Raw genomic sequence first — 54,755 nt, 5'->3', positions numbered from 1 at the left:
GTCGGCGACACCGACGTCCTCGCCTTCGGCCGCGACCTCGAAGTCACCTACCGCGTCTGGTCGCCGAAGGCCGGCTACCCCGGGCACGCCGCCTACCGCGACTTCCACACCTGGGCGCACGAGGTCGGGCTCAAGGCGTCGCGGGTCACCGGCAAGACCGTCGAGCCGCAGGACAAGGCGCCGTACGATCCGTCGCTCGCCGCGGACGTCCTGGGCCTGCACGTCAAGGACTTCGTCGACACCGTCGTGACACGGCTGCGTTCGCTGAAGGCGCAGCACGGGCGGGAGGCACTCGTGGTCGCCGCGTACGACACGGAGCTGTTCGGGCACTGGTGGCACGAAGGCCCGGCCTGGCTGGAGGGCGTGCTGCGCGCGCTGCCCGAGGCCGGCGTGCGGGTGACGACGCTGAAGGGCGCGGCCGAGGCGGGGCACGTCGGCGAGCCGATCGAGCTGCCGTCGTCGTCGTGGGGGTCGGGCAAGGACTGGCGCGTCTGGGACGGCGAGCAGGTCAAGGACATGGTCGCCGCCAACGCGGCGCTGCAGGAGCGGCTCCTCGACCTGGTCCGGGGCCTGGACCGGACGGCGCGCGACGTCGTCGCCGACCAGGCCGTCGCCGAGGCGATGCTGGCACTGGAAAGCGACTGGGCGTTCATGGTCACCAAGGACTCCGCCGCGGACTACGCGCGGCGCCGCGCCGCCGTGCACACCGAGCGCTTCGACGCGCTCGCCGGGCTGCTGCGCCGCGGCGAGCGCGCGCGGGCCGAAGAGCTCGCCGCCGCCTACCGCGCCGACGACGGACCGTTCGGGCACCTCGACGCCCGGGCGCTGAAGCACGACTGAAAGGGACGCACTCCATGGGGATCCACGACATTCCGGTCCGGACGCTCGACGGGCAGGACAGCTCGCTCGGCTCGCTGGCGGGCAAGGTGCTGCTCGTGGTCAACGTCGCGTCGAAATGCGGCCTGACCCCGCAGTACTCCGGGCTCGAACGGCTCCAGGAACGCTTCGGCGGCCAGGGCTTCTCCGTGGTCGGATTTCCGTGCAACCAGTTCGCGGGTCAGGAGCCGGGCAGCGCGGAGGAAATCCAGACGTTCTGCTCGACGACCTACGGCGTCACCTTCCCGCTGTTCGAGAAGATCGACGTCAACGGCGAGGACCGGCACCCGCTCTACGCCGAGCTGACCAAGACCGCCGACGCCGAGGGCGCCGCGGGCGACATCCAGTGGAACTTCGAGAAGTTCCTCGTCGGCGCCGACGGCGAGGTCCTGGCCCGGTTCCGGCCGCGGACCGAGCCCGAGGACGAGACGGTCGTCAAGGCCATCGAGGCGGCGCTTCCGGCCTGACACCCGAGGCGGGGGACGCCGGTCCCCCGCCGTCGCCGGAATCAGGACGACCCGGCGTCGATCACCGCCCGGGCGCACCGGGCGACGACCGCGGGGTCCACCTTGACCACCCGGCGGTCGTAGGTCAGCAGGCCGTTGACCTCGTTTTCGACATCGGTCGTCTGCGTGTAGACCGCGCCGGACAGCCCACGCTCGGCCACCGCCCGCTCCAGGGCCGCGCTCACCTCCGCGTAGCGCTCGGTCAGCCGCTCTCGCGTGGGCGTCATCTCGTACGCGTTCGGCGGGCCGGGCCAGCGGTGGTCGTCGAGGACCAGGCCGAGGCCGCCGTACTCGCCGTCGACGATCGCGCGGCCGTCGCGGACCGACGGCTCGCCCGGGCCGACGTAGGTGTGGTCGTCGTAGACGTCGCCGGCGCCGCTGTCGGGGCGGGAGAAACAGCAGTTGACGCCGCTGTTGGCGACCACCAGCCGGGTCGGGTCGAGTGCCTTGACCTTTTCTGCGACACGGGCGGTCTCGAACTCGCCCCAGCCCTCGTTGAAGGGCACCCAGCCGACGATCGACGGAACCGGCTGCAGCTGCGTCACCATCGCCGCCAGTTCCGCCTCGAACCGCTCCTGTGCCCTGGGCACCGGGTCCGGCGCGATCCCGGGTGGCCCGTCGAAGGAGACCGTCAGCGACGGCATGTCCTGCCAGACGAGCAGGCCCAGCGTGTCGGCCCAGAAGTACCAGCGTGCCGGCTCGACCTTGACGTGCTTGCGGACGAAGTTGTAGCCCAGCTCCTTCGTCTTCTCCAGGTCGAAGCGCAGGGCGTCGTCGGTGGGCGCGGTCGAGATGCCGTCCGGCCAGTAACCCTGGTCGAGGGGGCCGTGCAGGAACGTGACGCGGCCGTTGAGGGCGATCCGCGGGCGGCCGTGGTCGTCCGGGAGCAGGCCGATCGTCCGCAGGCCCGCGTAGCTGCCGGTTTCGTCGAGGAGCGCGCCGTGCCGGTCGCGGAGTTCGATGCGCAGCGTGTAGAGGTACGGGTCGGCGGGTGACCACAGGCGTGGTTCCGGAACGTCCACGCGCACCGCCGTGCCGGGGGCGCCCGACGCTCGGGCCACTTCGGCGCCGTCCGCCGAAACGACGACCACGACCTCGGCGCCGCCGGTGACCTGGGGGAACACCGTCACGCCGGTCAGGTCCGGGGTGAGCTGCAGCCGTTCGACGTGCTGGGCGGGGACCGGCTCCAGCCACACCGTCTGCCAGATGCCCGACGACGCCGTGTAGCAGATCCCGCCGGGGGTGTTGCGCTGCTTGCCGACCGGGAAGGTCTCGATGTCGGTGCGGTCCTCGGCACGCACGGTCAGCTCCTGCGGCCCCGAAGCGCGCAGGACGTCGGTGATGTCCGCGCTGAACGCCGTGTAGCCGCCTTCGTGGGTCGCGACGAGCTGGTTGTTGACCCACACCTTCGCCGTCTGGTCGACCGCGCCGAAGTGCAGGAGGACGCGCTCGCCGTGCCACCCGGCGGGCACCTCGAAGAGGCGCCGGTACCAGAGGACCTCGTCGCGTCGTCCGATTCCCGACAACGCCGATTCCGGCGGGAACGGCACCAGGATCCGCTCGGCGTAGCCGGAGGGGCGTGGCTCGTCCGGCGACGACGGCCAGCCGGCGTACTCCCAGACGCCGTTGAGGTTCAGCCAGCGGGGCCGGGTCAGCTGGGGCCGCGGATATTCGGGCAGCGCGTTGGCCGGGCCTGCCTCGGTGGTCCACGGGGTCGTCAGGGGCGGGTCGAGCCGGCGCCAGCCGGTGTCCTCGGGTGAAGTCATCCCGGCCGATGGTGGCAGAGATCGCCGAGGCCGCCAGTGATCGGCGTCACAGGCGGACGCGCGGGCCAGCACGGGCCCGTCCGGCAATTCCGACTCGCGAGTAACCTCTGCCCATGCGTGTGCTGATGCTGTCCTGGGAGTACCCGCCGGTGGCCATCGGGGGCCTGGCCCGGCACGTGCACGCGCTCGCCACCCATCTGGCCCGGCAGGGACACGAGGTCGTGGTCCTCTGCCGGCACGCCGCGGGCACCGACGCCGGGACCCATCCGCGCACCGACCGCGTGGTCGAGGGCGTGCGGATCATCCGGGTCGCCGAGGACCCGATGCACGTGACGTTCGAACGCGACCTCGTCGCCTGGACGCTGGCCATGGGCCACGCCATGATCCGCGCCGCGCACGACCTGCTGCGGACCTGGCAGCCGGACGTCGTCCACGCGCACGACTGGCTGGTCGCGCACCCGGCGATCGCGATCGCCGAGGTCGCCAGGGTGCCGCTGGTCGGCACGATCCACGCGACCGAAGCCGGGCGGCACTCCGGCTGGCTGTCGCACCCGCTGAACCAGCAGATCCACTCGGTGGAGTGGTGGCTGGCGAACCGCGCCGACGCGCTGATCACCTGCTCGCAGGCGATGCGCCGCGAGGTCGCGCACCTCTTCGAGGTCGAGGCCGATGACGTCACGGTGATCCACAACGGCATCGAGGAGCGCGGCTGGCAGGTGCCCGCCGACGAGATCGCCCGCGCGCGCGAGGTCTACAGCCCGGCCGGGGCGCCGCTGCTGCTCTACTTCGGCAGGCTGGAGTGGGAGAAGGGCGTCCAGGACCTGCTGGCCGCGCTCCCCCGCATCCGGCGGCGCCACCCCGGCACGCGGGTGGTCGTCGCCGGAAAAGGACGACACTTCGACGAGCTGGTCGAGCAGGCGCGGAAGCTGCGGGTGCGGCGCGCCGTCGACTTCGTCGGGCACCTGTCCGACCGCGACCTGCGCGCGGCGCTGGCCGCGGCCGACGCCGTGGTGCTGCCCAGCCGGTACGAGCCGTTCGGGATCGTCGCGCTGGAGGCCGCGGCCGCGAAGGCGCCGCTGGTGGCCTCGACCGCCGGCGGGCTCGGCGAGGTCGTCGTGCACGGCGAGACCGGGCTGGCCTTCAGTCCCGGCGACGTCGGCGCGCTGGCCGACGCGGTGACGGCGGTCCTCGGCGACGCCGAAGCCGCGGCCGAGCGGGCGCGGGCCGCGCAGTCGCGGCTGGCCGCGGACTTCGACTGGGGCCGCATCGCCGAAGCGACCGCAGCGGTCTATCGGCGGGCCAGGGCGAGCGAGCCGGTCGAGCTGCCGCGGCCGAAGATCGCCACCGGCAACGCCTTCGAACCGGTCGCCGCCGACATCCCGGAACCGTAGGCGGACGGCCCGCTCAGAACCGGCAGGGGCGGAAGCAGTCCGAGTGGGCCGGGGCGGGGACGGCCGTCGCCTCCACGGCGACGAACGCGAAGGACAACGCGGCGAAGACGGTGGCGAAGGCAGCACTCAACCTGCTGTTCATGGGGACTCCTCGGGGACGTCGGCGCGACGCGCGCCTCGCAGCGAGCATCCGCCGCCGGTCACCGGGGAAACAATCAGCGGAACAGTAGGGGCCGGTACGTATTTCCCTTCCGTCCGGTTCACCGGATTCCGGTCAGCAGCCGCACCCGGACCCGCTCCCGGATCGGCAGGAAGGGCGCCACCGCCTCGCGGATGCGCTCGGTGAACGCCGGCCTCGCCTCGGGGGCGGGCAGCCGGTCCGGGCTCATTGCCGAAAAAACGCCACCGGCGATTTCCTCGGCACTCAGCGGCGCCGAGTAGCCGACGACGTGGGCATCGACGGTGTACCCGGCGGCGGCGAGGGCGGCGGCGTACCGCTGCCGGCTCGCCTCGTCCGTGCCGCACGCCGAGCGCACCGGGGTGCCGAGGTAGTCCTCCAGGACCTCGCGCAGTGCCACCGACCACGCGGCGTCCTGCAGCCACAGTGGTTCGCCATTGGTCACCACCGCGACCCCGCCGCCGGGCCGCAGCAGCAGGCGCACCGCCGCGAACAGGCGCTCGTGGTCCATCCAGTGCAACGCCTGGGCGACCGTCACCGCGGCGAGACGTCCCGCGCCGAGCAGCGGGGTCAGCGCGCCGACGTCGGAATCCGCGCCGAGCAGCCAGCTGACGTTCGGCGCCGCGGTCGCCCGGCGGGCCTGGCCGAGCATCGCCGGTTCCGGGTCCATGCCGAGGACCGCCCCGGCACGGGGCGCGAGGACCCGGGTGAGCTGGCCGGTGCCGCAGCCGAGGTCGAGGACGACGTCGTCGCGGGCCAGCTCGAACGCCGACGTCAGCACGTCGGCCACTTCGGGTGGGTAGCCGCGGCGGAACCGCTGGTAGTACTCGCTCACTTCGCCGCCGAACGCCGGTGCCGTCATGTCCCCAGCGTGCCCACGGCGCGGGGCGGGCGGCGGCGGTTCCGCCGAGGGCGGACTCAGAACACCGGCAGCAGCACGCCGTGCTCGGACTGCGGGCGCGGACCGAAGATGCGGCGGCCGGACTCGGCGATCGGGACGTCGTTGATGCTCGCTTCGCGCCGTCGCATCAGGCCGTCGTCGCTGAACTCCCACAGCTCGTTGCCGTAGCTGCGAAACCACTGGCCGCCGGCGGTCCGGGATTCGTACTGGAACCGGACGCCGATGCGGTTGCCGCGGAAGCCCCATAGTTCCTTGCGCAGCGCGTAGTCCAGTTCGCGCGCCCACTTCGCGGTGAGGAACTCGACGATCTGCGCGCGCCCGACGACGTACTGGTCGCGATTGCGCCAGACCGAGTCCTCCGTGTAGGCGAGCGCGACCCGCTCGGGGTCGCGGGTGTTCCACGCGTCTTCGGCGGCCTGGACCTTCTGGCGGGCGGTGTCTTCGTCGAAGGGCGGGAACGGCGGGCGCGGGGTCATGGCAGCTCCTTCCGAACGCGGAGAACGCGCGTTCTCCACAGGTCCCGCTAGACTAGAGAACGATCATTCTCAGCGCCAGGGGCAGGTGACATGGATTCCACGGAGGCGACCCATCGGCTGCTGGAGGCCGCCGAGGAGCTTTTCTACGCGCACGGCGTGCAGGCGGTGGGGATGGACGCCGTCCGCGAGCGGTCGGGCGTCTCGCTCAAGCGGCTCTACCAGTGCTTCCCGGCGAAGACCGACCTCGTCGAGGCGTACCTGCTGCGCCGGGACGAACGCTGGCGCGCGTCGTTGCGGGAATTCGTCCACGCCCGCGGCGGCGACCCGCTCGCCGTGTTCGACTGGCTGGCGGGCTGGTTCGCCGAGCCCGGCTTCCGCGGGTGCGCGTTCGTCAACTCCTTCGGCGAGTTCGGCGAGCCCGCGCCGGGGATCGCCGCCGCGATCCGCAAGCACAAGGACGAGGTCCGGGCGTATCTGCGTGGTCTCGTGCCGGACCAGGGCGTCGCGGACCAGCTGTTCTCGCTCGTGGAGGGCGCGACCGTGCTCGCCGCGATCACCGGCGACCCCGGCGAAGCGAAGACGGCCCGCGAAGCCGCGAAGGTGCTTCTGGACGCACAAAAATGAACCGGTCCGGGGGCGGGGAGCCGCCGCCACCGGACCGGTCCGGACCACACCATCCCAACCAGTGTGGATCCGGCTGCCCCTCGTCAGGTAGAGGCAGCCGGGGCCCCTGCTACCGGGCGTCCGTGAGGTACCGCGCGTAGGCACCCGTGGTGAGGAAGCTCGGGAGCTTCTCGCCCAGCGCGGTTTCGGTGAAGATCTCGCGGGCGTCGTCGAGGCGGTTGCCCTCCCCGAGGTCGGCGCGCACCGCGGCCAGTTCCTCGTCCAGGAACTGCACCGCCAGCTCGCGGGTCAGCGCGGTGCCGTCCTCGAGCTTCGTGCCGTTGCGGATCCACTGCCAGACCTGGCAGCGGGCGATCTCGGCGGTGGCGGCGTCCTCCATCAGGTTGTGGATCGCCGCCGCGCCGGTGCCGCGCAGCCACGCGTCGACGTAGCGCAGCGCGACGTTGATGTTCGCGCGCACGCCCGCCTCGGTGACCTCGCCGCCCGCGCTGGCCACGTCCAGCAGGTCCTCGGCGGTGACGTGGACGTCTTCGCGGAGCTTGCCCAGCTGGTGGGGCCAGCCGCCGAGGACGCCGTCGAAGACCTCGCGGCAGACCGGGACCAGGCCGGGGTGGGCGACCCACGAGCCGTCGAAGCCGTCGCCGGCCTCGCGTTCCTTGTCGGCGCGGACCTTCTCGATGGCGGTCGCGTTGACCTCGGGGTCCCTGCTCGGGATGAACGCGGCCATGCCGCCGATGGCGTGCGCGCCGCGCTTGTGGCAGGTGCGCACCAGCAGCTCGGTGTAGGCCCGCATGAACGGCACGGTCATCGTCACCTGCGCGCGGTCCGGCAGCACGTAGTCGGCGCCGTGCGCGGCGAAGTTCTTGATGAGGCTGAAGATGTAGTCCCAGCGGCCCGCGTTCAGGCCCGCCGCGTGCTCGCGCAGCTCGTAGAGGATCTCGTCCATCTCGAACGCGGCGGTGATCGTCTCGATCAGGACCGTCGCGCGGATCGTGCCGCGCGGGATGCCCAGCTCGCGCTGCGCCAGCAGGAAGACGTCGTTCCACAGCCGCGCTTCGAGGTGGTTTTCCAGCTTCGGCAGGTAGAAGTACGGGCCGACGCCGCGGGCGAGCAGCTGGCGGGCGTTGTGGAAGAAGTACAGGCCGAAGTCGACCAGGCTCGCCGACACCGGGCGGCCGTCGATGCGGATGTGCTTCTCCACCAGGTGCCAGCCGCGGGGCCGCGCGACGATCGTCGCGGGCTCGTCGCCGATCGTGTAGCGCTTGCCGGCTTCCGTCGTGAAGTCGATGTTGCGGCGGATGGCGTCGTAGAGGTTGAGCTGGCCGTCGATGACGTTGTGCCACGTCGGCGACGTCGCGTCCTCGAAGTCCGCCAGCCACACCTTGGCGCCGGAGTTGAGCGCGTTGACCGTCATCTTGCGGTCGGTCGGGCCGGTGATCTCGACGCGGCGGTCCTCCAGGCCCGGCGCCGTCGGGGCCACGTGCCACGACTCGTCCTCGCGGATCGCGCGCGTCTCGGGCAGGAAGCCGAGCGGCTTCTCCCCGGACTGCAGTTCCTCGCGACGGCGGCGGCGGGCGTCGAGCAGCTCGCGCCGTCGACCGGCGAACGTGTTGTCCAGCTTGGCCAGGAAGTCGAGGGCCGCCGGAGTCAGGATCTCCGCGAACCGGCCCTCGACCGGGCCGGTGACCTCGATGCGGTAGTTCAGCCGATCAGCCATGGGTGCCTCCGCGAGCTTTGGGCAGGAAGAGAAAGGGAGGGACGCGGCCCGGCGGCGGGAGGGGGAGCCGCCGCCGGGCCGCGGCCGGGATCAGTGGAACTGGGCTTCTTCGGTGGAACCCTTGAGCGCGGTGGTCGAGCTCTCCGGGTTCAGCGCCGTCGCGACCTGGTCGAAGTAGCCGGTGCCGACCTCGCGCTGGTGCTTGGTGGCGGTGTAGCCGCGGCTCTCCGAAGCGAACTCGCGCTCCTGCAGGTCGACGTAGGCGGTCATGCCCTCGCGGGCGTAGCCGTGTGCCAGGTCGAACATCGAGTAGTTCAGCGCGTGGAAGCCGGCGAGGGTGATGAACTGGAACTTGTAGCCCATGTGGCCCAGCTCGCGCTGGAACTTCGCGATCGTCGCGTCGTCCAGGTGCTTCTTCCAGTTGAACGACGGCGAGCAGTTGTAGGCCAGCATCTGGTCCGGGAACTTCGCCTTGATCGCCTCGGCGTACTTGCGCGCCACCTCGAGGTCCGGCTCGGAGGTCTCCATCCAGAGCAGGTCGGCGTACTGGGCGTAGGCCAGGCCGCGCTCGATGCAGGGCTCGATGCCGTTGCGGACCTCGTAGAAGCCCTCGGCGGTGCGGCCGCCGGTGAGGAACTTCTGGTCGCGCTCGTCGACGTCGCTGGTCAGCAGGGTCGCGGCCTGGGCGTCGGTGCGGGCGACGACCAGGGTCGGCACGTTCAGCACGTCCGCCGCCAGCCGCGCGGCGTTCAGCGTGCGCTCGTGCTGCTTGGTCGGGATGAGCACCTTGCCGCCGAGGTGGCCGCACTTCTTCTCGGACGCGAGCTGGTCCTCCCAGTGCACGCCCGCGGCGCCCGCGGCGATCATGCCCTTCATCAGCTCGAACGCGTTGAGCGGGCCACCGAAGCCCGCCTCGGCGTCGGCGACGATCGGGGCGTACCAGTCGATGTCGGTGTTGCCCTCGGCCCAGCTGATCTGGTCGGCGCGGCCCAGCGCGTTGTTGATGCGGCGGACCACGGCGGGCACCGAGTTGGCCGGGTAGAGGCTCTGGTCCGGGTAGGTCTGGCCCGACAGGTTGGCGTCGGCCGCGACCTGCCAGCCGGACAGGTAGATCGCCTGCAGGCCCGCGCGGACCTGCTGGACGGCCTGGTTGCCGGTCAGCGCGCCGAGTGCGTGGATGTAGTCCTCGGTGTGCAGCAGGTTCCACAGCTTCTCCGCGCCGCGGCGGGCCAGGGTGTGCTCCTCGACGACGCTGCCGCGCAGCTTGATCACGTCTTCGGCCGAGTAGGAGCGCTGCACGCCCGCCCAGCGGGGGTCGTTCGCCCACTGCGCGGCCAGCTCCGCGGCCGCCTGCTTGGCCTGTTCCGTCATCGGACTCTCCCGGTGTTGCGAAGTTTGCGATTGCTCGCCTTGCTTGCCAAGACCCTGACACGCCAGCGAAAACGAGGTCCAGCTGTCCAATTTGCCAATTTGTGCGAAGGGTCCGTACGCTCTTTGCAAAGGTTGCGAATCGCCCGGTTCGCAACTGATCGAAAATCCGCGTACTTGACCGTTCACGTAACCGGTCAGGACCGGAAACCTTCCGGAAAGGAGGGCACGAATGGAGAAGACTTTCGCCGGCGCGCGGCTGCGGCACCTCCGCGAAAGCCGCTCGATGAGCCAGGCCGACCTGGCCCGTGTGCTGGAGATCTCACCCAGTTACCTCAACCAGATCGAGCACAACTCGCGCCCGCTGACCGTCCCGGTGCTGCTGCGCATCACGCAGGCGTTCGGCGTCGACACCGAGTTCTTCGCCAACAACGACACGTCGCGGCTGGTCGCCGACGTCAAGGAAGCGCTGCTCGACGAGGTCCTCGGCATCGAGGTCACCACCGGCGAGCTCAACGAGCTGGCCACCAACCTGCCCGCCATCGCGCAGGCGCTGGTCAAGCTGCACCGCAGCTACCGCAGCGCCGTCGAGAGCACCGCCGCGCTGACCACGGAAAACGGCCTTGGCCTGCACGGCAGCGCCGCCGCGCCGCTGCCGCACGAAGAGGTCCGCGACTTCTTCTACGAGCGCGAGAACTACGTCGCCGAGCTGGACGAACGCGCCGAGAAGATGGCCGCGGACATCCCGCTGCTGCGCGGGCAGGTGCTGGGCGCGCTGAAGGAACGGCTTTCGCAGCGCTACGGCGTCGAGGTGACCAGCGAAGGCATCGACGAAGCCGCCGGTGAGCAGCACCGCTACGAGCCGGTGACGCGGGTGCTGCGGCTGGCGCCGAGCCTGCGGGTCGGGCAGCAGGCGTTCCGGATGGCTTCGCAGATCGCGCTGCTGGAGTACGACGACCTGATCACCGAGCTGGCCGACTCGTGGGCGTTCTCCGGCCCGGCCGCCCGCTCGCTCGCCCGCGTCGGACTGGCGAACTACTTCGCCGGGGCGCTGATCCTGCCCTACGGCCCGTTCCTCGCCGCGGCCGAGCGGTTCCGCTACGACATCGAGCGGCTGTGCGACCACTACGGCGTCGGCTTCGAGACGGTCTGCCACCGGCTGTCCACGCTGCAGCGGCCCAAGCAGCGCGGCATCCCGTTCTCGTTCGTGCGGGTGGACCGGGCCGGGAACATGTCGAAACGGCAGTCCGCGGCCGGGTTCCACTTCTCCCGCGTCGGCGGCGCGTGTCCACTGTGGAACATCTACGAGGCGTTCACCCAGCCGGGCAAGATCCTCACCCAGATCGCGACGCTGCCCGACGGCAAGAGCTACTTCTGGATCGCGCGCACCGTGTCGCGCAACATCGGCGGCTACGGCAGCCCCGGCAAGACGTTCACCGTCGGCCTCGGCTGCGAGCTGCGGCACGCCGGGCGGCTGGTCTACTCGACCGGCCTCGACCTCGACGAGCCCGCCGCGGCAACACCGATCGGCATGGGCTGCAAGGTCTGCGAACGCCCGGCGTGCCCGCAGCGCGCCTTCCCGACCATCGGCAAGCAGCTCACCGTGGACGAGAACACCAGCACCTTCGTGCCGTACCCGGCGGTGCCGAAGGCCTGATCACCCGATGACGTGCGGGGTCCACTTCGCCTCGTCCGGGCCGAGCAGCGTGATCCGGCTCAGCAGTTCCTGCGACGTGATGCCCGCGGCGGCAGGCTGGTCGATCGCGACGCAGGCCTGCAGCCCGTTCTTCGTCACGCACTTCGGCTCACCGAGACCGTCGGCCTGGCCGCCCGGCAGCGAGACCGTGATCGTCGCCAGCGCGCCGTTCGACGAGTACTGCAGGACCGCCCGCCACGGGACGCCGTCGGTGTCCGGGCGGCGCCACAGGGAAGCCTCGGCCGGGTGGAACGACGGCGGCAGGCTCGTCACGTGCAGCGGCAGCGGCACGGCCTTGGTGGCGACCGTCACTTCGCCCGCCACGCGCGTCAGCACCTGCTGCAGGTCGGGAACGGCGAGGTAGTAGGCGTGCAGCTGGACCCAGCGACCGTCGCCGGTGGACCAGCGCAGGTACACGTCGCCGTGGTTGAGCGGGTCGTTCGCGTCGGTCGTGAGCCAGTAGCCGTCGCGGTTGCCGACCTTCTGCGGGATCTGCTTCGGCGTCCCGCCCAGGTCGCGCGGGGTCGGCGGCTCGCGGTCGGAGACCGAGAGCCAGATCATCGGCGCCAGCTGCCCTCGGCCGATGGCCAGCGCGTAGTCGCCGTGCCCGCCGGCACCGTATTCGACGCCCTTGATCTGCTCCGGCAGCCAGCCGAAGCTCGCCTTCGCCACCAGCGGGTTGTCGACCGGCACCGCCGCCGGCGGCTGCGGCGCCACCGCCACGGGCGCGAGCGCGGGCTTCACGTCCTCCCGGCTCACCGACACCGCCGTCACCCCGCCCGCCGCGACGACCGCGGCGCAGCCCACGACCACCGCGGCGCTCCGCAGGCGGCGCCGTCGTCCCCCGCGACGGCGGGCCCGCTCGACGTCGATCGCGGGCGGCGGCGCGGGCGAGTCCGCCAGGTCCCTCAGCATCGTGCTCAGTTCGTGGTCGGTCATGCTCGTCCCTCCGGGATGCGGATCGGCTCGCGAAGCAGCTCACGCAGCGTCTCCACGGCCTTCGCGGTCTGGCTCTTGACGGTGCCCTCGGAACAGCCCAGCGCCCGCGCGGTCTCGGCGACCGGCAGGTCGCAGAAGTAGCGCAGGACGACGGTGGCGCGCTGGCGCGCCGGCAGCCGTTCCAGGGCGGCGCGCAGGTCGAGCGCCAGTTCGACGTCCGCAGCCGGACCGGGCGGATCGTGGTCGGCGCCCTGCAGGTCCACCCGGCGCCACCAGGACGTCCGCTGCTCGGCCAGGAACGTGTTGACCAGCGTCCGCCGCGCGTAACCGTCCACATTGTCCGCGCGCCCGGCGCGGTGCCAGTTCGTGTACAGGCGCGTGATGGCCGACTGGACCAGGTCGTCGGCCCGGTGCCAGTCACCGCACAGCAGGTACGCGATCTTGCGCAGCCAAGCCGACCGCACGGTCACGAAGTCCGTGAACCCGTCGTCCATCGGCGCCCCCTCATCTTGTGTTCGACACTCCTTTGATGGGCACGGAGGCCCGGCAGGTTGCCCGGGCCGCGCGAGTCGTAGATTCATCGGGGTGCACGACATCGACACGGTGACCGCGGCGACGATCGAAAAGGCCGCCGAGCGCCTGGCCGGGGTGGTGACCCGCACGCCGCTGGAACCGAGCGCGCGGCTGTCGTCCCGGGTGGACGCCCAGGTCTGGGTGAAACGCGAAGACCTCCAGACGGTCCGGTCGTACAAGATCCGCGGCGCCTACAACTTCATCGTCCAGCTCGGCGAGGACGTGCGTGCCCGCGGGGTCGTCTGCGCCAGCGCCGGCAACCACGCCCAGGGCGTCGCGTACGCGTGCCGCCGCCTCGGGGCGAACGGCCGCGTGTACGTCCCGGGCACGACACCGCGGCAGAAGCGCGAGCGCATCGCGACGCTCGGCGGCGCGCACATCGAGGTCATCGTCGTCGGCGAAACGTACGAAGACGCCTTCGCCGCGGCCAACGAGGACGCCCAGCGCACGGGCGCGACGCTGGTGCCCGCCTTCGACGACGTCCGCACGGTCGCCGGCCAGGGCACGGTCGCGCTGGAGGTCGTCGAGCAGCTCGGCTTCGTCCCGGACGTCGTGGTCGTCCCGGTCGGCGGCGGCGGGCTGCTCGCCGGGGTCGGCAGCTGGCTGCGCGAACGGCACCCGGAGGTCCGCATCGTCGGCGTCGAGCCGGCGGGCGCGGCCTGCATGGCCGCGGCGCTGACCGCGGGCCACCCGGTGCGGCTGCCCGAGCTGGACTCGTTCGTCGACGGCGCCGCGGTCCGCGAGGCAGGCGCGGTCACCTACCCGCTGATCCGCGACAGCGGCGCCGAGCTGACCGCGGTCGCCGAGGGCGCGGTGTGCACCGAGATGCTGGCGATGTACCAGTCCGACGGCATCATCGCCGAACCCGCGGGCGCCCTCGCCGCGGCGGCGCTCGGCACGGTCGTCGCGGTCGAGCCCGGGCAGACGGTCGTCGTCCTGGTCTCCGGCGGCAACAACGACGTCAGCCGCTACAGCGAGATCCTCGAACGCTCGCTGATGCACGAAGGACTGAAGCACTACTTCCTCGTCGGGTTCCCGCAGGAGCCCGGCGCGCTGCGGCGGTTCCTGGAGCAGGTGCTCGGCCCTGAGGACGACATCACCCGCTTCGAGTACGTCAAGCGCACCAACCGCGAGATGGGCCCGGCACTGGTCGGCATCGAGATCGCCCGGCCGTCCGACCTGCCGGGACTGCTGGCCCGGATGGCCGCGAGCCCGCTGCAGGTCGAGCGGATCGAACCGGGCACCCCCCTGTACCACTTCCTGCTCTGAGGCGTGGTCCACTGGGCGGATGACCGAAGGTGTCCGCAGTGTCGAGGCGTTGCGCGAAAAAGTCCACGAGGGTGCGGAGCCCGAGTACCTGCTGTTCTACGGGCACACGCCGTCGAAGTCCGGGCGGGTGACCGCGAGCTGCCTGAGCCAGTGGTGGCTCGACCCGTTCGAGGCCGACGGCGTCCGCTACCCGACCGCCGAGCACTACCTGATGGCAGGCAAGGCCGAGCTGTTCGGCGACCACGAGAAGGCTGCGCTGATCCGGTCGGCGCCCGACCCGAAGACGGCGAAGATCCTCGGCCGCGAGGTCGCCGGGTTCGACGCCGAGGTGTGGGAACGGCACCGGTTCGACCTCGCCGTCGACGGCAACCTCGCCAAGTTCCGGCAACACCGCGACCTGCGCCGGTTCCTGCTCGGCACCGGCGAGACCGTGCTCGTCGAGGCGTCCAAGAAGGACCTCGTCTGGGGCAGCGGCCTCGCCCGCGAGGAGAAGAACGCGACCAAGCCGGACTACTGGCGCGGCCTCAACCTCCTCGGCTTCGCGCTGATGGAGGTCCGCGACCAGCTGCGGGCACGCGTCTGACTCACGGCGCCGGGACCGGCGCGCCCGCGCACGACGCCGACGTCGTCCGGCCCATGTCGAAAAAAGTGACGGCGGCGCGGGCGCAGGGCAGCGACGACAGCGAGCCGTGGACGTCGTCCTCGACGGTCAGCAGCGCGCCGCCGATCCGCTGCCGCATTGCCAGCGCCCAGCCGATGGGGGTGACCGGCTCGAAGGCGTGGCCGACGAGCTGCAACGGGCTCTTCCCCGGACCGAACGCCCACGGTCGCGCGGGCAGCGGCCAGCCGACGCACAGCTGTTCGTAGAAGCCGTAGCCGCCGGCGACCGGCAGGTGCCGCATCCGGTCGAGGCGGTGCTGCCAGACCGTCTCGAAGTCCCGCGGGCTCGGCGACTCGTTGCAGAGCAGGGCGGTCTGCTGGAAGTGGTTGAACGCGTGCGGCTCGCCGTCCCAGCCGAGGCTCCGGTTGCCGGCGCCGTCCCGGATGGCCGCGAGCTGCTTCGCCAGGTCCGCCCAGTCGCGACGCGGGTTGGCGAGCATCCCGCCGACGGTCGCGCCGTACTTCTCCCGCAGGTCGAGCAGGGCTTTCGCGACGACGGGCTCCGTGGTCCCGAAATGGTAGACGGCGTCGTAGCGGGCGATCCACGACGCGAAGTCGTGGAAGGTGTTCTCCCCCGCGGTCGCCTGGCCGTCGTCCATGGCGGTGAGGTCGAGGTCCGGCAGCATGACGGAGTCGAGCAGCATCCTGCCGACGTGGTCGTCGAACAGCGACCGGTACTGCGCGCCGAGGGCGGTGCCCCACGAGACGCCGTAGTAGCCGATCTTGTCCTCGCCGAGGGCGACGCGGATGCGGTCGAGGTCGCGGGCGATGGTGGGCGTGGTCAGATTCCGGACGAAGGCGGGATGGGCGGCGACACACCGGCGGTTCGCCTCGGCGGCCCGCTCCGCGGCTTCGCGGACCTTCTCCTTGTCGAGGAGGCCGGGGTCCGGTTCGGGGAAGCCGGCGGGGCACGGCAGGTCGGCGCTGTAGCCGACGCCGCGGGGGTCGAAGCCGACGAGGTCGTGGTGGACGCCGATGCCTGCCGCGTGGCTGCCGGCGATCTCGCGGGGCATGTCGAGGCCGGACTGGCCGGGGCCGCCCGGGTTCAGCAGGACGGCCCCGGTCCGCTTCCCCGTCGCCCGGATCCGGCTGACGGCGATGTCGATTTTCGGACCACCGGGATCGGCGTAGTCGAGGGGGACGCCGACCAGCGCGCATTCGGTGCGGCGGTCGGCGGGATCCCAGCCCTTCGCGACGGCGGAGCAGGGACGCCAGGAGATGCCCGCCGGGGCGGCGACCGCAGGGACGGCGGGAAGGACGGGCAGCAGCGCCGCGGCCGTGAGCAGCGGGACGGCGAACCGGGTGAGGGGCATGCGCTCAGGCTGCCGGGGCGCGGGTGGGGCGGGATCGGCCGATCAGCCGATGATCACCGCCGAACGGCCGGGACGCGGGCGTGGTCGATTGCCGACCACGGCCGACGACCGGACCCCGCGTGGCCGGTTGCCGACCACAACCGGCCGCCGGACCCCACGTGGCCGTTTCCCGACCACGGCCGACGACCGGACCCCGCGTGGCCGATCGGCGACCACAACCGGCCGCCGGACCCCGCGTGGCCGTTTCCCGACCAGCCCAGGTCAGCAGCCGTCGGCCGCGTGCGTGCGCTACAGCTCGCCCAGTGTCTTCTGCAGCGCCTTGTCCGCCTTGCGGGCCATGTCGGCGATGGCCTCGCGGCGTGCGGCGTCGGCCGCGTAGTCGTCCTCGCGGTTGCGGACCACCCGGGCCGGGGCGCCGACCGCGATCGAGTAGTCCGGGATGTCGCCGCGGACGACCGCGTGGGCGCCCAGTACGCAGCCGCGGCCGATGCGGGTGCCCTTCAGGACGCTGACCTTGGTGCCGAGCCACGTGTCGGGGCCGATGCGGACCGGGGACTTCACGATGCCCTGGTCCTTGATCGGGACGTGGATGTCCGCGATGACATGGTCGAAGTCACAGATGTACACCCAGTCGGCGACCAGCGTGGCCGCGCCGAGCTCGATGTCGAGGTAGCAGTTGATCACGTTCTGGCGGCCGAACACCGACTTGTCGCCGATCCGCAGCGAGCCCTCGTGGCAGCGGATGGCGTTGCCGTCGCCGATGTGGACCCAGCGGCCGATCTCCAGCCTGCCGTAGCCGGGGCGGCAGTGGATCTCGACGTCCTTGCCGAGGAAGACCATTCCCCGCAGGATGATGTGCGGGTTGGCGAGCCGGAACTTGAGCAGCCGGTAGTAGCGGACCAGGTACCAGGGCGTGTACGCACGGTTGCGCAGCACCCAGCGCAGCGAGTCGGCGGTCAGGAACTTCGCCTGCCGCGGGTCGCGCCGCGCCCGGCGCCAGGCCCGCACCCGCGACAGCGCGGGCGCACCCCACATCGACGTCATGCCCGTGACCGTAACCTGTGTGCGGGACGGGTTCACAGGCGAGGGAGCGCGGATGGGCACGAAGCTGATCATCGACACCGACCCGGGCGTCGACGACGCACTGGCCATCGCGCTGGCGGCCCTGTCCCCGGACGTCGACCTGCTGGGCGTGACGTCGGTTTTCGGCAACGTCCCGCTGGAGCGCACCACGGCGAACGCGCAGCGGCTGCTGGAGCTGTTCGGCCGCGCCGACGTCCCGGTGGCCGCCGGGGCGGCGCGGCCGCTGGTGTACTCGAAGCCGCGGGACGCGAAGGAGGTCCACGGCGGCGACGGCCTGTCGGGCCACTCCTACACCCTGCCCGAGCCGAGCCGTCCCCTCGACGAGCGCGACGCCGTCCGCCTCATGCTGGACCTGCTGGAAGCGGCCGACGAACCGGTGACCATCGCGCCGATCGGGCCGCTGACGAACATCGCCGCGCTGCTCGCCGCGCACCCGGGCGCGGCCGCGAAGATCGCGCGGCTGGTGATCATGGGCGGCGGGGTGACCTTCGGCAACAGCACGACCGCCGCCGAGTTCAACATCTGGAGCGACCCCGAAGCGGCCCGGCGGGTGCTGGTCGAGGAGGACGTCCCGGTGGTGCTGGTGCCGCTGGACCTCACGCACCGCTGCGCGGTCGACGGCGAGTGGCTGGCGAAGCTCGCAGCGTCCGGGCCGGTCGGCGCCACCCTCGAAGGCCTCACCTCGACCTACCGGCAGCACTACACGCGCGTGTTCGGCGAGGACCGGATGGTCATGCACGACGCCGTCGCGGTCGCCGAGGCGATCTCGCCGGGCATCCTGCGCAGCGAGACCTACCGCGTCGACGTCGACTGCGGCCTCGGCCCGGCCCGCGGCCAGACACTGGTCGACCGGCGGCGGCTAGGCGAGGACGATCCGCAGTTCACGCCGGGGCGCCCGATCGAGGTCGCGATGGACACCGACCTCGACGGCCTGCGCGGCTTCGTCCTCGACCGGCTGACCGGGGCCGCCCGGTGAGCGAGGAGCCCGAGGTCGTCCCGGAGGAGACCACCGCAGCACCCCGCAGGCGCAAGGCCGCCGTCGTGGTGGTCGCCGTGGTCGTCGTCGCGGCCGCGCTGGTCGCCGGTGTCCTGCTCGCGCCGAAGCAGCAGGAGACGACGAACGCCGCCGCGACCGTCACGCCAGCAGCCACGCCCGCACCGTCGTCGCCGACGCGCACGGCACCGACGACGACCCCGCACCCGCCCACGCCGCCGAAGGTGCCGGAGGCCAGCGAGTTCGACGCGTGGGCGTCCAAGACCAGCCAGTGGCTCGACATCCCGCTGCGGGCGATGGTCGGCTACGCGAAGGCGACGACGAAGCTGGCGAAGGACGTCCCGGGCTGCCGCCTGTCGTGGGTCACGCTGGCCGCGGTCGGAAAAGTGACCACGGACCACGGCCGGGCGCGGGGCGGGCAGTTCGGCACCACCGGCGTGCTGGACAAGCCGCTCGGCACGATCGAGGTGCGCGACTTCTACAACAAGGTCGTCTCGACGGCGAACGCCGCCGGGCCGATGCAGCTGGCGCCGTCGATCTGGAGCAGGTACCAGGCCAGCTACGCGGGCGGGAAGCCCGACATCCAGAACATCGACGACGCGGCCCTGACCACCGGGCGTGCGCTGTGCGCCGACGGCCACGACCTGTCCCAGGGCCAGGTCTGGTGGGATTCGGTCAGCACGCTGCAGCCGGCGCCGCTGTTCCTGCACCGCACGCTGGCGACGGTGAACGTCTACGGCACGGTCGGCCAGGGCACGGCGGCGCCGAACCCGGCGGTGCTGAGCGCGGTCAACTTCGCGATCGACAAGATCGGCCTCCCCTACATCTGGGGCGGCAACGGCACCGGCGGCAACGACCCGGGCTTCGACTGCTCGGGCCTGACGACGGCCGCGTACGCGAGCGCCGGGATCAAGCTGATGCGCACGGCCGACACGCAGTTCCGGAGCGTGCCGCACGTGACCGAGCCGCAGCTGGGCGACCTGATCTTCTACGGCGAGCCGTCGACGAAAATCCACCACGTCGGGCTGTACATCGGCAACCAGCAGATGATCGACGCGCCGCAGACCGGCCAGGCGGTCCAGGTCCACACCTACCGCAGGCCGGGCGACGACTACGCGGGCGCGGGCCGTCCGACGGCCTGACCTAGGCCCGCGTGTCGAGAAACGCGCCACGGTGATCCAGGGCCCAGGTGCGGAAGGACCGCGGCGGCCTGCCGAGGACGCGCTGGACGTCGCCGGTCACGACGGCGTTGCCGCCCTCACGGACCAGCCGGGATCCCTGGACGGCGACGTCGGCCACGGAGGGATCCAGCCCGGCGGCGAGCAGCTGCTCGCGCGCCGTCTCCAGCGGGACGTCGACGGTGCTGATCGGCAGGCCGAGGATCTCGGACAGCTGGGCGGCCTGGTCGGGAACGCTGACCAGGCCGGGCCCGGTGAGCGTGAGGACCGTCCCGTCGTGTTCGGCGCCGAGCAGGGCCGCCACCGCCACCTCGGCCACGTCGCGGGGGTCGACCACGCCCTGCGTGCCCGTCCCGGTCAGGTTCGGCACCGGCTCGCCTGCCCGGATCGCGGCCGCCCAGCGCAGCGTGTTGGACGCGAACGAGGACGGCCGCAGCGCCGTCCAGGCCAGCCCACCGGCCGCCAGGGCTTCTTCTCCTGGCGCGTGCCAGCCCGCCGGGCCGCTGCCGCCGCCGACGGCCGACAGTTTGACCACTTTGCGCACCCCGGCGGCGCGGGCGGCGTCGATCATCGCCAGGTCGTGCCCGGGCACCCAGGACCCCGGCGCGGTGAGCAGGAAGACCGCGTCCACGCCGTCCACCGCGGCACGCAGCGTCTCGGGAGCCTCGAAGTCGGCTCGCACCACCTCCACCTTCGCTTCGTGCGACGGCAGGCGGGCGACGTCGCGGGTCATCGCCCGCAGCGGCACGCCACGCCCGGCCAGGAGCCGGAGGACTTCACGACCGACAGTGCCGGTGGCACCGGTAACCAGGATCATGGCGGCAAGCCTGGCAACGCCGCACCGGGGCGGCTAGGAAATTCCGGCACGGCCTCGGCGGCTAGCCTGACGTCATGAACGCGAGCCGGCGACTGCCGGTCCCCGGCGCCCTGCTGGGCTGGGTGGACCGCATCGACCTCGCGGCCTACCGCTCCACCCCGCTGGTCCACCTACCCGACACGGCCACCACGCTCGTGTGGCGGACCCTCGCCGACGGCTCCGGCGCCCTGTTCGTCGTGGGCCCGCGCACCCGCGCCGCCTACTACGACGGCAAGGACGTCCCGGCGTGCGTGCGGTTCCGGCTCGCCCCCGGCGCCGCCCGCGCGCTCCTCGGCTCGCCCGTCGACGCGCTCACCGATCAGGTCGTGCCCCTCGGCGGGCTGTGGGGAAAGCCCGGTGTCCGGCTCGCCGACCGGCTCGGCGGGCAGGCAGCCCGGCCGATGACCGCCGTCGGCGACCTCGGAGCGGCCCTGTCGGCCCGGGTCCGCGGCGCGCGGACCCGGGACGTCACGACAGCGAACCTCGTCCGCCGGGCGGCGATCGAGCTGTCGCCGGAAAACGGCCACCCCCAGCCCCGGGTCGGTGCCGTGGCCCGGCGCCTGGGCATCAGCGAACGGCACCTGCGCAACGTCTTCACCGCCACCGTCGGCGTCCCGCCGAAGCAGTTCGCCCGGCTCGCCCGGATCCGGACCGTCCTGCCCCGGCTGCGTCACGACCCCTGGGCACGTCTCGCCCACGACGCCGGCTACTACGACCAGTCCCACATGACCGCCCAGTTCCGCGAGGTCATGCAGGTGACCCCGACCGCCTTCGCCGCGGGGCAGCTGCCCACTGTCCCGTGCTGAGCCACCCGGGCGTCACACCGTGACGGCCGCTTCGGCCTGGACCACGTGACGGCGCCGGGCCGGTGCCATCGACGTCGGGTGCGAGATGCTCCACGCCGCCGACTTGCAGATGAATTCCTTCAGGCGGGCGGCCGTCCGGCCGGTGAGCGCGGACGGCTTCGGCTGGTCGTCCGGGGTCACCCACTGCACGACGGCGTCGCGGCGGCCGAGGCTGACGCACTGGGCGGTGTAGCCGATCTTGTTCGGCGGGACCGGGCGCCCGGTCAGGCGGGCGGCGATGGCGTCGGCCGCCAGGTACGCCGAGGGCACGCCCGACGCGCACGACATCCGCAGCGGCGTGCCGTTCGCGCCCTGGGCGAACGCGGCGTCGCCGACGGCGTAGACGTCGGCGTGCGAGACCGAGCGCATGGTGTCGTCGACGACGATCTGGCCCGTCCCGGACACCTCCAGGGTCGTCGCCGCGGCGATCGGGTGGACGGCGAAGCCCGCCGTCCAGACGGTGATCTCGGCCGGGATCGCCTGGCCGGCGGTGGTGATCGCGCGGGCAGGCTCGACGCTCGCGATGTCGGTGTGCTCGTGCACGGTGATGCCGAGCCGGTCGAACGTCCCGCGCAGGTGGGTACGGGCCTTCTCGCTCAGCCAGCCGCCGAGTCCGCCGCGGGTGGCGAGGGCGACGTCGAGGTCCGGACGGGCCTCGGCGATCTCGGTGACGGCTTCGATGCCGGTGAGGCCGCCACCGGCGACGAGCACGGTCCCGCCCGCGGGGAGATCGGCCAGCCGGGCCCGCAGCCGCAGCGCGGACTGCTTGCCGGCGAGGTTGTGCGCGTACTCGGCGACGCCGGGGACGCCGCAGTCGGCGGCGGCGCTGCCGAGGGCGTAGACGAGCGTGTCGTAGCCGATCCGGTCCGGGCCGCCGGTGCCGTCGACCTCGACGATCCGGCGGTCGGCGTCGACGGCGGTGACCCGCGCGATCCGCAGCCGCACGCCCGTGCCGGCGAAGACGTCGGCCAGCGCGCGGGGCTTGAGGTCCTGGCCGGTCGCGAGCTGGTGCAGGCGGACGCGCTCGACGAACTCCGGCTCGGCGTTGACGAGGGTGATCTCGGTGTCGGCCGGGTGCAGCCGCTTGGCCAGGCGCCCGGCGGCGTTGGCTCCCGCGTAGCCGGCTCCGAGGACGACGATGCGGTGCTTCATGGGTCTCACTCCTTGTCCGGTCGGTGTGTGCTCCCTGAACCGGACAGCGGCGCGAAACCTGACAACGACGAGCTGTGACCTGCGTCACCAGCCGCCGGTGAGCGGCTCCCCCGGCGCCGACGTGGCCCACTGCCGCGTCGCGCGGTCGAGCTTGCCGGGGTTCGCCTGGGCGTGGACGGCCGCGATGCCGTCGGTGGTCACGTCGAGGGCGAAGATCGCGGCGATCCGGCCGTCGACCACCAGCACCAGTGCGGGCAGGCCGTTGGCGACCGTGGCGTACAGGTCGGGGCGGCCGCCGATCATGTCCCACTTGGCTTCGGTCGGCCGGAACAGGCCGCGCAGGAACCTCGCCACGCGCAGGGCACCGGTGATCGGCTGTGGCAGCGAGAAGACCACGCCGCCGCCGTCGCCGGCGCTGACCACGTCGTCGGTCAGCAGCCGCACGAGCGAGTCGGTCCGGCCGCTGAGGGCCGCGGCGAGGAACTCCTCGACGATCTTGCGGGCCGCGGCCGCGTCGACGGTCACCCGGCGCCGGTCGGCGGCCAGGTGCTGCTTGGCGCGCCGGTGGAGCTGCTGGCAGTTCGCCTCGGTGAGGTCGAGCATCCCGGCGATCTCGGCGTGCGCGTACCCGAACGCCTCGCGCAGCACGTACACGGCGCGTTCCTTGGGCGAGAGGCGCTCCATCAGCGTGAGCATCGCGATCGAGACCGATTCCCGCTGCTCGGCGGTGTCGGCCGGGCCGAGCATCCGGTCGCCGGCCAGGACCGGCTCGGGCAGCCACTGGCCCACGTACGTCTCGCGCCGGGCGCGCGCCGAGGTGAGGCGGTTGAGGCAGAGGTTGGTGAGCACTTTCGTCAGCCACGCCTCGGGTGTCTCGACGAGGTCCCGGTCGGCGGACTGCCAGCGCAGGAACGTGTCCTGCACGGCGTCCTCGGCATCGCTCGCCGACCCCAGCAGGCGGTAGGCAATCGCTTCCAGCCGTGCCCGTGCCGCCTCGAAGACCGCCACCTCGTCCGTTCCCACCAGCATGGTCACCAGTCAACCATCCGCACCCCTAATGCAGTGGACGGCCGGTGGCCCGGGCTTGTAGCTTGCGATCGTCCGTGACACCGGTTGAGGAGGTGAGACCCATGAACGCTGTATCGACGTGGGTGCTCCCCGATCCCGTCACGGCCGGCGGCTGACGTAGGTGCCGCCGGGAGCGCCTCGACCACCAGGCACTCCCGAAAGGCACCACCGATGAACACCCACGCACCCCTCCAGACCGACGTGATCATCGCCGGCGACGGCCCGTCCGGCGCGATGCTGGCCGCCGAACTGCGGCTGCACGACGTGCGGGTTCTCGTCCTGGAGAAGGACACCGAGCCCGCGTCGGCCGTCCGCATCGTCGGCCTGCACGCCCGCAGCCTCGAACTGATGGCCATGCGCGGCCTGCTGGACCGGCTGCTCGGCCACGGCCGGAAGCGGCCGGCCGGCGGGTTCTTCGCCGCCATCGCCAAGCCCGCGCCGCCCGGCCTGGACTCCGCGCACGCCTACCTGCTCGGCATCCCGCAGCCGGTCGTCGTCCGCCTGCTCGAAGAGCACGCGACCGGGCTGGGCGCGCACGTCCGGCACGGGTCCGCGGTCGCCGGTTTCGAGCAGGACGACGACGGGGTGACCGTCGAGCTGGCCGACGGCGAACGGCTGCGTGCGCGCTACCTCGTCGGCTGCGACGGCGCCCGCAGCACGGTGCGCAAACGGCTCGGCGTCGGCTTTCCCGGCGAGCCGTCGCGGACCGCGACGCTGATGGGCGAGCTGGCGCTGAGCGCGCCGCGGGACGAGATCGCCGCCAAGGCGGCCGAGGTCCGCCGGACCCACCTGCAGTTCGATCTGCGGCCCTTCGGCGAAGACGTCTACCGCGTCGTGATCCCGGCCGCCGAGGCCGGCACGGGGCAGCCCACCCTCGACGATTTCCGGCACCGGCTGCGGGCCCTCGCGGGGACCGACTTCGGCGCGCACTCGCCGCGCTGGCTGTCCCGTTTCGGGGACGCGACCCGGCTGGCCGAGCGGTACCGCGTGGGGCGGGTGCTGCTGGCCGGCGACGCGGCGCACATCCACCCGCCGATCGGCGGTCAGGGACTGAACCTGGGTGTGCAGGACGCGGTCAACCTCGGCTGGAAGCTGGCCGCCGAGGTCCGGGGCTGGGCACCGGACGGCCTGCTGGACACCTACGAGGCCGAACGCCGTCCGGTCGCCGAAGCCGTGCTGGACAACACGCGGGCGCAGCTGACGCTGTTCTCACCCGAACCGGGCCCGCAGGCCCTGCGGAGGCTGCTCACCGAGCTGATGGACATCGAGGAGGTGAACCGGCGGCTGATCGAGAAGATCACCGGGCTCGACATCCGCTACGACTTCGGCGAAGACCACGACTTGGCGGGCCGCCACCTGCGTGACATCGACGTCCGGGACGGCCGCCTCTACGACCTGCTGCGCCGAGGCCGTGGCCTGCTGCTGGACCGCACCGGCGGCCTCACCACCGACGGCTGGGCGGACCGGGTCGACCACCTCGCGGATTCCACGGCGGACGTGGCTGTCCCGGCTCTCCTGCTGCGGCCGGACGGCCACGTCGCCTGGATCGGCGACGACCAGCGGGACCTGGACGACCACCTCGCCCGCTGGTTCGGCAGGCGCGCCGGGTGAGGGGCGTGGTCGGTTCGGGGACAACGCGGGGTCGAGCGCCGCCTGGCAGCCCCCTGTGCTCGGTGCTCGGCAGGCGCGCCGGGTTCACGTCGTGCGCGCGGGCGGCGAGCACTTCCTCGTGTTCGCCGCCGTCGGCGCCCGCGGTCGCGAAGAACGGCACGGCTGCTCGCCGCAGGTGTCCAGGGTGGCGGATCAGGCCCGCGTCACGCCGTCCGGCCGGCACACCGAAGTGCCCGGTGGTCGAATCCAGGCCCGCCACGCGCAGGTTGCCTGCGCAGCGGTTCACCCCCGGCGCGGCGGCCGCCGCGCCGGGGGAGCAGGCCTCAGCCGAGGTGGTCGTTGGCCCCGCTGACCCAGGCGACGTAGCGCTCGGCGGACCGGCGCACCGCAGCCTTGGCGTCCCCGAGGACCTTGCCGCCGAGCAGGCTGTAGAGGTGGTCGAACTCGTACGGCTCCAGGCGGTCCACGATCCGCTGCACCAGTCCCGCCGACAGCGGGATCTTGTTGGGGTAGCTGCGCATGAACGTCACCCATCCGTCGGCGGCCACCGGGACGATCGTGTCGCCGGTCAGCAGCGTGCCGCCGGTGCCGTTCGCCACGTGCGCCACCGCGGCGCCGGGGAAGTGGCCGCCCGCCTCGACGAGCGTCACCCCGGGCAGGACGCGCTCGGTGCCGGACCACTCGCGGATCACCGGGTCCTCGCGCCGGACCCAGCGCCGGTCCGCGGCGTGGACGAGCACCGGGACGCGCCCGAGCCGGTGGCTCCAGCTCACCTGTGAGCCGTACATGTGCGGGTGGCTGGCCGCGATCACCGCGGCCCCGCCGAGGTCCTCGATCTTCGCGGCCAGCGCCGGGTCGAGGTGGTTCGGCGGATCCCACAGCAGGTTGCCGCCGGGGGTGCGGACCAGGTGCGTCCACTGGCCGATCGCGAACTCCGGTTCGCGGTTGAACCGGTGCAGCCCCGGTTCCAGCTCCTCGTGCACGATTTCGTGGCCGTCGGCGGCGAGCTTGGCCAAGGTGGTCCACACCTGGCCGGTGGCGGGCACCCACTGGCGGTCGTCGGCGCAGATCGCGCACTCGCCCGCCGGCGGCTGGTCGGTGTCGGGGTGCTCGACCCCGCAGGTGCCGCAGATCCAGATCGTCATGCCGCCAGTCTCGAAGCTCCAGTATGGTGGAGGTCAAGGCGGCGCGGGAGCCACTGGGACAATCGCGCCATGGACTCGGGGACGACCACCCAGCTGATCACCGTGGGCGCCACGCTCGGCGGTGTCGTGCTCACCTTGCTCACCAACACGTTCGTGGAGTCCCGCAAGCTGAAGGCGACCGAGCGCGCCGAGGCGCGGAAGCGGGCGGCCGACCACGCCGGCTGGCTGCGCGACGAACGGGTCAAGGCGTACGCGGCCCTGTCGGCGGCGAGCGAGGAAGCGTTCCAGCTGGTGCGCTCGGAATTCGTCAAGCTGCCGGAGCACCGGGACGAGATCGAGGCGCGGTGGCGTGAGCGGCGCAGCGAGCTGCGCAAGGCGCACAACCAGGTCGCGTTGTTCGGCACCGAGGAACCGCGCCGGCGCGGCAAGGAGCTGTGGAAGGCCGCCCGCAACGGCGTCAACGACGTCTTCGCCGAGCTGGACGGCGGGCAGCAGGCGGTGCGGCGGGAAAGCCTCGACCGGGTGCTGACCGGGCTGAGCGACGCCGGCGAACGGTTCCTGGAGGCGTGCCGCGCCGACATCCAGGGCACCGCCCTCGACGGCTGACCGCCGCGCGCCCGGGTCAGCCGCGGGCCGCGGCGGTCTCGCGGACCCGCAGCGACGGCGCGAGGGCGAAGATCCCGGCCGTCACCACGACCGCCGACGACAGCGCCCAGTGCAGGCCGACGTGCGTGGCCAGTGCCCCGACCAGCACGGGTTCGACCAGGAACCCGAGGTAGCCGCAGGCCGCGACGGCGGCGACCGCGCGGCCCGGTGCGTCCGCCTGCTTCCGGCTCGCGACGCTCCACGCGATGGGGACGATCCCGGCCACACCGAGCCCGACGACCGCGAAGCCGAGGACCCCGGCGAGCGGCCAGGGCGCGGCGAGGACGACGGCGAACCCCAGGACCGCGACCGTCGTCGCCACGCGGGCGAAGCGCACCGGACCCGTCCGCGCCACCACTCGGTCGGCGACCAGGCGGACGGCGATCATCGTGCCGGAGAAGGCGAAGTAGCCCAGGGAGGCGAGCGCGGGCGTCGCGCCGGTGACGTCGGCGAGGTACACCGCGCTCCAGCTGTTGACCGCGCCCTCGGCGACGAATCCGCAGAACGCGATCACGCCCAGCGGGATCAGGGCCCGGCTCGGCCACGCGAAAGCCACTTCGCCCTGGCCGCGGTCGGCGCCGGTGAGCAACCGCGTGCGCGCGGCCCACAGCGCGAGCGCGAGCAGCACCGCGCCGGCGGTCGGGAAGTGCACGGCCACCGGGACGCGCAGCGCCTCCATCAGCGCGTCCACGCCCGAACCCGCGAGGCCGCCGATGTTCCAGAACGCGTGGAAGCCGGCGAAGATCGGGCGCCCGTAGCCGGCTTCGACGCGGGCCGCGTGGGCGTTCATCGCGACGTCGAGCAGGCTGTTGCCCACGCCGAGCACCACCAGCGCGGCGACGAACACCGGCGCGGACCCCGCGAACGCGACCAGCGGCAGCCCCGCACACAGCACGACCGCGCCCAGCACCACGGCCGCGCGGCTGCCGATCCGGGTCAGCAGCGCGCCCGCGCCCAGCAGCGCCACCACCGAGCCGAAGGCGAGGCCGAACAGCCCGGTCGCCAGCTGCCCCGTGGTCAGCCCCAGCTGCTCCTGCACCGCGGGCACCCGGGCCAGCCAGGTCGCGAACGCCGCGCCGCACACCGCGAACACCACGGAAACCCCGATGCGGGCCCGCTTCAGTTCCCCCGCCATCCCGCCACCCTACGGATCTTCCGGCAGCGCGCGGCGGGCGTCCAGGTCCCGCGAGGTGACCTTCGGGGCAGCCGATCCTGACCCCACGGCCACCGCCGGAACGCCTACCGTGGCCAGGTGAAGTCCTTGAGCCACGACCGGCTGGCCGCCGCCCTCACCGATGAAGCGGAGCGGTTCGCCGCGACGATCTCCGGCGCCGACCCGGACCTGCGCGTCCCGACGTGTCCTGAGTGGACACTGCGCGACCTCGCCCGGCACGTCGGCCTCGCCTACCACAAGTCGGCCGCGATCATCGCGAGCAGGCCCACCGGGTACGTGCCGTTCGAGGCCGTCACGGTCGACGAGCCGTCCGGGTTCGCCGACCTCGGCGGCTGGCTCCGCGACGGCGCCGCACGGCTGGTCGCCGCGGTGGCCGAGGTCGGCCCCGAGACGCCGACGTCGACCTGGACCCCGGACCGCCGCGCGGGGTTCTGGACGCGGCGGCTGACCCACGAGACGGTCGTCCACCGCGCCGACGCCGCCCTGGCCACCGGCACGCCGTACGCCGTCGACGCCGAACTCGCCGCGGACGGCATCGACGAGGGCCTCGACCTGGTGGCCGTCTTTTCGCGGCAGCCGCACCCGGCGCTGGACCGGTCGTCGGTGCGCGGCCGCGGCGAGACCCTCCTGTTCCACGCCACCGAGCCGAAACGCGACTGGCTGGTGCGGCGCACGCCGTCGGAGGTCGAGATCGGCGACGAAGCGGCCGACGCGGACGTGGTCGTCGAAGGCCGCGCCGCCGACCTGCTGCTCGCGCTGACCGGGCGGATCGCCGAGGACGACCCGCGGCTCACCGTGTCCGGCGACGCGGGGCTGTTCCGGCACTGGCGGGAGAACACGCGCTTCTAGGTGACGCCTTGACGGTGGTCGTATAGTCGGTTCCGACTAATAGGGAGCGACTAGTGCCGTCACGGAAAATCCGCAACACCCTCGCGCTGGCCCTGCTCGGCCTGCTGCTGGAACGCCCGATGCACCCGTACGAAATGGCGTCCACCCTGCGTGAGCGCTACAAGGACACGAGTTTCAAGATCAACCCTGGCTCGCTCTACGACACCGTGGAGGCGCTGGCGAAACACCGCTGGATCGAGCCCGTCGAGACGGTCCGGGAGGGCAACCGGCCGGAGCGGACCGTCTACGCCCACACCGAGCTGGGCCGCCAAGAGTTCGTCGCCTGGCTCGACGAGCTGGTCCGCGAGCCCGTCGCGGAGTACCCGAAGTTCGTCGCGGCGGTGAGCTACCTCGGCGCGCTCGGCCCGGAACGCGCCGCCGACGCACTGGAGGAACGCGCGCGCCACCTCGCCGAACGCATCGAGGGCGCGGACTCGGCGCTGGCCGAAACCGTCGGCAAGGGCGCACCGCGGCTGTTCATGATCGAGGTCGAGTTCGTCCGCCACGCCTGGCAGGCCGAGCTCGACTGGGCCCGCCGCACGGCCGCCGAAATCCGCTCCGGCTCCCTGCCGTGGCCCGAGACGTTCTGAGGGAGACGACCATGCCGGAAACCGACGTCCTGGTCGTCGGCGCGGGCCCGGCGGGCCTGCTGCTCGGCGCGGAACTGGCGCTGGCAGGCGTCCGCACGACGATCGCCGAACGCCACCCCGCGCGGCTGCCGTACTGCCGCGGCTTCAACCTCAACTCGCGGGCGCTGGACCTGCTGGCCCGCCGCGGCCTCGCCGAAGGTCTCGTCGCGGAGGGCCACCGGGTGCCGAACGCGCCCGCGACCGGCCTGCCGGGCCCGCTGCTGCTCGACGGCGCGGCGACCGATCACCCGTTCTCGCTGGGCATCCCGCAGACCCGGGTCGAGGAGGTCCTGGAGGCGCGCGCCCGCGAACTCGGCGCGGAAATCCTGCGCGGGCACGAACTGCGGTCGTTCACCCAGGACGACGACGGCGTGACGGCGTCCCTCCACAATGGACTCACCATCCGCGCGCGCTACCTCGCCGGCTGCGACGGCAGCCGCAGCACGGTCCGCAAGCAGGCGGGAATCGGCTTCCCGGGCATGGACGCGCGCTGGTACGCGCTGCTCGGCGACGTCGAATGCGACCTGCCGTACGGTCCGACGGCGGGTCCGGACGGCCGGACGGTGTTCGTCATCCCGCGGCCGGGATACGTGCGGATCGTCGTCCGGGAGGACGCGCCGCCGCCGGACAAGGACACGCCGGTGACGCTGGAGTTGTTGCAGGCGCAGGTGGACGCGGTGCTGGGACGGCACGTCGAGCTGCGCAATCCCCGCTGGCTGAGCCGTTTCGGCGACGCGGCCCGGCTGGCCTCGCGGTATCGCGAAGGCCGCGTCCTGCTGGCGGGCGACGCGGCCCACATCCACCCACCGGCGGGCGCGATCGGCGTGAACGTGGCCCTCGACGACGCGTTCAACCTGGGCTGGAAGCTCGCGGCGGCGGTCCGCGGAACGGCACCGGAGGGGTTGCTGGACACCTACCACGCCGAGCGGCACGCGGCGGGGGCGCGGATCCTGGCGAACACCCGCGCCCAGGTGGCGCTGGAGGAGGCGGACGCGGCGGAGCCATGGGCGGACCTGCTGCGCCGGGTGGCAACACACCCGGCGGGCAACCGGGTGCTGGCGGAGATCATCACGGGCCTGGACACGTGCTACGAGCCGGGCGAGCACCCGTGGCTGGGACGGCTGGCGCCCGATGTCCCTTTGACGGTCGATGGGAGACAGACGCACCTGGCGGCGTTGCTGCATGCCGGGCGGCCGGTGTTGCTGGATCTGAGCGGGTCGCTGGAGGGATGGCCGGCTGCGGTCCGGGCTTCGGGTCCGTCCGATTTGGACGTTGCGGCGGTGCTGCTGCGGCCGGACGGGCACGTGGCCTGGGTGGGCTTGCCCGGGGCCGGGGATGCCGGGCTGGCCGAGGCGATGCGGCGGTGGGCGGTTCCGGCGCCTGCCTGAGGGGCCTCGGCGGGTCTTGGCCTGCCCTGTCCGGGGCCGGTTCGCGCTCGCCGTCCGGCTGGGGACGGGATGTTGTGAACGACTCTTTCCTGTCGTCGGACGAGGTGAACGACTCGTTCATGACGTTCGGTGGGCGCCGCGAACCGGAGTCGCCGCAGCACCCGCCGCCCCCCGCGGGGTTCCGGCAAAGTCCCGTGGTGCCGCTGTACTGAAGGGCACCTTCCTTACCTGTGACGCAAGGAAGGTGCCCTTCAGCACACGTCCCAGCCCACCCGCCAGGTACCCGGATCGGCCAGGGTGACCGAGCCCGCCGCCGGTCCGCGGTCGTGAGTGAGAAACCGGGTTAGAACACTGTTTCTCACTCACGACAAGCCGCGGCAGACCACCCAGGGCGAGCGTGCACCCCCACGACATGAACGACTCGTTCATGACATCCGGCGCCGGTTTGTCCACAACCCAGTCCCCCTGTGGACAACCCCTCAGCTTGGCCGGTCCAGGACTGCGCGCTGCTCCACCCTCCCCTCCAGGGTGAACTTGCTGTGCGGCCTGAACCCCAGCTTCTCCACCACCCGCGCCGAGGCCGTGTTCGCCGGCTCGTACACCGCCAGGAGGCGGTCCGCCCAGCCTGACTCGAATGCCTTGTCCCGCACCGCCGAAGTCGCTTCGGTTGCGTAGCCCCGGCCCCAGCCCGATGGGGCTATCCACCAGCCCATCTCGACCGCCGGGGTGCCCAGGCCCGACTCGATCGCGTTGCGGCGGACCAACGACACCACTCCGTCGAACGAGCCCGGGGTCGCCGAGACCGCGAACCAGCCGAATCCGTGTTGCGCCCAGTGTTCCAGCGTTGCCCGGTGCTTGGCCTGCGTGTACGAACGGGTCCACGGCTCGCCCGTGCCCACGTAGCGGACCGTCTCGGGGAGCTGGGCCAGCTCGAACAGCCCGTCGAAGAACTCTTCGGACCACGCGTGCAGCGTGAGCCTTTCCGTGGTGATCAACACCGGCTTCAGCCTAGCCGAGCAGGACGCCGATTCCGTCGAGCTGGCGGCGCAGCCCGAACTCGAATGCCTCGTCGATGTCGATGTCCTCGACGCCGTCCATGATCTCGGCCAGTACCGGGTAGCGGCCGGAGGCGAGGTAGTCGTTCAGCAGCGCCATGTCCGCCGCCAGGCGCTGGTCGCCCGTTATGCCCGTGTCCTGCTCCGTCTGGACCTCGAACGCGTTGCTCACCGCCAGCCCGCCGACCCAGCCGTTGAGCGTCATCACCACCTGCATCCGCACGCGCCTCTTCAGGTCCGTGCCCGCCAGCGCGCGCAGCGACCAGTCGACCACCCGCAGCCCCGCCGCCACCACCGGCGGGCGGACCAGGGAGTTCAGCAGGATCGGCGCCAGCCACGGGTGACGGCGGTAGGCGCGCCACTGCCAGCGGGCCGCCAGCTCCAGGCGGGGCCGCCACGCTTCCGGCCCCGGTTCCGGCAGCGGCACCTCCCCGAGCGCCGCGTCGGCCATCAGCCGGAGCAGCTCGTCCTTGTCCGGCACGTGCCGGTACAACGCCATCGGCCCGACACCCAGCGCGGCCGCCAGCCGGCGCATCGACAGCGCCGCGATCCCTTCCGCGTCCGCGAGCGCGATGGCCGCGCGCACCAGGCCGTCGCGGCCCAGCGGCGGCCGGGCCGGAGTCCGGTCGGCGACGACCGTGCCGCTGCCCGGCACCGCCCGCACCCAGCCCTGCTCGGCCAGCACCGACAGCGCCCGCGCCGCCGTCGCCATCGCGACCCCCCACTCGCGGACCAGCGTGCGCGTGGACGGGACGCGCTCGCCCGGCCGCAGCTCGCCCGCCGCGATCCGGCGGCGCAGGTCCGCCGCGATCCGCAGGTACGGCGCCTGCTCCCCCATGGCCACCACCGTTCTAGAACACTTCACCCGGCCGCATAGAACACTTTCAGGGTACTTCCCCCATAAATCTCCGCAGCAGGCCGAAGTTCGCCCAGCCGAAATACGCTGCCGGTACAGCGTACGACGAACTGGGGGATCCCATGACCATGACCGAAGCCCGGCCCGCGACACCGCTGTGGCGCCGCCCGTGGATGTTCCCGCTGGGACTGCTGGTGGCGGCGTTCCTGGCGTTCTCGCTGCCGCCCTACCTCGGGCTGGACCCCGCGCGGTCGCGCATCCCGGCGCCCACCGGCTGGTACTACCCGGTGCTGGTCGCGCACATCGGGTTCGCGACCGTCGCGATGGTCACCTGCGCCCTGCAGATCTGGCCGTGGCTGCGGCAGAAACACCCGACCGTGCACCGCCGCACCGGACGTGTCTACGTGTTCGCCGGCGCGATCCCCGCCTCGGTTGCCGGGTTCGCCATCGCGCTCGCCGCGCCGTTCGGGCCGGTCGGTGCCGTGTCCAACGTCTTCCTCGCGGTGCTGTGGTTCGGCTGCACCGTGCAGGGGTTCCGGACGGCGCGGGCACGCCGGTTCGGCGAGCACCGGCGCTGGATGGTCCGCAGCTTCGCGCTCTGCATGTCCATCATCAGCAACCGGATCTGGGGCGTGGTCTGGGCGATCGTGCTGACGCCGCAGCTGGACACCACCTTCGGCGGCAGCGAAGCCGCGCTGGGCCAGGCGATCGCCGGGATCACCACGTGGACCGGCTGGGTGCTCCCGCTGCTGGTCGCCGAGTGGTGGCTCGGCCGGAGCCGGGGACGCCGCCGCGCGCCGTCCCCGGCCTGAGCCCTACAGCCCGGAAACCCGGCCCTTGTGCAGGTTCCGGACGATGTTGCGCGGGTTCTTCGCGACGTACTGCGCGGCGCCCGATTCGAAGACCAGGTACGCGTAGCCGCCCGACTCGGTGATGCCCTCGTTCATGCTCGGCGAGCGGTAGCACCGGGTCGAGGCCCGGTCGATGTCCCTGGCCCCGGCGTCGACGACGTAGATGTTGCCGCGGTTGTCGTTGCCGTAGGAGGTGCTGAACACGAAGCGCGAGCCGGTGACCAGCAGGCCCTGCGTCTTCGACGGCACCTCGTACGCCCCGGGCTGCGTGGTCAGCGAGCCGTCCGTGCCCACCTTGTAGCGGTACATCTTGTCGCGGCCGTTCTCGTTGAACCTGCCGGCGTAGAGATTGTCGCCGTAGCTGGTCAGGAACGACGCGCCGTAGACCTCGCGTGCCGCGCCGACCTGCCCGAGGTAGGGCGTGCCGGGCTTCTTCATGGCCGCCTTCAGCTCGGACAGCCGGTACTTGCGGATGGTGTTGCCCTCCCCCGCGACGAAGGCCCAGCCCTGGGTGATCGCGACGCCGCCGGCGTGCGTCGCCGCGATCGCGACCGTGCCGACGTGCTTGCCGGTCTTCGCGTCGATGCCGATCAGGTGGGCGTCGTGCCCGGCCCGGTAGGCGCCGACGACCAGCAGGTCGTTGCCGCCGTCCCAGCTGTACCAGGTGGCGATGCCCTGCGGGGTGTACGTGTCGAGTTCCGGCATCGCGGGCCCCTTCGCGAAGCGGCTGTCGTAGGCGTAGGACGCCGAGAGGCCCGAGTAGAACGAAGCGAGCTTCCCGCTCGACGCCGTCGAGCAGCTGATCGCCGCCGAAGCCGGTTCGGCGGCGACGGCGGTCGTCCCGAACGCGGCCGCGACGCCCGCCGCGACGGCCGTCGCCTTCATCTTCCAGGTGTGCATCGGGCTCCTTCGTCTCGGTTTGCCCGCCTTGGACTCCGGCGACGGCCACGGGGTTCCCGCTCAGCGGGGTAGCCCGTTCGGCCGATGGTCCAGACCAGATAAATGGTCTATACCAATGAGGGATCCCTCGACGTGGAGGTTCCCCATGCGTCTCCGTTCCCTGCTGACCGGACTGGCCGGGCTGGCCCTGCTGACCACGGCCATCGCCACTCCCGCGGGCGCCGCGCCCGGCTCGCCGATCCCCGTCGGTCCCTACGTCGACATGGGTGCCTGGCCGACGCCCAGCCTGTCGGCGATGTCCGCCGCGAGCGGCGTCAAGAGCTTCACGCTCGCCTTCGTCAACTCCTACGGCTGCAAGGCCAGCTGGTTCGGCGCCTACGACCCGCGCACCGCGTGGCAGAAGGAGGAAATCGCCAAGATCCGCAACGCGGGCGGCGACGTCAAGATCTCCTTCGGCGGCGCGTCCGGCATCGAGCTGGCCCAGGCGTGCAGCACGTCCGCGCAGGTCGCGGCCGAGTACGACGCCGTCGTCAAGGCGTACGGCCTCAAATACGCCGACTTCGACATCGAAGGCGCGGCCGTCGCCGATCCGGCGTCGATCGCCCGCCGGTCCCAGGCCCTCAAGACGCTCCAGGACAGCAACCCGGGCCTGAAGATCTCGCTGACCCTGCCGGTGCTGCCGACCGGGCTCACCGCCGACGGCCTCAACGTCGTCAAGGCCGCCAAGGACGCCGGGGTGAACCTCGACCTGGTCAACATCATGGCCATGGACTACTACCAGGGCGCCGGCGACCAGGGCGCGAAGGCGATCTCGGCGGCCAAGGCGACGCAGGCGCAGCTCAAGTCGCTGTTCGGGCTGGGCGACGCCGCGGCGTGGAAGAAGGTCGGCGTGACCCCGATGATCGGCGTCAACGACTCGCAGAACGAGATCTTCTACCAGAAGGACGCGAAGGCACTGGTCGCCTTCGCCAAGACCGTCCACCTGGGGATGCTGTCGTTCTGGGAACAGGGCCGCGACGCCAACGCGTGCACCGGCGCGCTCTACCGGTGCACCAACGTGCCGCAGGCGCCGTACGAGTTCGCGAAGATCTTCGCCGGCTACACCGGCTGAGTCACCACCGGGCGGCGTCCGCGAGCAGCGCGTCGCGCACCGCCGCGGGCCCCGCCCGGCACGGCTCCGCCCGGGTGACGGCGAACAGCGTGTTGATCGGCGGCTCCTCGGGCTCCAGCAGCGCCACCAGATCGCCCGAGGCCAGCTCGGCCGCGCAGAGGTAACGCGGGAGCACGCTGACGCCGAAGCCTGCGCGCACGCACGTCAGCACGCCGCGCAGGTCCGGGACGACGACCGCGGGCCCGGACGGCGGCCGCGTGCCCAGCACCGACCGCCAGTACCGGCGGATGATCGGCAGGTCCTCGGCGTAGGCCACCAGCGGCGCCGTGCGCGGGTCGCCGTCGAAGCCGCGCGGGCCGACCAGGACGAACTCCTCGTCGGTCAGCGGCGTCGCCGTCCAGCCGCGGCCGCGCGGGCGGACGGTGGAGACGACCAGGTCGAACCGCCGCCGCGCGAGCCCGGCGAGGAGGTCCTCGGCCAGGCCGAACGTCACGCGCAGCCGCAGTCCCGACGCGACCAGACCCGCGAGCGCGGGCAGCACCTTCGCCGTGGTCAGCTCGGCGGGCCCGGCCAGGTGCACCGGCGTGGCGAACGGGTCCACCTCGCCGAGCGCCACCGACGCCAGCGCGTCGACGTGCGGGGCGATCCGGGCCGCGAGTTCGTCGGCCGCCGAGGTCGGGGTGACCCCGCGGGCGCGGCGGACGAACAGCTGCCGCCCGAGCTGCTCTTCGAGGGCCCTGACCTGCGCGGTCACCGTCGGCTGGGACAGTCCCAGCGACGGCGCCGCGCCGGTCAGCGAACCCGCGCGGTGGACGGCCAGGAACGTCCGCAGCAGGTCGAGGTCCAGCTCAGTCCTCGACCAGCTCGATCGAGTCGACGACGTTCGGGTAGAACGCGACGTGGTCCTTGATCGGCGCCACGGCGTCGTACGGCTGCTCGTACGTCCAGACCGCGTTCTCCGCCTGCACGTCCCCCACCTTGAGGCTGTAGTAGCCGGCCTCACCCTTGTAGGGGCAGTACGTCTCGTGCCCGGTCCGCTCCAGCACCGCCGGATCGACGTCCGCCAGCGGGATGTACTGGACCGCCGGATACGTCGATTCCTGCAGGGTGAGTGCGTTGCGGCTGTCGGCGACGACGCGCCCGCCCGCCTTCACCACGACGCGGGCCTTGGTCGGCTCGACGGTGATCGGGTGGTCCGGGCCCGGCTGCAGCACCTGCTTGGCCATGTCAGCTCCCTGAGAGTCCTGTGTCCTGGGTGCAGCACGCCGGGCCCGGCCGTTATTCCGGGCTCAGGGCAGGTAGTACATCGGGTTCGGCAGCTTCACCGGACGCAGCGCGTAGCCGCCTTCGAGGTCGCTGAACTGGTCACCGAGGTTGAGCACGATCTTCGCGCCGGTCGCCTCGATGTGCGCCCGCGTGCCCGACTTGTACTGGACGGTGTTGCAGGTCAGCCCGCACGGCAGGTAGTCCGGCGCGGTGGTCTTCGGCTTGAAGAACGCCCCCGCCGGCGCCGGGTAGCCCTCGTTGGCCAGGTTCTTGAGCGACTGCGGGCCCTGGAACTCGTTACGGCCGGTCAGGAAGTACACCTTCACGCCACGCTGCGCGGCCCAGTTGGCCAGCTCCAGCACCGGCTTGTTCGCCACGAACGTGCCGTTGTCGATGGCCTGCTGCTGCTTGACCGGGTCGAAGCCGAAGTCGTTGTCGGCCTCCCAGCCGTAGGTGACCTCGGAGGTGTCGTCGACGTCGAGCACGATCGCCGGGTTGGTGACCCGGCCGAGCTGCTGCTGCAGGTAGCGCTTCGCGTCGGAGACGATGCGGCTGGTGTCCTTCACGAACTGGCTCGTGTCGGAGTAGTGGTGCTTGCCCGCGGCGTCGAGGTAGTCGCCGTAGTAGGCCTTGACGTCGAGCTTGACCCGGCCGATGTTGGCCGGCTCCTTCGAGCGGGCAGCGGTCGCGTCGTCGGACCCGGCGAACGCGGTGGCCCCCGACGCGACCGTGGCGCCGATGGCCGCGGCGGCGGCGAGCTTGACGAGACCTGACCATTTTCCGGACACAGCGACCCTCCAGGGGAACTCGGCAACTCGCCGAAAGTACGCGCTATCGGCCCGGGATTCCACCCGTCGAAGGGAGGCGTTCCGCACGGCACACGAACGCGAACGGTGCGCGTCCGATCCGGGTGAGCACCACGGACACTTCGGCCGCACCCCGCGGTTTCAGCCTGCGGCGCAGGGCATCGGGGTCGACGTCGAGGCCGCGGACCAGGATTTCCAGCCGTCCTGCGTCGTGTCGCTTGAGGACGGTCTTCAGCGCCTTTTCGCTGTACGGCCCGTGTTCCAGGACACGGAACGCGCGGACACCCGGCGGCGGGGTGTCACCGGTCAGGTACGCGATGCGTTCGTCCAGCTGCCACAGTCCATGCCGGGCCGCGTAGTGGCGGACCAGCCCGGCCCGGACCACCGCGCCGTCGGGGTCGACGATCCACTCCCCCGGCTCCCGTGCGGGCAGTTCGTCCGGTTCCGCGTCGGTGATCGTCCACTGTGTCCCGTCGGCGCGCAGCACGGTGGCCCGCCGGGTGACGCCGGTGCCCAGGCCCCGCCAGAGGCAGGACTCGCGGACCTGGCCGTCGAGGGAGACCAGCTCGACCTCGTCGGCCCACGGCACGAGCGCGAAGTCCAGGCCGGGCGCGCACTTGACCGCCAGCGGCCGCCCCGGGTACGCCTCGACCAGGCCGTCCAGCGGCGGCGCGAAGTCCGCGGGTTTCCACGCCCGACGCCCGGCGGAGTCGCGGCGGGCCGGATCGGCGACCACGACGGCGTCCCGGCTGACCGGGCGCAGCGCGTCGGCCCGCGCGAGTCCGAACGCGACACCGGCGGTTTCGCCGTTGTGCCGGGCCATCTCCAGCCGCACCGGGTCCACATCGGACCCCAGCGCGCGCCGCGCCACCCTGGCGATCTCGACGAGGTCCGCACCGACCGAGCACGTGACGTCGTGGACGTCGAGCCCGGCCAGCCGGGACGCGCGATGCCGCGCCACGATCGACGCACTCGCCTGCTGAAGCGCGTCCGAAGTGAACAGCCAGTCCACACCGGACACCTTGCCGGCGGCTTTCCGGCGCAGCAGCACGGTTTCCAGCACCGCGGCCGCGTGCTCCTCGCCCGCCAGGCGGCGCACCTGCGCCACGGACGCGATCCGGTCGGTCAGCGGCAGCGCCGAGACCTCGGCGAGCGCCGCCTTCCCCGCGTCCGAGCGCAGGTAGGCGACGTCGCCGAGGCTGAACGAGTAACCCAACTCAGGACGGCCGTTTGGTCCCGGTGATCATCACGTTGTAGAACAGCTCGCGCGGCAGCACCTTGGCCAGCACCTTCTTGTCCACAGCGGACAGCCGCAGCCACAGGTGGTAGGCGAACATCCGCCAGCGCACGGTCAGCTTCTCCGCGGGCACGGCGGCCTCGAACGTCCGGATCGGCCACCCGGCCAGTGCCGCGGCGAACTCCTCGGTGACCGCGCGGACGTCCTGGGCGCCGGCCCCGCGGGCCATCGACTCCAGCTCCGACGGGTCGAAGGTGTGGATGTCGACCACGGCCTCCAGCGCGGCGGCCCGCGACGATTCGTCCAGTTCGGACTGCGGTCGCCGCCAGCCGCGCAGGGCGGGCAGCTTCGTCAGGTTCGTCGTCAGGTACCAGGTGAGCTGGCCGAGCTTGCGGGCGTAGAAGTCGCCCACCTTCGTCGGCTCGCCGGCGAAGACGAACCGGCCACCCGGCTTGAGCACGCGCAGCACCTCGCGGAACGCCGCCTGGACGTCCGGGATGTGGTGCAGCACCGCGTGCCCGACCACGAGGTCGAACGTGTTGTCCTCGTACGGGATGCGCTCGGCGTCGGCGACCCGGCCGTCGACGTCGAGGCCGAGCTTCTCGGCGTTGCGCAGCGCGACCTGCACCATGCCGGGCGAGAGGTCGGTGACCGAGCCCTTCTTGGCGACCCCGCCCTGCATCAGGTTGAGCAGGAAGAAACCGGTGCCGCTGCCCAGTTCCATCGCGTGCTGGTAGGGCTGGCCGTCCTCGCCCGCGACGGCGTTGAAGACGTCGGTGGCGTAGGAGATGCAGCGCTCGTCGTAGGAGATGGACCACTTCTCGTCGTAGGTCCCGGCTTCCCAGTCGTGGTAGAGCACGTTCGCCAGCTTGGGGTCGGCGTAGGCGGCCTGGACCTCTTCGGCGGTGGCGTGCGGGTTGGGCGCCGGGTCGTTCACGTCAGTCACGGCGTCATTTCCCTTCGAAGGTGGCCTTGCCGGGCCCGTTTTCGATGAACGACTGCATGCCGTTCTTCTGGTCTTCGGTCGCCCAGAGGGCGGCGAACAGGTGCGATTCGAGCCTGAGCGCGTTCGGCAGGTCCATGTCCAGACCGCCGTCGATGGCCGCCTTCGCCGCACGCAGCGCCACGGCCGGGCCGTTGGCGAACTGCGCCGCCCACTTGTGCGCCGCCGCGTAGACGTCGTCCGGGGCGACGACCTGGTCGACGATCCCGAGCTGCAGTGCCTCTTCGGCCTTGACGAACCGTCCGGTGTAGACGATGTCCTTGGTCTTGCTCGGCCCGATCAGCCGGGCCAGGCGCTGGGTGCCGCCCGCGCCGGGGATGACACCGAGCTGGATCTCGGGCTGGCCGACCTTGACGTTGTCGCCCGCGACCCGCCAGTCCGCGGTCAGCGCCAGCTCGAGGCCGCCGCCGAGGGCGTAGCCGGTGATGGCCGCGACGACCGGCTTCGGGATGTTCGCGATGGCCGCGAGGGCGCCGGTGAGGTTCGCGCCGAACTTCGCGATCTCCGGGTAGGTGCGGGTGGCCATCTCCTTGATGTCCGCGCCGCCGGCGAAGGTCTTCTCGCCGCCGTAGAGGATCACCGCGCGGACGTCGTCGCGCTCGGTGGCTTCCTTGGCCAGCTCGGCCAGTTCCGCGGTGACCTGGGCGTTCAGGGCGTTGACCGGCGGCCGGTCGAGCCGGATGGTGCCGACTCCGTCCTTGACCTCCAGGGTTACGAACTCTCCCACGCCCATCCTCCTCGTTGACGATCTGCCAGCACGCTACCGGCCGGTAAGCGTCAGCTTAGCGACGGCGGGCGAAGAAGCGATCCCCGGAACGCTCCAGCACGAGGTCCTGGTCGAACGTCTTCGACAGGTTTTCGCTGGTGATGACGTCGTCGACGAGCCCGGAGACGACCGCGTGGCCGTCGCGCAGCAGCAGCGCGTGGGTGAATCCCGGCGGGATCTCCTCGACGTGGTGGGTGACCAGCACGAGTGCCGGCGCCTCGGGGTCGAGCGCGAGGCCGGACAGGCGCGCGACCAGGTCCTCGCGGCCGCCCAGGTCGAGGCCCGCGGCCGGCTCGTCGAGCAGCAGCAGCTCGGGGTCGGTCATCAGCGACCGGGCGATCAGCGCCCGCTTGCGCTCGCCCTCGGACAGCGTGCCGAACGTGCGCTCGGCGAGGTGCCCGATGCCCATCGCGTCGAGCAGCTCGGCCGCGCGGGCGGTGTCGAGGGTGTCGTACTCCTCACGCCACCGGCCCAGGACGGCGTACCCGGCGCTGACCACGACGTCCTTGACCAGCTCGTCGCCAGGGACGCGCTGGGCGATCGCGGCGGAGGTGAACCCGATGCGCGGGCGCAGGTCGAAGATGTTGACCCGGCCGATGCGCTCGCCGAGCAGGTCGACCTCGCCGGTGGTCGGGTGCAGCTCGGCCGCGGCAAGGCGCAGCAGGGTGGTCTTGCCCGCGCCGTTCGGCCCGAGCACCACCCAGCGCTCGTCGAGTTCCACGGTCCAGTCGAGGCCGGCGAGGAGGTCACTGGTCCCCCGGCGGACGCCGACACCGGCCATCCGGACCACGAGGTCGTCAAGTTCGCTGGGCTGGATCGGCTCGCTCACGGGGCCCATTCTGTCTGCCCTCGCGCGCGCGTGCGCACCCGCCCGGGTGAGATGGTGAACACGCAGGTCGCGGCCGTTCCACGAGCTGGAACGCCGCGCTCCCCGGCGGCGCGTTGTGGCACGATCCGGGACATGTCCGCCGACGCGCCCGTGCCCCCGGTGACCCGGGGCTCGTTCTGGCGCCGTCGCGCGATCGACCTGCTCCTCGTCGCTTCGGCCGGGTGTACCCGGGCGCGGCTCCGCTGAGTTCCCTCGCGTCCTGCGTGTGACGCGTGCGGTGCCGCGCTGCCCCGGCGTCCGATTCCTTCCGCGTCCGAGGAGTACCGCGTTGACCACGTCACTCGTCCGCCCGCCCATCGAGACCCACCCGCAGCTGACCGACCCGCTGCTGCCCGAGCTGCTGCACCCCTCGCGGCTGCTGTGGACACCGCGGCAGCTGGCGGACCTGACCACCACCGTCGTCACCGAACTGACCACGAGCCTGCGCGAGGTCCTGCGGTTCGACGAGGACCACCGCTGGTGGGCCCGCCTGGCCCTGACCGACGGCGTCGAGCTGTGGCTGCTGTCCTGGCTGCCCGGCCAGCACACGAAGCCGCACGACCACGGCGGCGCGTCCGGTTCGTTCACGGTGCTGCAGGGCGAGCTGGGCGAGGAGTACCGCTACCCGGGCGGCCCGATCCGCCGCCGCACGCACACGGCGGGCGAGGGAATCGGCTTCGGCGCGGGCCGCGCCCACCAGGTGACGGGCCTCGGCGACCAGCCGGCAGCGAGCGTCCACGCGTACTCGCCCCCGCTGGTGGCGACGCGGGAGTACGCGTCGCTGGCCGACGTGCCCCCGGAGATCCCGCCGCTGCCCGCTATCGTCCGCTCATGAGTGCTGTGGATTCCCTGCTGGCCACGGCGCGGTCTTCGCTGGACCGGGTCACCCCGGCACGGGCCCGCGAGCTGCAGGAGGCGGGGGCGCTGCTGGTCGACATCCGGCCTCGGGCGAACCGCGAGGCCGAGGGCGAGATCCCGGGCTCGGTGGTGGTGGAGCGAATCCACCTGGAGTGGCGCCTGTCCCCGGACAGCGAGTGGCGGCTGCCGTCGGTGACCGCGGACTCGACGGTGGTGGTGCTGTGCAACGAGGGGTACGCGTCGAGCCTGGCCGCGGCGGACTTGCAGAGGCTGGGGCTGCGGGGGGCCACGGATCTTGTGGGCGGGTTCCGCGCCTGGGCGGCGGCTGGGCTTCCCGTTGTCGAGGGTGGGAGCCCGGCGGTTCCGTAGACGGCCCCGAAAATCCCCCGCCACTCCCAGGGGGGCGTCCCCAGGCCCATTCTATCGGCGAGGTCGGCCAAACCCGGACGGAACGGCTGACTTGAGCCTGGTTGTCCACATTCCAGCCGGACTGTGGACAACCAGGCTCAAGCGCCCCCCGTGGGGTTTCCTCGGTAGAGATGGTCGGCATACCCCGAAGCCGGGCCGATGAATGCCCGACCAAGTGGGCTACCGCGGCTGCGTCCGGATGGGCTGAAAGGCGCTTTCGTCTCGTCGGGTGCAGTGAAAGGGACTTTCCTCGCATCAGACGCCAGGAACGTCCCTTTCAGCACAGGTTCTGACGTACCGAACCTCCGGCCGCGGGTGGCCCGCCCTTGAGAAAACCCCGTTTGGGGCGTTCGTCACGCCAGCGCCGGAGCCACCTGCTTGGCGAAGAGGTCGATGCCCGACCGGTCGTACGCCGCTTCCGGGAAGTTGAAGATCGCGTACGACATGCCCAGCTCGCCCATTGCCGCGAGCTTCTCCGTCACCTGCTCGGGCGTGCCCGTGGCCGGGCTGTTCGCGAAGTTGTTGTACCAGCCCTCCGATGCTTCGCCCGGGGCGTACTTCTGGAGGTGGGCCTTGAGCCAGGCCAGTTTGTCCTGGACGTCCTTTTCCGTCTCGCCCAGCACGATGTTGTGGTTGGCCGAGCGGACGATCGCGTCGTAGTCCGTGCCGACGTCCTTGCAGTGTGCCGCGAGGATCTCCGACTTGCGCTTGAACGTCTCGGGGTCGGCCGCGAAGTTCGTGTACTGCGCGAACTGGGCCGCGATGCGGAGCGTCTTCTTCTCGCCGCCGCCCGCGATCCACAGCGGGAGGCCTCCCTGCTGCGGGGGCAGCGGGCGGAGGATCGCGCCGTCCGTCTTGTAGTGCTTGCCGTCCAGTGTGGACTTTCCGGTGGTCCAGAGGTCACGCATGATGCGGACGCCCTCATCGAGCTGGCCGAGCCGGTCGCCCGCGGTCGGGAAGCCGTAGCCGTAGGCGCGCCACTCGTGCTCGTACCAGCCCGCGCCGATGCCCATCTCGACGCGGCCGCCGGAGATGATGTCGGCCGTTGCCGCGACCTTGGCCAGGTACGCCGGGTTGCGGTAGCCCATGCAGGTGCACATCTGGCCGAGCCGGACCGTCTCCGTCGCGGCCGCGAACGCCGAGATCAGCGACCACGCCTCGTGCGTGGCCTCCTCCGTCGGCACCGGGACGGTGTGGAAGTGGTCGTAGACCCAGATCGATTCGAACGGGCCGGCCTCCGCGTGCTTCGCGAGGCCGAGCATGGTCTTCCAGTGCTCCGCGGGGTCGATGCCGGCGAGGTCGAGCCGCCAGCCTTGCGGGACGAACATTCCGAAGCGCATGCCTACAACTTAGCCGTGCGAAGGATCCCGCGCTGCCGTTTTCCGGCCCGCTGTCATCAAAACCTCATGAACCGGACGCGACGATGGCGCCGACGGACCGACACGAGGGGAAGGGCGGGAACACATGTTCGGCCACCGCAACGAGAAGCGCCTGATCCACACCGCGGGCCTCCTGCTCGCCGTCCTGGCACTGGCCGGGTGCGGCAGCGCGGAACCACCGACCCCCGCGAAGCCGAGCCCGGCGACCGTTTCCGCGGCCACGCCGGTGCAGACCCGCCCGTACGACCTGTTCCAGCTGTACCGGCACCGCCTGCCCGTGACGGCGGGCACGGCCTGCCGGGCGGACCCGGCGCCGAGCGACCCCGCCTGCGGGGAGGAACTCCAGGCCATCCGCCGGAACGTCGAGGACTTCCGGGCCGCGCTGGCGAAGGCGTTCCCCGGCAAGGACTTCCCGAAGATCCGGGAGTCCGCGGACCAGCTGACGCGGTATGTCGACCTGCTGACGAAGATGAACTGCTACGGCCTGAACGGGCCGGGCAAGAAGCCCGGCAAGAACGAGGGCGACCTGTGCGGCACCTTCGGCAAGCTGGCGCTGCTCGGCTGGCTCAGCTTCGAGACCACGGTGGAGGAGTCCTGACCGCGGTCAGGCCAGCACCACGCGCGCCAGTTCCGCCGGGGTCGCCAGCAGGCCGTGCTTCGGCAGCACGCGGACCGTGTACCCGATCGCCCCCGGGCGTGGCAGCTTCACCCGGGCCGCGAACGCGCCGATGCCGTCGCCGGTCATCGGGACCGTGACCGTGTCGCGCAGCTCGTCGTCGTCGCCGACGCGGCCGACCACCGCCTGGATGTCCACTTCGGACGGATCCAGCCCGGCCAGGTCGATGCGGGCGCGGATCGTCACCTCCGTGCCGACCACCAGCCGCTCGCTCGTCTCCACCAGCAGCTCCGAGTCGAAGATCCGCACGCGCGGCCACGACACCTCCAGCTTGGTGCGGTAGTCCGCCAGCGACAGCGCCCCGCGGTAACCGTCGCCCGTGGCCGCCGCGACCATGCGGGCGGCCGGGAGGTAGCCGTTGTCCACGTACTCGCGGACCATGCGGGACGCCTGGACCCGCGGGCCCAGCGTCTCCAGCGTGTGCCACACCATCGACAGCCAGCCCGTCGGGACGCCGTCGGGCGAGCGGTCGTAGAACAGCGGGGCGATCTGCTGGCCGAGCAGCTCGTACAGCGCCGCCGCCTCCAGGTCGTCGCGGCGCAGCGGGTCGGTGACGCCGTCCGCGGTCGGGATCGCCCAGCCGTTGCTGCCGTCGTAGCACTCGTCCCACCAGCCGTCGCGGATCGACAGGTTGAGCCCGCCGTTCAGCGCCGACTTCATCCCCGACGTCCCGCACGCCTCCAGCGGCCGCACCGGGTTGTTCAGCCACACGTCGCAGCCGCGGTACAGGTAGCGGGCCATCGACATGTCGTAGTCCGGCAGGAACACGATCCGGTGCCGGACGTCCGCGCCGTCGACGAACCGGACGATCTGCTGGATCAGCTGCTTGCCGTTCTCGTCGGCCGGGTGCGACTTGCCCGCGACGACGACCTGGATCGGCCGCTGTTCGTGCAGCAGCAGGGCACGCAGCCGCTCGGGATCGCGCAGCATCAGCGTCAGCCGCTTGTACGTCGGGACACGGCGGGCGAACCCGACGGTCAGCACGTCCGGGTCGAAGACCGAGTCGACCCAGCCCAGCTCCAGCGGCGACGCGCCGCGCTGCAGCCAGGCCGCGCGCACCCGGCGCCGCACCTCGTGCACCAGCTTCTCGCGCAGCTCGCGCCGCAGTTCCCACAGCTGCGCGTCCGTGACGCCGTCGCGCAACGAGCCCTCGCCGACGTCGAGGCCCCACTCGCGGCCCAGCAGCGTGCTCAGCTCGCGCGCCACCCACGTCGGGCCGTGGACGCCGTTGGTCACCGACGAGATCGGCACCTCGTCGTGGTCGAAACCGGGCCACAGCCGGGAGAACATCTTCCGCGTGACGCGCCCGTGCAGCTGCGAGACGCCGTTCGCGCGCTGCGCCAGCCGCAGGCCCATGTGCGCCATGTTGAACAACCCCGGGTTGTCCTCGGCGCCCAGCGCGATCACCCGCCGCGGGTCGATGTCGGGCACCAGCCGGCCGTCGGCGAAGTAGCGCTGCACCAGGTCCACCGGGAACCGGTCGATGCCCGCGCTGACCGGCGTGTGCGTGGTGAACAGCGTCCCGGCGCGGACCGCGGGCATCGCCTCGTCGAAGGCGAGGCCGTCCGCCTGGACGATCTCGCGGGCGCGTTCGAGGCCGAGGAACCCCGCGTGTCCCTCGTTCGTGTGAAACACCAGGGGCTGCGGGTGGCCGGTCAGCTCGCAGTACTTGCGGACCGCGCGGAACCCGCCGATGCCTGCCAGGATCTCCTGCCGAAGCCGGTGGTCGGCGTCGCCGCCGTAGAGCCGGTCGGTGACCCCCCGCAGGTCCTCGTCGTTGGCCTCGGTGTCGGTGTCGAGCAGCAGCAGCGGCACCCGCCCGACGCGGGCCTGCCAGATCTGCGCGCACAGCTCGCGCCCGCCCGGCATCGCGACGCCGATCAGCACCGGCCGCCCGCCCGCGGTCAGCAGCTCCAGGGGGAAGGCGTTCGGGTCGATCACCGGGTAGTGCTCGACCTGCCAGCCGTCGAGCGACAGCGACTGCCGGAAGTAGCCGTTGCGGTAGAGCAGCCCGACGCCGACCATCGGCACGCCCAGGTCGGACGCGGCCTTGAGGTGGTCGCCCGCCAGCACGCCGAGGCCGCCGGAGTAGTTCGGCAGGGCTTCGGTGACGCCGAACTCCATCGAGAAGTAGGCGACCGCGGGCGGCAGGTCGGGGTCCTCGCGGCGCTGGTACCAGCGCGGCTCGGTCAGGTACCGCTCCAGGTCCCCGGCCGCGGCGCGGGTGCGCGCGAGGAAGTCCTCGTCGACGGCGAGCTCGTCCAGGCGCGCCGGCGGCAGCGCGGTCAGCATCCGCAGCGGGTCGCGCACGGCGTTGAACAGCTCGGCGTCCATCGACGCGAACAGGTCGCGCGTCGGCGGGTGCCAGGTCCAGCGCAGGTTGGTGGCCAGCGCGCCGAGCCCGGACAGCGGCTCCGGCAGGCTGGCACGGACGGTGAACCGGCGGACTGCACGCATGGGAAGCGACGATATCGGGCCGCGGCCGGGCCTGCGCAGGGAGTAGTTCCGGGATAACGTGCACGCTCCGCGTATGCCCTGGGTATGGTCCTGCCCGTCGGGTACGGGTGGGCACGAGAGCGAGTGGACACATGATTTCAGGGGGACGGCGGCGCGCGCTGATCGCGTTGCTGGCCGTGGCGGCCGTGACCGCGAGTGGCTGCGGCGGGAAGGGCGGCTCGGGCAGCGGGCCGGTCCCGGACAACGGCGCCGGATCGGTCGCCGGGCTGCCGGTGACGCACTTCGAGAGCGGCCTCAAGCCGGACGCGCCGTCGCCGGGCCTCGACGTCCGCAACGCCGGCGGCGGCGAGGACGACAAGCTCGCCACCGCCGCGATCGCCGACGTCCAGACGTACTGGGGCGAGATGCTCCCGGCGAACTTCGGGCAGCAGTTCGAGCCGGTGAAGTCGCTGCTGTCCTACGACGCGCAGACCGACACCGAGGAAACCGGCTGCGGCAGCGTGAAGAAGCTCGTGAACGCGTTCTACTGCCCGGTCGACGACTCGGTGGCGTGGGACCGCGGCGTGCTGCTGCCGATGCTGCGCCAGCGGTTCGGGCCGATGTCGGTGGTCGTCGTGCTGGCGCACGAGTTCGGCCACGCCGTCCAGTACCGGCTCGGCGACAAGGCGGGGATCGCCAAGAACACCCCCACCGTGGTGAAGGAGCAGCAGGCCGACTGCTTCGCCGGCGGCTACTTCCGCTGGGTCGCCGAGGACAAGAGCAAGTTCTACCGGGTGTCGACGTCCGAGGGCCTCAACCAGGTGATGGCGTCGATGTTCCTCATCCGCGACCAGGCGGGCACCAGCGCCGCCGACCGCGGCGCGCACGGCACGGCGTTCGACCGCACCTACGCGTTCCAGGCCGGGTTCGAGAAGGGCCCGAAGGAGTGCGCGGCGATGAACACCGAGAACGTCAAGGCGCGGCTCACCGAGCGTCCCTTCGACAAGGGCGACAAGGGCAAGGGCGACGCGAAGTTCAACGCGCAGACCGTCGCGCTGCTGAAGAAGAGCCTCGACGAGGCGTTCAAGGGCGCCGGGGTGGCCGCGCCGGAGATCACCGACAGCGGCAGCTGCAGCACGACGCCGCCGGCGTCCTACTGCCCGGACAACAACACGGTCAGCATCGACATGGCGAAGCTCACCCAGCTGGCCCAGCCGATCGACCGCGAGGCCGAGATGAAGGGCGAGGAGTCGACCGCGCTGGGCGACTTCGCGGCGTTCTCGGAGGTCGCTTCGCGGTACGCGCTGGGCATCCAGAAGGGCGTCGGCGCGTCGATCGACAACGCCAACGCGGGTCTGCGCACGGCCTGCCTGGTCGGCGCGTGGGCGGCGTTCACCAACCGGCCGGGCGAGCTGCGGCTGTCGGCGGGTGACCTCGACGAGGCCATCGCCGACCTGCTGCTGCCGGAAAGCCTCGTGTCGGCCGACGTCACCGGGAAGCGCCCGGACAGCGGTTTCGACCGCGTCGAGGCGCTGCGGAAGGGCTACCTCGAAGGCTCGTCGGTCTGCTCGAAGCAGTACGCCTGAGCAAAAGCCTCTGAAGGCCACCATCAGGGCATCCGGTGCCGTGATGGTGGCCTTCAGAGCATTCCGGGGTCTTTCAGAAGAGGGCGCTCGCCAGGTCGCGGCGGGCCTTCATGACGCGCTCGTCGGCCGGGTCGAAGAGGTCGAACAGGGCCACCAGGTGCTCGCGGACCCGGTTGCGGTCCTCCCCCGCCGTCCGGCGGACGGTGTCGATCAGGCGCTTGAAGCCCGCCTCCACCTCGTTGGCCGCGATCTCCAGGTCGGCCGCGTCGAGCTGGGCGGCGATGTCGGACGGGTCGGCGTCGGCCTTCTCGCGGGCCTGCGGGTCCGCGTTCTCCGCGCGGGCGGTGAACTTGACCTGGGCCAGCGCGTTCTTCGCCAGTTCGTTGGCCGGCTCGACGTCGAGGATGCGCTCGTAGGCGGCCTGCGCGGCGGCGAAGTCGCCCCGCTCGAAGGCCTCCTCCGCCTCGGTGAAGCGCGGGTCCTCCGGCTCCTCGGCCGCGCCGCCGCCGTTGGCCTCCGCCTCGCGGATCGACGGCAGCTTGTCGCGCAGGGCGTCGATCAGCGCGTTGATCCACTTGCGGATCTCCGGCTCGGGCAGTGCGCCGGAGAAGGCGTCGACCGGCTGGCCGCCGGCGATGGCGACGATCGTCGGGATGGACTGGGCGCCGAACAGCTGCGCGATCCGAGGGTTGGCGTCGACGTCGACCTTCGCGACGACCCACGCGCCGCCCGACTCGGCGGCCATCCGCTCCAGCACCGGGGACAGCTGCTTGCACGGGCCGCACCACTCGGCCCAGAGGTCGACGATCACCAGCTGGCGCAGGGACCGTTCGACGACCTCGGCCTGGAAGGTGGCCTCGGTGACATCGATCACGGCATCGCCCGAGGCGGGCCGCGGCGGCCCGTCGCCGCCACCGGCCGGGCCGGCGGGCGGGGCAGGCTGCTTGCGCGCCGCTTCGGCGCGGGCCTTGAGCGCGGACAGGTCGACCGCGCCGGACAGGGCGGCGGACAGGGCCGCTGACTTCGCTGCAGATCCGCGTGGTTGGCTCACGCTTCCATCCTGGCACGCGCGCCACACCGTTTCACCGGGTGCCCGGTGGGTCCGCTTGGCAGGACGGCACGGCTGGGGCAGGCCCGCCCGGGCGCACAGCGGACGAGACGCCAAGCCCGGTGCCCGGCGGGTCCGCTTGGCCGGACGGCACGCCCGGGTGCGCACGCGCGCCACACCGTTTCACCGGGTGCCCGGTGGGTCCGCTTGGCAGGACGGCACGGCTGGGGCAGGCTCGGCCGGGTGCACATCCGGCGAGACGTGAAGGTGGGCCTGTCGGTCGTGGCGGCCGTCGCCTGGATCGGTGCGGTGACCCTGCTGATCGTCCACGAACCGGATCCGGGCGCGGCCTCGCCCGCCGAGCTGCGCGACCGGCTGGCCGCCGCCCTCGGCACCCACGATCCGGACGCCTTCGCCGGGCTCGTGGACTACCCCGGGTCCGGCGGCGACGACTTCGCCAAGGACTACGTCTCGGTGCTGGCCGACCGGGGTGTCCACGACGTGCGCGTCGAGCTGGGCCCGGACGCGGCCGCGCCGACCCGCGCGACGGTGGCGGGCACCCTCGGCGACGGCAGGCCGTTCAGCTACCCGCTGCGGGTGACGAGCGAAGAAGGCCGCTGGACGATCGCCTTCACCCCGCCGCTGCCCTGACCGGAGCGCCCCAAGGCCACATTCGGTGCGTTGAGCGCACCGAAGGCCACATTGGGGCGCTTGGGGACTCAGGAGTCGCGCAGGTGCGCTTCCACCCGGTCCACCTTGGCTTCCAGCTGGCCGGTGAAGCCGGGCCGGATGTCCGCTTTCAGGACCAGGCCGACGCGGGCCGCGCCCTCGCCCGCCGCCTCGACCGCGCGCTTGACGACGTCCATCACTTCGTCCCACTCGCCGTCTACGTTTGCGATATGGGTAATTGAGCCCTGCCCCGCAGACCTCGACTTGGAGCGACTCCCGTCGCACCGAGGAGGTCTAGGTTGCCCAGCCGCTACTCCCTGCCCGCCGCCCCGCCGAACACGGGCTCACTGTACGTCCGCTTGTCGGTCGCCGCCGACGACTCGAACCTGTCCAAGGACGGCATGGTCGAGGACTGCGTCCGACTCTGCGAAGCTGAGGGCATCACCGTCGTCGCCGTCCACGTGGACGATGGCATCTCCGGCGCCGTCCGCGACCGCCCCGAGTTCACCGAGTGGCTTAACGACGCCCGCGAGTGCCGAGCGGACACGCTCGTCACATGGCACGTCGACCGGCTTACCCGCGAGGGCATCAACGCCGCCGCCCTGATCCTCGATGCGGTCGAGGGTAAAGACCCCGTGACCGGGAGGGCCGTCCGCGCGGAGGCCCGCCTCCTCGACACTAAGGGCCTCGACTCGGCCGGGGACGAGACCACGTTCCGCTTCCGCTTCGTCATCGGTGCTGAGCTGGCGCGCGGTGAGCGGGTCGCATGATCGACCGCTCCAAGGCCCGCCACCGCCGGTCGCGCGAGGCCGGCCGCTGGTCGGGCGGGGTCATCCCGTATGGCTTCCGCCCCGTCAAGGCCGCTGACGGGAAGGGCCTGGTCCTCGAACAGCACCCCGAGGAGGCACGCGCCGTACGGGAAGCCGCCGACCGCATCCTCTGCGGTGCGAGCTGGGGCGCCGTCACGCGCTGGCTCAACTCCGCCGAGGGTCACCCGCCGCGCAAGGCGAAGGCGTGGTCGACGACTACCGTGCGCAAGATCCTGACCGGCGGCCCGCAGGCGGGCTACCTCGTCAAGACCGTCAACGGCAAGAAGCGGCCGGTAGTCGACGCCAACGGCGACGTCGTCCGGGTACCTGCCATCCTCACGCCGGATGAATCCGCGACCATCCGGGCGATGGTCGACGAGGCCGCCGAGCTTCGCCTCCAGGGGCGGGGCCGGTCGTTCAGCGGCCACCTGACCGGCGGCCGTCGCTCGAACCGCTGGCTCTCCGGCGTCGCGACGTGCGCCTCATGCGGGCGCCTCCTGGCCTTCTCCCAGACGCACAACGGCGGACGAGGAATGTACTTCTGCCGCCACAACGCCGACGGCGGATGCCCGCAACCCCCGTACGTCGCGTCTGCGCGCCTGGACGCCCACGTCGAGGCCGAGTTCCTCCGCATGTTCGGGGATCAGCCGGAGTACGTGAAGCGTCGCGAAGTGAGCGGCGCGGCCGAGATCGCCGCGGCCGAGGAGGCCGTCACTGCGGCTATCGGCGCGCTGTCGGAGGCCGCAACGCCGGAGGCGTTCAAGGCCCTTCAAGACGCTCAGGCTCGCCGGGAGGCGGCGGTCAACGCTCCGCGAGTGATGCACGAACGAGTGATCGAGACCGGCCGCACGATGCGTGAGGTCTGGGAGTCAACGAGGGAGAACCCGGAGGCCCGCCAGGACCTCCTCCGGGCGAACTTCGCCGCGATCATCGTCCGCAGATCGGCGCCGGATAACCACGGCTCGAAGGCATGGGACCCGCGCCGCGTCGTCATGGTTGCCAACGCTCCGGTCGTCGTCGGCCACACCGAGCACATCTACCGCCACGGTGCCGTAGTCGTTGACCCTGAGCTGGAACACGCCGCGTGAGCAGGCGGGGCGTTTTGCGCAGATCTCGGAGATATGACCGGACTCGCAAAACGCCTCGCCCAGACCTGTTTCAACGCCGCCGACCGCCTCCTGGACCTCGGCCTCCGCACCTTCGAGACCACGGGCTCGATGACCGTGTGGGACTTGGTCGTCGTCCGGGTGGCGTACTGGCTCCTGGTCCTCGGCAACACCGTCGAGCGGGTGGCCGGGTGAGCCTTCAGGAACTCGTCGGCTCCATCGCCGACCCGGTCGAGCGCGAGCACGCCGCCAGCGTGTTCCGGCACGCGGTGGCTCGCCGGCTCCGCGCGGCCGAGGCGGCCAGCGGCCCGCGGATCATCCGGGCCGCGAAGCGGTGCCCGTCGTGCCGGACGGAGAAGCTGGTCGCCGAGTTCGGCCGCAACGGCGCCCGGCCGGATGGGCTGCAATCCGTCTGCCGGGCCTGTCGATGACCGAAGCCCCGTCCCTTCACGGGGACGGGGCTTTCGTGCATGTTGAGAGACGGCGAGTTCTGCGTTCAAAAGCGGACTTTCTCGGAGCATGTGAGAAGGACCACATCGGTGATTTTGATGCGGCCAGATCTTGGGGCGACGCCCTCGCTGCACCCATTTTCCCAGGTCAGAGACGTCCTCAATGCCCTAAAGGTAACGTTACCTTAGCTCGGCGACGGCCGGACAGGAAGTGGTTCACACAGGTGGTATGTTGCCTGATCATGGGCTTCTGTTGCCCTCGTAGACCAGGCACCATCAGTTGCATGGCCTCGTCACTCGTCCCGGCTCCGCCGCCGGAACCGCCACGTAATTCGTCCAAAGTGGACGAGATCATCCACGCTCTTGTTAAGGAGATCGGCCCGTGGCGGCTCCTCGTCGCCGCGCTCGCCGTGTTCTTCGCCGTGCTGGCAACCCTCGTCGGACTCGCCGCGATCGTGAGCCCGTATCTCGCGGCAGCCGGGGCCTTTGGCGCCGTTCTCACCGGTCTTGCTGCACTCGTCCGCGCCTGGAGGAGCCGCACCTGAGTCACCGCGTTCGCCGATCTCCCAGGTAGAGAGCCCGGACCCTCTGGGTCCGCCGACGCGAGCCCGTGGGGGCGCCGCGGACCGGTCCGGAAGCTCTGCGGTCGGCAGTGCGAATACCCCCGTAGCCCTCCGCCGCCCCGCCGAGAGCGCTCCTCCGCCTGCTATCCGGAGTCGAAGCGCCCGGCGGGGCCTTTCTCTTCTCTTTGGTCCTAGGGCGTGTCTGACAATGCTTTGGTCCAGGCGATCACGGCGTGCAGGACGACCGCTGACCGGTAGACGATGGCGAGCTTGTCGTAGCGAGTGGCCAGGCCACGCCATTGTTTGAGCAGGTTGAACCGGCGTTCGACGACGTTGCGGCCGCAGTAGTCCACCGCGTCGAAGGCGGGTGGACGGCCGCCGCGGGAACCGCGACGTTTGCGGTGCCCGGCCTGATCAGCAGGCTCGGGGATCACCGCGGTGATGCCGCGGGCGCGCAGATGTCCGCGGATGGCGCGCGAGGAATAGGCCTTATCACCGCGGACACGGTCGGGCCGGGTCCGCGCCCGACCGCCTCCAAGGCGAGGGACCTGCAGATGCCGCATCAGGTGCGGGAACATCGGCGCGTCCCCGGCCTGCCCAGGCCCGACCAGAGTGACCAGCGGGCGGCCGTTCCCGTCGACGAGATGGTGCACCTTGGTGCTCCACCCGCCGCGAGAACGGCCGATCGCATGATCAGGCGGCTCGGTCAGCAGATCCGTGTAGTTCGACCCAGCCCCCTGTGGGACGGGTGATGTTGGTGGCGTGCTGATGCGCCCGGGCGATCGTGGAATCCACCGACACCGACCAATCAACCAGGCCGGCCGCGTCTGCTTCGGTGAGCAGGCGTTGCAGCACGGTGTCCCAGGTGCCGTCACCGGCCATCCGGCGATGCCAGGTCCAGATCGTCTGCCACGGACCGAACACCGCGGGCACGTCCCGCCACGGAATCCCGCACCGATACCGGTAGATGATCCCTTCGACCATCGCCCGCGCATCCGAGAAGGGCCTGCCTCGCTTACCGGTGCGGACCGGCAGCAGGTCCTGGATCAAGGCCCACTGACCGTCCGAGAGCAACTGAAACCGCGACACGACCAGCAGCATCCCAGCAACCCACCGAGACGTTTGTCAGACACGCCCTAG

At 71.9% G+C, this 54,755-nt stretch carries 58 protein-coding genes and 1 pseudogene (1 of these 59 running past the window's edge); 28 read left to right on the top strand and 31 right to left on the bottom strand.

From position 1 onward, the window contains the following. Both ABJI51_RS04800 and ABJI51_RS04795 read left to right on the top strand, forming a co-directional pair. Window positions 1-840: the 3' portion of a 1,4-alpha-glucan branching protein domain-containing protein gene (locus tag ABJI51_RS04800; RefSeq protein WP_348947726.1), read on the top strand. Its footprint begins 666 nt before the window's first position; the window shows 840 of its 1,506 coding nt (coding positions 667-1,506); its start codon lies off the left edge, out of view; the stop codon is at window positions 838-840. 14 nt (window positions 841-854) lie between these two features. After that, window positions 855-1,343 carry a glutathione peroxidase gene (locus ABJI51_RS04795; protein ID WP_348947725.1) on the top strand — a complete coding sequence of 163 codons (489 nt, stop codon included), beginning with the start codon at window positions 855-857 and terminating at the stop codon, window positions 1,341-1,343. A gap of 41 nt (window positions 1,344-1,384) precedes the next feature. Here ABJI51_RS04795 and ABJI51_RS04790 read toward each other — a convergent pair whose 3' ends face one another. Beyond that, window positions 1,385-3,148, bottom strand: coding sequence for a glycoside hydrolase family 2 protein (locus ABJI51_RS04790; RefSeq protein WP_348947724.1), 1,764 nt, complete (start codon window positions 3,146-3,148; stop codon window positions 1,385-1,387). Between the two features lie 113 nt (window positions 3,149-3,261). Between ABJI51_RS04790 and ABJI51_RS04785 the strand changes: the two genes are divergently transcribed. Then, window positions 3,262-4,539 carry a glycosyltransferase family 4 protein gene (locus ABJI51_RS04785; protein ID WP_348947723.1) on the top strand — a complete coding sequence of 426 codons (1,278 nt, stop codon included), beginning with the start codon at window positions 3,262-3,264 and terminating at the stop codon, window positions 4,537-4,539. Window positions 4,540-4,552: 13 nt separating this feature from the next. On the opposite strand, the gene ABJI51_RS04780 is transcribed toward ABJI51_RS04785, so the two are convergent. The 3 genes from ABJI51_RS04780 to ABJI51_RS04770 all read right to left on the bottom strand — a co-directional run bounded on the left by ABJI51_RS04780 (window position 4,553) and on the right by ABJI51_RS04770 (window position 6,094). Next, entirely contained in the window at window positions 4,553-4,681 is a 129-nt protein-coding gene (locus tag ABJI51_RS04780) for a hypothetical protein (protein WP_348947722.1), read from the bottom strand. Between the two features lie 118 nt (window positions 4,682-4,799). Further along, window positions 4,800-5,579 carry a class I SAM-dependent methyltransferase gene (locus ABJI51_RS04775; protein WP_348947721.1) on the bottom strand — a complete coding sequence of 260 codons (780 nt, stop codon included), beginning with the start codon at window positions 5,577-5,579 and terminating at the stop codon, window positions 4,800-4,802. Between the two features lie 56 nt (window positions 5,580-5,635). Beyond that, a complete protein-coding gene (locus ABJI51_RS04770) occupies window positions 5,636-6,094 on the bottom strand; it encodes a nuclear transport factor 2 family protein (RefSeq protein ID WP_348947720.1) in 459 nt (152 codons plus the stop codon). Window positions 6,095-6,184: 90 nt separating this feature from the next. Here ABJI51_RS04770 and ABJI51_RS04765 point away from each other — a divergent pair, with 90 nt between their 5' ends. Further along, the gene (locus tag ABJI51_RS04765) at window positions 6,185-6,718 is read left to right on the top strand and encodes a TetR/AcrR family transcriptional regulator (RefSeq protein ID WP_348947719.1); all 534 of its coding nucleotides are present in this window, start codon (window positions 6,185-6,187) and stop codon (window positions 6,716-6,718) included. 109 nt (window positions 6,719-6,827) lie between these two features. Here ABJI51_RS04765 and aceB read toward each other — a convergent pair whose 3' ends face one another. Together aceB and aceA are read right to left on the bottom strand one after the other, a co-directional pair. Continuing rightward, entirely contained in the window at window positions 6,828-8,435 is a 1,608-nt protein-coding gene (gene aceB / locus ABJI51_RS04760; RefSeq protein ID WP_348947718.1) for a malate synthase A, read from the bottom strand. A 90-nt stretch (window positions 8,436-8,525) separates the two neighbouring features. Then, window positions 8,526-9,806 carry an isocitrate lyase gene (aceA, locus tag ABJI51_RS04755; RefSeq protein WP_348947717.1) on the bottom strand — a complete coding sequence of 427 codons (1,281 nt, stop codon included), beginning with the start codon at window positions 9,804-9,806 and terminating at the stop codon, window positions 8,526-8,528. Between the two features lie 229 nt (window positions 9,807-10,035). Between aceA and ABJI51_RS04750 the strand changes: the two genes are divergently transcribed. Further along, complete coding sequence (locus ABJI51_RS04750) at window positions 10,036-11,460, top strand: short-chain fatty acyl-CoA regulator family protein (RefSeq protein WP_348947716.1); 1,425 nt, start codon at window positions 10,036-10,038, stop codon at window positions 11,458-11,460. Here ABJI51_RS04750 and ABJI51_RS04745 read toward each other — a convergent pair whose 3' ends face one another. Together ABJI51_RS04745 and ABJI51_RS04740 are read right to left on the bottom strand one after the other, a co-directional pair. Continuing rightward, window positions 11,461-12,438: a hypothetical protein gene (locus tag ABJI51_RS04745; protein ID WP_348947715.1), complete on the bottom strand. Its 978-nt coding sequence runs from the start codon at window positions 12,436-12,438 to the stop codon at window positions 11,461-11,463. Further along, entirely contained in the window at window positions 12,435-12,932 is a 498-nt protein-coding gene (locus ABJI51_RS04740; RefSeq protein ID WP_348947714.1) for a SigE family RNA polymerase sigma factor, read from the bottom strand. The genes ABJI51_RS04745 and ABJI51_RS04740 overlap by 4 nt, the downstream gene beginning before the upstream one ends. Window positions 12,933-13,023: 91 nt before the next feature. Between ABJI51_RS04740 and ilvA the strand changes: the two genes are divergently transcribed. Then, a complete protein-coding gene (gene ilvA, locus ABJI51_RS04735) occupies window positions 13,024-14,280 on the top strand; it encodes a threonine ammonia-lyase IlvA (protein WP_348947713.1) in 1,257 nt (418 codons plus the stop codon). A 19-nt stretch (window positions 14,281-14,299) separates the two neighbouring features. Next, window positions 14,300-14,863: a riboflavin biosynthesis intermediates N-glycosidase gene (gene ybiA, locus ABJI51_RS04730; protein WP_348947712.1), complete on the top strand. Its 564-nt coding sequence runs from the start codon at window positions 14,300-14,302 to the stop codon at window positions 14,861-14,863. A gap of 1 nt (window position 14,864) precedes the next feature. On the opposite strand, the gene ABJI51_RS04725 is transcribed toward ybiA, so the two are convergent. Continuing rightward, the gene (locus ABJI51_RS04725) at window positions 14,865-16,253 is read right to left on the bottom strand and encodes an alpha/beta fold hydrolase (protein ID WP_348947711.1); all 1,389 of its coding nucleotides are present in this window, start codon (window positions 16,251-16,253) and stop codon (window positions 14,865-14,867) included. Between the two features lie 288 nt (window positions 16,254-16,541). Beyond that, the gene (locus tag ABJI51_RS04720) at window positions 16,542-17,297 is read right to left on the bottom strand and encodes an acyltransferase (RefSeq protein WP_348947710.1); all 756 of its coding nucleotides are present in this window, start codon (window positions 17,295-17,297) and stop codon (window positions 16,542-16,544) included. A 52-nt stretch (window positions 17,298-17,349) separates the two neighbouring features. On the opposite strand from ABJI51_RS04720, the gene ABJI51_RS04715 reads away from it, so the two are divergent. Further along, window positions 17,350-18,312 (top strand): nucleoside hydrolase, encoded by a 963-nt coding sequence (locus ABJI51_RS04715; protein WP_348947709.1) that lies wholly within the window; start codon window positions 17,350-17,352, stop codon window positions 18,310-18,312. Beyond that, window positions 18,309-19,472 carry a C40 family peptidase gene (locus ABJI51_RS04710; RefSeq protein WP_431605571.1) on the top strand — a complete coding sequence of 388 codons (1,164 nt, stop codon included), beginning with the start codon at window positions 18,309-18,311 and terminating at the stop codon, window positions 19,470-19,472. Before ABJI51_RS04715 ends, ABJI51_RS04710 begins: the two co-directional genes overlap by 4 nt. 1 nt (window position 19,473) lies before the next feature. Here the strand turns inward: ABJI51_RS04710 and ABJI51_RS04705 are convergent, their stop codons facing one another. Further along, window positions 19,474-20,325: an NAD(P)H-binding protein gene (locus ABJI51_RS04705; protein WP_348947708.1), complete on the bottom strand. Its 852-nt coding sequence runs from the start codon at window positions 20,323-20,325 to the stop codon at window positions 19,474-19,476. 74 nt (window positions 20,326-20,399) lie between these two features. On the opposite strand from ABJI51_RS04705, the gene ABJI51_RS04700 reads away from it, so the two are divergent. Further along, window positions 20,400-21,170, top strand: a complete 771-nt coding sequence (locus ABJI51_RS04700; protein ID WP_348947707.1) for a helix-turn-helix domain-containing protein — start codon at window positions 20,400-20,402, stop codon at window positions 21,168-21,170. A 12-nt stretch (window positions 21,171-21,182) separates the two neighbouring features. Here ABJI51_RS04700 and ABJI51_RS04695 read toward each other — a convergent pair whose 3' ends face one another. Both ABJI51_RS04695 and ABJI51_RS04690 read right to left on the bottom strand, forming a co-directional pair. After that, the gene (locus ABJI51_RS04695; protein ID WP_348947706.1) at window positions 21,183-22,361 is read right to left on the bottom strand and encodes an NAD(P)/FAD-dependent oxidoreductase; all 1,179 of its coding nucleotides are present in this window, start codon (window positions 22,359-22,361) and stop codon (window positions 21,183-21,185) included. 84 nt (window positions 22,362-22,445) lie between these two features. Beyond that, on the bottom strand, window positions 22,446-23,390 hold the full coding sequence (locus tag ABJI51_RS04690) for an RNA polymerase sigma-70 factor (protein ID WP_348948678.1): 945 nt from the start codon (window positions 23,388-23,390) through the stop codon (window positions 22,446-22,448). Between the two features lie 210 nt (window positions 23,391-23,600). Between ABJI51_RS04690 and ABJI51_RS04685 the strand changes: the two genes are divergently transcribed. Further along, entirely contained in the window at window positions 23,601-25,040 is a 1,440-nt protein-coding gene (locus tag ABJI51_RS04685) for an FAD-dependent monooxygenase (protein ID WP_348947705.1), read from the top strand. Between the two features lie 323 nt (window positions 25,041-25,363). Here ABJI51_RS04685 and ABJI51_RS04680 read toward each other — a convergent pair whose 3' ends face one another. After that, entirely contained in the window at window positions 25,364-26,185 is an 822-nt protein-coding gene (locus ABJI51_RS04680; RefSeq protein WP_348947704.1) for an MBL fold metallo-hydrolase, read from the bottom strand. Between the two features lie 69 nt (window positions 26,186-26,254). On the opposite strand from ABJI51_RS04680, the gene ABJI51_RS04675 reads away from it, so the two are divergent. Further along, window positions 26,255-26,791, top strand: a complete 537-nt coding sequence (locus tag ABJI51_RS04675; protein WP_348947703.1) for a hypothetical protein — start codon at window positions 26,255-26,257, stop codon at window positions 26,789-26,791. Window positions 26,792-26,807: 16 nt separating this feature from the next. Here the strand turns inward: ABJI51_RS04675 and ABJI51_RS04670 are convergent, their stop codons facing one another. Continuing rightward, complete coding sequence (locus tag ABJI51_RS04670; RefSeq protein ID WP_348947702.1) at window positions 26,808-27,965, bottom strand: MFS transporter; 1,158 nt, start codon at window positions 27,963-27,965, stop codon at window positions 26,808-26,810. A gap of 117 nt (window positions 27,966-28,082) precedes the next feature. Here ABJI51_RS04670 and ABJI51_RS04665 point away from each other — a divergent pair, with 117 nt between their 5' ends. The 4 genes from ABJI51_RS04665 to ABJI51_RS04650 all read left to right on the top strand — a co-directional run bounded on the left by ABJI51_RS04665 (window position 28,083) and on the right by ABJI51_RS04650 (window position 31,121). Continuing rightward, entirely contained in the window at window positions 28,083-28,853 is a 771-nt protein-coding gene (locus ABJI51_RS04665; protein WP_348947701.1) for a maleylpyruvate isomerase family mycothiol-dependent enzyme, read from the top strand. 53 nt (window positions 28,854-28,906) lie between these two features. Continuing rightward, window positions 28,907-29,482, top strand: a complete 576-nt coding sequence (locus ABJI51_RS04660; RefSeq protein ID WP_348947700.1) for a PadR family transcriptional regulator — start codon at window positions 28,907-28,909, stop codon at window positions 29,480-29,482. Window positions 29,483-29,493: 11 nt separating this feature from the next. Continuing rightward, window positions 29,494-30,909 carry an FAD-dependent monooxygenase gene (locus tag ABJI51_RS04655; RefSeq protein ID WP_348947699.1) on the top strand — a complete coding sequence of 472 codons (1,416 nt, stop codon included), beginning with the start codon at window positions 29,494-29,496 and terminating at the stop codon, window positions 30,907-30,909. Window positions 30,910-30,983: 74 nt separating this feature from the next. Continuing rightward, window positions 30,984-31,121 (top strand): hypothetical protein, encoded by a 138-nt coding sequence (locus ABJI51_RS04650; protein WP_348947698.1) that lies wholly within the window; start codon window positions 30,984-30,986, stop codon window positions 31,119-31,121. A 267-nt stretch (window positions 31,122-31,388) separates the two neighbouring features. On the opposite strand, the gene ABJI51_RS04645 is transcribed toward ABJI51_RS04650, so the two are convergent. Continuing rightward, window positions 31,389-31,907 (bottom strand): GNAT family N-acetyltransferase, encoded by a 519-nt coding sequence (locus ABJI51_RS04645; RefSeq protein WP_348947697.1) that lies wholly within the window; start codon window positions 31,905-31,907, stop codon window positions 31,389-31,391. 10 nt (window positions 31,908-31,917) lie between these two features. Continuing rightward, a complete protein-coding gene (locus ABJI51_RS04640; RefSeq protein ID WP_348947696.1) occupies window positions 31,918-32,802 on the bottom strand; it encodes a TetR/AcrR family transcriptional regulator C-terminal domain-containing protein in 885 nt (294 codons plus the stop codon). 140 nt (window positions 32,803-32,942) lie between these two features. Here ABJI51_RS04640 and ABJI51_RS04635 point away from each other — a divergent pair, with 140 nt between their 5' ends. After that, a complete protein-coding gene (locus ABJI51_RS04635; RefSeq protein WP_348947695.1) occupies window positions 32,943-33,632 on the top strand; it encodes a DUF2306 domain-containing protein in 690 nt (229 codons plus the stop codon). A 3-nt stretch (window positions 33,633-33,635) separates the two neighbouring features. Here the strand turns inward: ABJI51_RS04635 and ABJI51_RS04630 are convergent, their stop codons facing one another. Further along, window positions 33,636-34,571, bottom strand: coding sequence for a hypothetical protein (locus tag ABJI51_RS04630; RefSeq protein WP_348947694.1), 936 nt, complete (start codon window positions 34,569-34,571; stop codon window positions 33,636-33,638). 145 nt (window positions 34,572-34,716) lie between these two features. On the opposite strand from ABJI51_RS04630, the gene ABJI51_RS04625 reads away from it, so the two are divergent. Further along, window positions 34,717-35,682 carry a chitinase gene (locus ABJI51_RS04625; protein ID WP_348947693.1) on the top strand — a complete coding sequence of 322 codons (966 nt, stop codon included), beginning with the start codon at window positions 34,717-34,719 and terminating at the stop codon, window positions 35,680-35,682. Window position 35,683: 1 nt separating this feature from the next. Here the strand turns inward: ABJI51_RS04625 and ABJI51_RS04620 are convergent, their stop codons facing one another. From ABJI51_RS04620 to ABJI51_RS04590, 7 genes are all read right to left on the bottom strand, one after another. Beyond that, window positions 35,684-36,514 (bottom strand): LysR family transcriptional regulator, encoded by an 831-nt coding sequence (locus ABJI51_RS04620; protein ID WP_348948676.1) that lies wholly within the window; start codon window positions 36,512-36,514, stop codon window positions 35,684-35,686. Between the two features lie 16 nt (window positions 36,515-36,530). Further along, window positions 36,531-36,908, bottom strand: coding sequence for a DUF427 domain-containing protein (locus ABJI51_RS04615; RefSeq protein ID WP_348947692.1), 378 nt, complete (start codon window positions 36,906-36,908; stop codon window positions 36,531-36,533). A 63-nt stretch (window positions 36,909-36,971) separates the two neighbouring features. Continuing rightward, window positions 36,972-37,736 (bottom strand): HAD family acid phosphatase, encoded by a 765-nt coding sequence (locus ABJI51_RS04610; RefSeq protein WP_348947691.1) that lies wholly within the window; start codon window positions 37,734-37,736, stop codon window positions 36,972-36,974. 43 nt (window positions 37,737-37,779) lie between these two features. After that, window positions 37,780-38,970: a class I SAM-dependent methyltransferase gene (locus tag ABJI51_RS04605; protein WP_348947690.1), complete on the bottom strand. Its 1,191-nt coding sequence runs from the start codon at window positions 38,968-38,970 to the stop codon at window positions 37,780-37,782. Window position 38,971: 1 nt separating this feature from the next. After that, entirely contained in the window at window positions 38,972-39,937 is a 966-nt protein-coding gene (locus ABJI51_RS04600; RefSeq protein ID WP_348947689.1) for a class I SAM-dependent methyltransferase, read from the bottom strand. Between the two features lie 4 nt (window positions 39,938-39,941). After that, window positions 39,942-40,721 (bottom strand): enoyl-CoA hydratase/isomerase family protein, encoded by a 780-nt coding sequence (locus ABJI51_RS04595; protein WP_348947688.1) that lies wholly within the window; start codon window positions 40,719-40,721, stop codon window positions 39,942-39,944. 55 nt (window positions 40,722-40,776) lie between these two features. After that, entirely contained in the window at window positions 40,777-41,598 is an 822-nt protein-coding gene (locus tag ABJI51_RS04590) for an ABC transporter ATP-binding protein (RefSeq protein ID WP_348947687.1), read from the bottom strand. Between the two features lie 319 nt (window positions 41,599-41,917). On the opposite strand from ABJI51_RS04590, the gene ABJI51_RS04585 reads away from it, so the two are divergent. Beyond that, window positions 41,918-42,463, top strand: coding sequence for a cysteine dioxygenase (locus ABJI51_RS04585; RefSeq protein WP_348947686.1), 546 nt, complete (start codon window positions 41,918-41,920; stop codon window positions 42,461-42,463). Next, a complete protein-coding gene (locus tag ABJI51_RS04580) occupies window positions 42,460-42,855 on the top strand; it encodes a rhodanese-like domain-containing protein (protein ID WP_348947685.1) in 396 nt (131 codons plus the stop codon). The genes ABJI51_RS04585 and ABJI51_RS04580 overlap by 4 nt, the downstream gene beginning before the upstream one ends. Window positions 42,856-43,247: 392 nt before the next feature. Here ABJI51_RS04580 and ABJI51_RS04575 read toward each other — a convergent pair whose 3' ends face one another. After that, on the bottom strand, window positions 43,248-44,234 hold the full coding sequence (locus ABJI51_RS04575; RefSeq protein WP_348947684.1) for an LLM class F420-dependent oxidoreductase: 987 nt from the start codon (window positions 44,232-44,234) through the stop codon (window positions 43,248-43,250). Between the two features lie 124 nt (window positions 44,235-44,358). Between ABJI51_RS04575 and ABJI51_RS04570 the strand changes: the two genes are divergently transcribed. After that, on the top strand, window positions 44,359-44,871 hold the full coding sequence (locus tag ABJI51_RS04570; RefSeq protein ID WP_348947683.1) for a hypothetical protein: 513 nt from the start codon (window positions 44,359-44,361) through the stop codon (window positions 44,869-44,871). 6 nt (window positions 44,872-44,877) lie between these two features. Here ABJI51_RS04570 and glgP read toward each other — a convergent pair whose 3' ends face one another. Beyond that, window positions 44,878-47,406 (bottom strand): alpha-glucan family phosphorylase, encoded by a 2,529-nt coding sequence (gene glgP / locus ABJI51_RS04565; RefSeq protein WP_348947682.1) that lies wholly within the window; start codon window positions 47,404-47,406, stop codon window positions 44,878-44,880. A 131-nt stretch (window positions 47,407-47,537) separates the two neighbouring features. Between glgP and ABJI51_RS04560 the strand changes: the two genes are divergently transcribed. Next, complete coding sequence (locus tag ABJI51_RS04560; RefSeq protein WP_348947681.1) at window positions 47,538-48,971, top strand: neutral zinc metallopeptidase; 1,434 nt, start codon at window positions 47,538-47,540, stop codon at window positions 48,969-48,971. Between the two features lie 73 nt (window positions 48,972-49,044). On the opposite strand, the gene ABJI51_RS04555 is transcribed toward ABJI51_RS04560, so the two are convergent. Next, the gene (locus ABJI51_RS04555; RefSeq protein ID WP_348947680.1) at window positions 49,045-50,022 is read right to left on the bottom strand and encodes a tetratricopeptide repeat protein; all 978 of its coding nucleotides are present in this window, start codon (window positions 50,020-50,022) and stop codon (window positions 49,045-49,047) included. A gap of 204 nt (window positions 50,023-50,226) precedes the next feature. Here ABJI51_RS04555 and ABJI51_RS04550 point away from each other — a divergent pair, with 204 nt between their 5' ends. Continuing rightward, entirely contained in the window at window positions 50,227-50,670 is a 444-nt protein-coding gene (locus tag ABJI51_RS04550) for a Cif family virulence factor (protein WP_431605570.1), read from the top strand. A gap of 68 nt (window positions 50,671-50,738) precedes the next feature. Here ABJI51_RS04550 and ABJI51_RS04545 read toward each other — a convergent pair. Next, window positions 50,739-50,912, bottom strand: a pseudogene (locus ABJI51_RS04545) (thiamine-binding protein); the annotation flags it as partial. Window positions 50,913-50,987: 75 nt separating this feature from the next. Between ABJI51_RS04545 and ABJI51_RS04540 the strand changes: the two are divergent. From ABJI51_RS04540 to ABJI51_RS04520, 5 genes are all read left to right on the top strand, one after another. Then, complete coding sequence (locus ABJI51_RS04540; protein WP_348947679.1) at window positions 50,988-51,458, top strand: recombinase family protein; 471 nt, start codon at window positions 50,988-50,990, stop codon at window positions 51,456-51,458. Next, complete coding sequence (locus tag ABJI51_RS04535; protein WP_348947678.1) at window positions 51,455-52,585, top strand: recombinase family protein; 1,131 nt, start codon at window positions 51,455-51,457, stop codon at window positions 52,583-52,585. Before ABJI51_RS04540 ends, ABJI51_RS04535 begins: the two co-directional genes overlap by 4 nt. A gap of 33 nt (window positions 52,586-52,618) precedes the next feature. Next, window positions 52,619-52,798 carry a hypothetical protein gene (locus tag ABJI51_RS04530; RefSeq protein WP_348947677.1) on the top strand — a complete coding sequence of 60 codons (180 nt, stop codon included), beginning with the start codon at window positions 52,619-52,621 and terminating at the stop codon, window positions 52,796-52,798. Continuing rightward, window positions 52,795-53,034, top strand: coding sequence for a hypothetical protein (locus ABJI51_RS04525; RefSeq protein WP_348947676.1), 240 nt, complete (start codon window positions 52,795-52,797; stop codon window positions 53,032-53,034). The genes ABJI51_RS04530 and ABJI51_RS04525 overlap by 4 nt, the downstream gene beginning before the upstream one ends. A 359-nt stretch (window positions 53,035-53,393) precedes the next feature. Next, window positions 53,394-53,597, top strand: a complete 204-nt coding sequence (locus ABJI51_RS04520) for a hypothetical protein (RefSeq protein WP_348947675.1) — start codon at window positions 53,394-53,396, stop codon at window positions 53,595-53,597. A 209-nt stretch (window positions 53,598-53,806) separates the two neighbouring features. On the opposite strand, the gene ABJI51_RS43530 is transcribed toward ABJI51_RS04520, so the two are convergent. Then, complete coding sequence (locus tag ABJI51_RS43530) at window positions 53,807-54,268, bottom strand: transposase (RefSeq protein ID WP_431605569.1); 462 nt, start codon at window positions 54,266-54,268, stop codon at window positions 53,807-53,809. 40 nt (window positions 54,269-54,308) lie between these two features. Next, a complete protein-coding gene (locus ABJI51_RS43525; RefSeq protein WP_431605568.1) occupies window positions 54,309-54,716 on the bottom strand; it encodes a transposase in 408 nt (135 codons plus the stop codon). Window positions 54,717-54,755: the final 39 nt, after the last annotated feature.

Origin of the sequence: Amycolatopsis melonis, from assembly GCF_040064235.1 — a bacterium.
Lineage (GTDB): Bacteria > Actinomycetota > Actinomycetes > Mycobacteriales > Pseudonocardiaceae > Amycolatopsis > Amycolatopsis melonis.
This window is presented reverse-complemented; position numbering and strand designations above follow the sequence as displayed.

Bases quoted from the DNA above. Each gene is read 5' to 3' on its own strand.
- ABJI51_RS04680 (WP_348947704.1), bottom strand. From the start codon at position 26,185: ATGACGATCTGGATCTGCGGCACCTGCGGGGTCGAGCACCCCGACACC.
- ABJI51_RS04575 (WP_348947684.1), bottom strand. From the start codon at position 44,234: ATGCGCTTCGGAATGTTCGTCCCGCAAGGCTGGCGGCTCGACCTCGCC.
- ABJI51_RS04640 (WP_348947696.1), bottom strand. From the start codon at position 32,802: ATGGGGGAGCAGGCGCCGTACCTGCGGATCGCGGCGGACCTGCGCCGC.
- ABJI51_RS04685 (WP_348947705.1), top strand. From the start codon at position 23,601: ATGAACACCCACGCACCCCTCCAGACCGACGTGATCATCGCCGGCGAC.
- ABJI51_RS04560 (WP_348947681.1), top strand. From the start codon at position 47,538: ATGATTTCAGGGGGACGGCGGCGCGCGCTGATCGCGTTGCTGGCCGTG.
- ABJI51_RS43525 (WP_431605568.1), bottom strand. From the start codon at position 54,716: ATGCTGCTGGTCGTGTCGCGGTTTCAGTTGCTCTCGGACGGTCAGTGG.
- ABJI51_RS04790 (WP_348947724.1), bottom strand. From the start codon at position 3,148: ATGACTTCACCCGAGGACACCGGCTGGCGCCGGCTCGACCCGCCCCTG.
- ABJI51_RS04625 (WP_348947693.1), top strand. From the start codon at position 34,717: ATGCGTCTCCGTTCCCTGCTGACCGGACTGGCCGGGCTGGCCCTGCTG.
- ABJI51_RS04780 (WP_348947722.1), bottom strand. From the start codon at position 4,681: ATGAACAGCAGGTTGAGTGCTGCCTTCGCCACCGTCTTCGCCGCGTTG.
- ABJI51_RS04720 (WP_348947710.1), bottom strand. From the start codon at position 17,297: ATGACGTCGATGTGGGGTGCGCCCGCGCTGTCGCGGGTGCGGGCCTGG.
- ABJI51_RS04705 (WP_348947708.1), bottom strand. From the start codon at position 20,325: ATGATCCTGGTTACCGGTGCCACCGGCACTGTCGGTCGTGAAGTCCTC.
- ABJI51_RS04715 (WP_348947709.1), top strand. From the start codon at position 17,350: ATGGGCACGAAGCTGATCATCGACACCGACCCGGGCGTCGACGACGCA.
- ABJI51_RS04690 (WP_348948678.1), bottom strand. From the start codon at position 23,390: ATGCTGGTGGGAACGGACGAGGTGGCGGTCTTCGAGGCGGCACGGGCA.
- ABJI51_RS04580 (WP_348947685.1), top strand. From the start codon at position 42,460: ATGAGTGCTGTGGATTCCCTGCTGGCCACGGCGCGGTCTTCGCTGGAC.
- ABJI51_RS04590 (WP_348947687.1), bottom strand. From the start codon at position 41,598: ATGGGCCCCGTGAGCGAGCCGATCCAGCCCAGCGAACTTGACGACCTC.
- ABJI51_RS04530 (WP_348947677.1), top strand. From the start codon at position 52,619: ATGACCGGACTCGCAAAACGCCTCGCCCAGACCTGTTTCAACGCCGCC.
- ABJI51_RS04675 (WP_348947703.1), top strand. From the start codon at position 26,255: ATGGACTCGGGGACGACCACCCAGCTGATCACCGTGGGCGCCACGCTC.
- ABJI51_RS04700 (WP_348947707.1), top strand. From the start codon at position 20,400: ATGAACGCGAGCCGGCGACTGCCGGTCCCCGGCGCCCTGCTGGGCTGG.
- ABJI51_RS04655 (WP_348947699.1), top strand. From the start codon at position 29,494: ATGCCGGAAACCGACGTCCTGGTCGTCGGCGCGGGCCCGGCGGGCCTG.
- ABJI51_RS04785 (WP_348947723.1), top strand. From the start codon at position 3,262: ATGCGTGTGCTGATGCTGTCCTGGGAGTACCCGCCGGTGGCCATCGGG.
- ABJI51_RS04570 (WP_348947683.1), top strand. From the start codon at position 44,359: ATGTTCGGCCACCGCAACGAGAAGCGCCTGATCCACACCGCGGGCCTC.
- ABJI51_RS04765 (WP_348947719.1), top strand. From the start codon at position 6,185: ATGGATTCCACGGAGGCGACCCATCGGCTGCTGGAGGCCGCCGAGGAG.
- glgP (WP_348947682.1), bottom strand. From the start codon at position 47,406: ATGCGTGCAGTCCGCCGGTTCACCGTCCGTGCCAGCCTGCCGGAGCCG.
- ABJI51_RS04535 (WP_348947678.1), top strand. From the start codon at position 51,455: ATGATCGACCGCTCCAAGGCCCGCCACCGCCGGTCGCGCGAGGCCGGC.
- ABJI51_RS04695 (WP_348947706.1), bottom strand. From the start codon at position 22,361: ATGAAGCACCGCATCGTCGTCCTCGGAGCCGGCTACGCGGGAGCCAAC.
- ABJI51_RS04745 (WP_348947715.1), bottom strand. From the start codon at position 12,438: ATGACCGACCACGAACTGAGCACGATGCTGAGGGACCTGGCGGACTCG.
- ABJI51_RS04630 (WP_348947694.1), bottom strand. From the start codon at position 34,571: ATGCACACCTGGAAGATGAAGGCGACGGCCGTCGCGGCGGGCGTCGCG.
- ABJI51_RS04775 (WP_348947721.1), bottom strand. From the start codon at position 5,579: ATGACGGCACCGGCGTTCGGCGGCGAAGTGAGCGAGTACTACCAGCGG.
- aceA (WP_348947717.1), bottom strand. From the start codon at position 9,806: ATGACGGAACAGGCCAAGCAGGCGGCCGCGGAGCTGGCCGCGCAGTGG.
- ybiA (WP_348947712.1), top strand. From the start codon at position 14,300: ATGACCGAAGGTGTCCGCAGTGTCGAGGCGTTGCGCGAAAAAGTCCAC.
- ABJI51_RS04750 (WP_348947716.1), top strand. From the start codon at position 10,036: ATGGAGAAGACTTTCGCCGGCGCGCGGCTGCGGCACCTCCGCGAAAGC.
- ABJI51_RS04670 (WP_348947702.1), bottom strand. From the start codon at position 27,965: ATGGCGGGGGAACTGAAGCGGGCCCGCATCGGGGTTTCCGTGGTGTTC.
- ABJI51_RS04635 (WP_348947695.1), top strand. From the start codon at position 32,943: ATGACCATGACCGAAGCCCGGCCCGCGACACCGCTGTGGCGCCGCCCG.
- aceB (WP_348947718.1), bottom strand. From the start codon at position 8,435: ATGGCTGATCGGCTGAACTACCGCATCGAGGTCACCGGCCCGGTCGAG.
- ABJI51_RS04615 (WP_348947692.1), bottom strand. From the start codon at position 36,908: ATGGCCAAGCAGGTGCTGCAGCCGGGCCCGGACCACCCGATCACCGTC.
- ABJI51_RS04725 (WP_348947711.1), bottom strand. From the start codon at position 16,253: ATGCCCCTCACCCGGTTCGCCGTCCCGCTGCTCACGGCCGCGGCGCTG.
- ABJI51_RS04770 (WP_348947720.1), bottom strand. From the start codon at position 6,094: ATGACCCCGCGCCCGCCGTTCCCGCCCTTCGACGAAGACACCGCCCGC.
- ABJI51_RS04740 (WP_348947714.1), bottom strand. From the start codon at position 12,932: ATGGACGACGGGTTCACGGACTTCGTGACCGTGCGGTCGGCTTGGCTG.
- ABJI51_RS04795 (WP_348947725.1), top strand. From the start codon at position 855: ATGGGGATCCACGACATTCCGGTCCGGACGCTCGACGGGCAGGACAGC.